Origin of the sequence: Synechococcus sp. 8F6 (assembly GCF_002252665.1) — a bacterium.
Classification (GTDB): Bacteria; Cyanobacteriota; Cyanobacteriia; order PCC-6307; family Cyanobiaceae; genus Cyanobium_A.
The window spans coordinates 1-54,533 of the sequence record NZ_NQKZ01000012.1; the positions used below are offsets into that span (position 1 = coordinate 1).

The window sequence follows — 54,533 nt, forward strand, 5'->3', positions numbered from 1 at the left end:
AAACCTCGCTGGCCCATGGAAAGCATGTAATCTTGGAGCCTTAGTATAATTCAAATTCGGTCGCTATCAAGCGGTCTTGCGATTTTTCAAGGTGCCCTTGCATCTTTTGTGACGTGCGGCATGGCGTGGCTACGTTCGGAATGAACTAATCCCACGACTCTCGTGATCAAGCGTTTGCTGGCCGGCCTTTTTGTGGGTACGGCCCTCTCGGCGGTGGCCCTGCCAGCGTCCGCCGCTGTTGACAACAATCTTCCGGTTCGTTGGAACGCTGGTGGTGCCGTGTGGTCCACCAACCAGGATGCCTTTAATACGTTCCTCGACTCTGGTGAGATCATCGATCGGGGTCTGGAGGGTGGCCTGAATCGCTCCGGCTGGACCGCTGAAGAGGTGCGCGAGGGCATGAACAAGTCGTACAACGTCGACTTCATTGGTGTCTCCCGCTTCCTCTACTCGGACGCCGGTGTGAAGTTCCTCAAGAATCAGACCACCAGCTACTTCCCCTACTGGAGCATGAACACCTACGCGGTGCAGGCTCTGCGTTCCGCGATCATGGCGGATGTCCGTGACGGTCAGATCTCCTCGGCCGGCATCATGAATGCCCTGCCCACCGATATGCGCCTGGCCGACTTCTGCAACACCTATACCGGTGCCCAGAACGTCTGTGCTGAGGGCCGTTGCCAGGGTGATGCCCAGTGCACCTCCCTGCTGTCCTGGTATGTGTTCCTGCCTGCATGCCTCCAGGCCAACCAGATGGCCGATCCCGTTGCTGAAGTGCGGATAACCCCCGCTCCCGTGCAGCAGCAGGTCGAGTCAGAAGCCATCCGCGGACTCTGGTGATCCGACGGTCGCCAGCGGCGACCGATCCCTTAGCTGCCCCGGCCTTGCCGGGGCTTTTTTGATGCTTGCTTCGGCCTGGCTTCTCTGGGGTGTGCGGCGATCAGCAGGGTGTGCTCCACGCTTTGGGGGAGTTGTTGGCCGAGATAACGGCTAAACCCTTCCCGCAGGATCTGTACCGCATCGGCTGCAAGCGGGGTGCCGCGGAGGGCTGCCAACTGCTCCAGGTAGGCGCTGCCAGGGGCCAGCCAGCGCTCGATCAGCGCCGATGAAACCTCGAGATGGAGGGCTTCCGGCCAGCGTTGCTCCTGCACGCTCCACCCTTGGGCGCTCAGGCTGCAATGGGCCAGTTGTCCGCAGTGGTGTTGCTGCTGGAGCTGTTGGTGCTCCAGTTCGCAGAGCTCCTTAAGGAGTAGCTGCAGGGACATATCGGTCTTCCCCATCAGGGCTAGTAGCCCTGCGGCAGGCCCCTGCTGGGGGCTACTGAACAGCAGCCGCCATTGGCCCTTCTGCCCCAGCCTGGTGCCAACTTCGCCAATCCAGGTGTCCACCTGCTCGGCATTCAGGCCACGCCAGGGTTGCCTGGCGACCACCCAGTCGAAGCGGTCGCCGGCCCCGGGTTCGAGTAGGGCGCCAAGGGCAGCGGGGCGGTCGCGGGGCACCACCAGGAGCTGGGGTTGGCGTAGGCAATCGAGCATCTGCAGTTGGGCTTTCAACCGATCCAGGTCAGAGGTCTCCACCACGGTCACGACCACACCGCCTTCGGGGGTGGCGGCCATGGGGTCGAGGGCCCAAAGCAACGACCGCGCTTCCAGCACCAGCACCCGGTCGTGACGTCGCCAGGTCACCCCCTCCCAAAAACGTCGCCTCAAGGTGTCGAGCCGTTCCCCCTCGGCGGCGGCCTGGCGTTGCAGCCAGCGCTCCAGCTGGGGATCCTCCGGGCTGCTGCTCAGTACGTCGCCCTGGTCGGCGGCCAGTTCGGCCGCGGCAGCCAGTTGGGCGGCCCGCCTTTGCTGCAGCCGTTCTCGCCGTTGGCCCTCCCAACCCAGGTTGCCGGGTTGCCAGAAGACCTCTCCCTGGAGTGAGTTGGGTAGGTATTGCTGGGCGACCCAGTGCTCGGCGTAGGCATGGGGGTAGCGGTAACCCACCCCATCGCCGAAGGCCTGGCCATCGCGATGGGCATCCCGCAGGTGGGACGGCACCTGTTGCCGGTTGGTTTCCCGCACGCTCTTAAGTGCGTCGAAGAAGCCCAGCACACTGTTGCTTTTTTCCGCTCCAGCCAGGTAGAGGGCCGCCTGGGCAAGGGGGTAGAGCCCCTCGGGCAGGCCCACCCGTTCGAAGGCCGCCGCACAGGCTTCCACCACCACCACCGCCTGGGGATCGGCCAGGCCGATGTCTTCGCCGGCGGCGATCAGCATGCGTCTGAAGATGAAGCGGGGGTTCTCGCCGGCTTCCACCATCCGGGCCAGCCAGAACAGGGCCGCATCCGCGTCGGAGCCCCGCAGCGACTTGATGAAGGCACTGATCGTGTCGAAGTGGGCATCCCCCTGCTTGTCGTAGAGCACTGCCCGCTGCTGGATCGACTCCTCGGCGATCGTCAGGTCGATGACGATCTGGCTGTCGCCATTGGGCTGGGTGGTTTCCACCGCCAGCTCCAGGGCATTGAGCAGGCTGCGGGCATCGCCGCCGGCCACATCCACCAGGTGGTCGGCGGCCTCTTGGGTCACCCGGATCGACCGGTCGCCATAGCCCACTTCGGCGTCCCGCAGGGCCCGATCCAGGAGCTGGTGCAGGTGGGGTGGTTCCAGGGGTTGCAGCCGAAACAGCCGCGAACGGCTCACCAGGGCCTTGTTGACCTCGAAGTAGGGGTTTTCGGTGGTGGCGCCAATCAAGGTGAGCGTGCCGTTTTCCACCCAGGGCAGCAGAGCATCCTGCTGGGCGCTGTTGAAGCGGTGCACCTCATCAATGAACAGCGTGGTGCGCAGGCCGTGGCGGGCCAGGCGCTCCTTGGCACCGTCCACCTCAATTCTTAGATCCTTGACGCCGGCGAGCACGGCATTGAGGCTGCTGAAGTGGGCCCGGGTGCTGCCGGCGATGATCCGGGCCAGGGTGGTTTTGCCCACGCCGGGTGGGCCGTGCAGGATCAGGTTGCCGACCCGGTCGGCGGCGATGGCGCGGCGCAACAGGCGGCCGGGGCCCAGGATCGATTCCTGGCCCACGAAGTCGTCGAGACTCCGGGGGCGCAGCCTGTCGGCCAGGGGCGCCACCTTCTCCAGGGTGATGTCGCGTTGATGGCTGAACAGGTCGCTCAAGGGCGCTCACGGGGATTCGCGGCAACTCCCGCCGCCACCCATCATCGGCCCGCTGGCGATACGCTCCGGCCATGCGGTCTGCCTGCTCCATCGTGCGCTCTTCCGCCCTCGGGGCCGGGCTGGCGACTGCCCTATCAACTGCAGTGGCAGCCGGGTTATTGCTGGGCTGCCGCCAGGAGCCTGAATCGGCCCGGCGATTGCCTTTGGTGCAGAGCCAGCTGATCGAGCCGGCTGCGTTTCAGGCCAGTTTCGACACGGTGAGCACCCTCGAGGCAGCAGCCGAAGTGAATCTGGCGGCCCAGGCCGGAGGGCGGATCCAGCAGTTGCTGGTGCGCCAGGGCGATTCGGTGCGCCAGGGCCAGTTGCTGTTGGTGCTCGACCAGACCCAGCTGCGAGCGGAGGTGGCCAGCCTCCGCGCCCAGATGCAGACCAACCAGCTCAACTACCAGCGCTACCAGGAGCTCGCCCGCCAAGGTGCCGCCAGCGCCCTGCAACGGGATGAATTCCGGCAGGCTTACGTCGCCGCGCGGGAGGCGCTGGTGGCGCGGCAGGCGGATCTGGCTTTCAAAGACCTTCGGGCTCCGATCAGCGGCATTGTGGCCGATCTGCGCGTCAAGCAAGGCGACGTGATCCAGCCGGGGGTTCCCCTGACTCGCTTGATTCGCAACGATCGCCTGCTCGCCCGCATCGATGTGCCGGCCGTTTACGCCGGGCAGGTGCGGACGGGCCAGCGGGTGCTGCTGCTCGATCCCGCCAGCTCCCAGCCCCTGGCGGAGGGTCAGGTGAGCTCGGTAGATCCGGGGGTGACGGCCTCCACCCAGACGTTGCTGGTAAAAGCCGCGTTTGCCAATCCCCGCCGCAACCTGCGCAACGGCCAGCGCAGCCGCACCCGCTTGGTGCTCGACCGACGTGAGGAGCTGGCGCTGCCCTTCACGGCGGTGACCCAACTGGCGGGCCAGTCATTTGTTTATATGGTGGGAAGCCTGGCGGATCTGGAACGGCAACCTGGCAAGGCACCCATGGCAGAGCTGCGCAAACTGCCACCAGGCACCAGCTTTGCCCTGCAGACACCGGTGCAACTTGGCGATTTGCAGGACAATCGCTATCCCGTGCGGCGGGGCCTGCAGCCGGGTGATCGGGTGATCACGGCTGGCCTGCTCAACCTGCGCCACGGCGCTCCGGTGCAGCTGGCGGGGAACTCCGTCTCAAAAGCCCCATGAGGCAAGCAATTTCTGGATAGTCATTTAATTTGCGGGCTCATGCTCAAACTGTGTGGCCCGAGCGATTTCGGCGCTTTCTTTGGCGGGTCTGCTGCTGGTCGGGTGCGGAGCCAAGCCGGTGGCACGGCAGCCCCTGGTGGTGCAGACCGAAACCATTGCTGAGTCCAGCTTCAGCCCGTCGATCGAGGTGATCAGCCGGTTGGCATCCACCGCCGATGTGGCCCTGCGGCCCGAAGTGGATGGACGGGTCGTCAAGATCCTGGCAACCCAGGGGCAGCAGGTGAAGGCGGGCCAGCCCATCCTGGTGCTCGACAACGTGCAGCAATCGGCCAGCCTCGATGCCAGCAAGGCCGAGGCCCGTAAGGATCTCGTCAACGCCGAGCGCTACATCTTTCTGAACCAGCAGGGGGCAGTGTCCACCAAGGAACGCGATTTTTACGTCACCCAGGCGATTCAGGCCCGCGACCAGGCGCGAGCCAAGGCGGCTGATCTCGGCTACAAGTATGTAACCGCCCCGATCAGTGGGGAGATCGGCGATCTCGACACCGTCAAGCTCGGGGATTACGTGCGCCAAGGCCAGGCGATCACCGGCATCGTTGACAACCGGGATCTCTGGACCCTGATGGATGTGCCCGCGACCCAGGCTTCCCGGGTGAAGCTGGGCCAGTCTGTGCAGCTCCAGTCCCAGGGGAATCCGCCCGTCACCAACACCGGCAAGGTGGTTTTCATCTCTCCCTATTACGGCGTCAGTGGCACTGACTCATCGCCGAACACCGTGCTGGTGAAGGCGTCCTTCCCCAATCTCACCGGCAAGCTCAAGACCGGTCAGTTTGTGCGCAACCGAATCATCACCGGCAGCAGCCGTCAGCTCTCGGTGCCGGTGCAGGCCGTGATGATGCAGGCCCAGCAGCCGTTTGTTTACCGCGTCTTCCGCCTAAGCCAAGTGCTGGCCAAGATTCGGGCGTCCACCGAGATCCCAGACGCCCAGAAGCAGAAGCTGGAAGCCCTGCCTCCAGACACGCCGATTGTGGTTCAGACCCCTGTGCAGCTGGGGATGCTGGAGGGCAATCGCTACCCGTTGCTCTCGGGCCTGACCGCCGGTGATCGGGTGGTGGTAAGCAACACCGCATTGTTGCGTTCCGGCATGCCGGTGCAGTTGGCTGGTTCTGGTCAGAAGGGTGTGAACTGAGGACCACCCATGTCACTCTCCGATAAGTTCATCAAGCGGCCGGTTCTGACCACCGTCTGCAGCATTCTGATCGTGTTGATGGGGATCATTGCGATCCCAAGCCTGCCGATTGAAAACCTGCCCAATATCGCGCCGCCGCTGATTCAGGTGACGGCAAATTACGGCGGGGCTAACTCGTTGGTGACCGAACAGGCCGTTACGAATCCGCTGGAACAGCAGATCAATGGTGTGCCTGGTGCGGCTTACATTTCTTCAACCAGCTCCAACACCGGTCAGAGCATTATTCAGGTTTATTTCGACGAAGACACCGATATCAATATTGACCAGGTGAACGTGCAGAACCGCGTTTCTCTGGCCATGCCCCAGTTGCCGCAGCAGGTGTCGGCCACGGGTGTGTCGGTGATGCAAAACACTCCCTCGATCTTGCTGGCCTATCAGGTCACTTCGACCCAGGGCCAATTTGATGCGGCCTACATCAACGGCCTCATCTACGAGGAGCTCTATTACCAGCTTGAGCGGGTTCCGGGTGTGGCTCAGGTGAACCTGCTGGGCGGCAGCAATCCCGCCTTTTGGCTGTTCGTCGACCCCAGCAAGCTCACCGCGAATCAGCTGACGGCAGACCAGATCGTCAATGCTGTGAAGAGCCAAAACAGCATCGCCATCGGTGGTCTGGTGGGTGGTCCACCGGCTGGAGGCGACCAGCTGTTTGCCTATCCGATTCTGGTGGCCGACAACGGCAACCTGATGTCAGTTGAGCAGCTCAACGATTTGATCGTGGGCAAGTCTCCCCAGGGCAATCTGCTGCGGCTTCGGGATGTGGGCCAGGCTACCTATGGCTTCAACACCTTTGCCCAGCAGGCGGTCAGTTTCGATGGTTACCCATCGATCACCGTTGCGGTGTTCCAAACCCCTGAGAGCAACGCTCTCGATGTGTCGGAAGCCGTCGTGGCTGTGATCAACCAGTTCTCCCAGGCGGTGCCCCCCGGCGTCACTGTGACGCAGATCTACAACATCGGACAGTTCATCGAATCGGCCGTGGAGGGCGTCACCGATGCTTTGGGTCTGGCGATTGTGCTGGTGCTGGTGATCCTGTTTCTGTTTCTTCAGAACTGGCGCGCCACGGTGGTTCCCAGCCTGGCGATTCCGATCTCCCTGATCGGCACCTTTGCCTTTATCAAGGCGTTCGGCTTTTCGATCAACCAGCTCACCCTGCTGGGTTTGGTGCTCGCCACGGGTCTGGTGGTGGATGACGCGATTGTGGTGATTGAGGCCGTCTCCAAAAATCTTGAGCGCGGCATAAGCCCACGCAAGGCGGCGATGGAGTGTATGGGTGAGCTGATCGGCGCCCTGATTGCCACATCGTTGGTGCTAATGGCGGTGTTTGTGCCCGTGGCGTTCTACCCAGGTGGCATCGGCATCATCTACAAGCAGTTTGCGCTCACAATCGCTTTCTCAATCGCCATTTCCACGTTTAACGCCCTGACTTTTTCGCCGATGATGTCGGCTCTGCTTCTTAAATCCGAGCAACCCCCAAAGCCGAAGGGCTGGGGTTGGACGGTTGGCGGTGTGGTGGTGGGTCTGGCGTTCGGCAGATTCAGTGCGGCGTCCTTCGGAGTTGGCTCCTATCTGTTTGGTGTGGTGGTGTTCGGCCTGGCCGGCAGCCGACTCGCCCTGATTTTCGATCGCTTCAACCAATTTTTTGCCTGGCTGCAGACCAGCTATGCCCGGCTGCTTGAGGTGCTGATCCGTAAGCGCAAATTCGTGCTGGCTGGCCTTGCTGGTGGCATCGTGCTCACGGTTTTGGCCTTTTCAGCCCTGCCATCGGCCTTTATTCCTGAGGAAGATCAGGGCTACGGCTTGGGCATTTACCAACTCCAGAATGGAGCCTCCCTGAGCCAAACTCAGCAGACCGGCCTAGAGATTGCCAAGGTGCTCAAGGCTGAGCCAGACATTGTGGCTGCTGCGGTGGTGAGCGGTTATGGCTTCAATGGCTCCAGCCCCGATCAAGGGGTGTTTTTCTTCGGACTGAAGCCTCTTGAGGAGCGCAGTGGTGCTGATCAGAAGGCCCCCGCCATTGTGGATCGCCTCAATACCAAGCTCTCGAAGATCAGCAGCGGGCTTGTGGTGGCGGCTCAGCCGCCCGCCATTCCTGGCTTTTCGGCCCAGGGTGGTTTCTACTTCCAGTTCAATGATCTGAGCAATGGGGCGTACAGCTTCAACCAGCTCGATGGTCTGGCCCAGCAGCTGGTGGCAGCGGGGACGGCTTCGGATCAGTTCTCCAGTCTGTATACCCAGTTCATCCCAAGTGCTCCGGCCTTCGGTTTGAAGATCGATCGCTCGATCATGGGGGCTTTGAACATCGACTTCCAGCAGGCGATGCAGACGATTGCCGTGCTAGCCGGTGGTAATTACTCGGGCCTCACCTATGAAAATGGACAGGTGCGCAACATCTATGTTCAGTCAGAGGCGTCTGGGCGCAGCACCCTGGAGGATGTGCTCAGTTACTACGTGCGCAACCGTGACAACAAGTTGGTGCAGGTGAGTGAGTTTGCCTCGTCGGAGCTCACCAGTGCACCTCCGGTGATCAGCCACTACAACCTCTATCGCACCGTGCTTGTGCAGGGTGCTGAGGGGATCGGCAAAAGTTCAGGCCAGGCTTTGGCGGCGATTCAGCAGATCTTTAAGCAGCTGGAATTCAACAACATTGGCTATGCCTTCACCGGCCTGGCTTCGCTGCAGCTCTCGGCCGGCAGCGCCAGCATCCTGGTATTCGGCCTGGGCATCCTGATCGTCTACCTGGTGCTCTCGGCCCAGTACGAGAGTTACGTCACGCCCGTGATCATTCTGATGACGGTGCCTCTCGCCATGCTGGGGGCGCTGGTGTTTCTGGCGATTCGATCGATCGATCTGAACATCTATGCCCAGGTGGGGTTAGTCACCCTGATCGGCCTGGCCGCCAAGAACGGCATCCTGATCGTGGAGGTGGCTGAGCAGCACATGGAAGTGGGTATGGCTGCCACCGAGGCGGCCATGGCTGCAGCCGAATCGCGCATGCGGCCGATCCTGATGACTGCCATCGCCTCCCTGGCCGGCTTCCTGCCCCTGGTTGTAGCTACCACTGCCGGTGCCAATAGTCAGCAGTCGCTCGGCACGGTGATCTTCGGAGGCCTGCTGGTGGCGACGGTGTTGTCCCTCGGCGTCGTGCCACCGTTCTATGTGGTGATTAAAAACCTCGAGGCCCGCTGGTTCCCCGAGGCCAAGCAGGAGACGACCGCCTGACTCAGGTAATGACCGTGGGTTTCTCCATGCCCGTACGGGTGCGGATTTCGGCCAGCTGGTCGATGGCTGTAATCAGGTCGCCCAGGGCAACTTGGGGGTCTTGGTTGAGGTTGCCGCCGGCCGCCACGTAGCTCTCCAGATACACCCGCAGGGTCGCCCCCTGGGTGCCGGTGCCGGAGAGGCGCAACACCACCCGGCTGCCGTCGTCGAGCAGCAGGCGCAGCCCCTGGCCGCTGGTGAGCGAACCATCCACCGGGTCGGTATAGGCGAAGTCATCGGCGGTGGCGACGCTGCGGCCGGCGAAGGCCTGGCCCACTAACGAGGGCTGCATGGTCTTCACCCGCTCGTAGAGGCCTTGGGCGGCATCGCTGGGGATCGCCTCGTAGTCGTGGCGGGAGTAGTAATGCCGGCCGAAACGATTCCAATGCTCCGCCATGATCCGGCTCACCGGCTCCCGCCGTTTGGCCAGAATCTGCAGCCAGAACAGCACGGCCCAGAGGCCGTCCTTTTCGCGGATGTGGTTGCTGCCGGTGCCGAAGCTCTCTTCGCCGCAGAGGGTGATGCGGCCCGCATCGAGCAGGTTGCCGAAGAATTTCCACCCCGTGGGCGTTTCGAAGCAGGCCAGGCCCAGCTCCTTGGCCACCACATCGGCGGCGGCACTGGTGGGCATCGAGCGGGCGACCCCGGCCAGGCCATCGGCGTAGCCGGGAGCGAGGGTGGCGTTGGCGGTCAGCACCGCCAGGCTGTCGCTGGGGTTCACGAAGCAGCGACTGCCCAGAATCATGTTCCGGTCGCCGTCGCCATCGCAGGCGGCGCCGAAGCGGTAGGCGTCGCTGCCCATCAGCAGCTCTGCCAGGTCGTGAGCGTAGGTGAGGTTGGGATCGGGGTGGCCGCCGCCGAAGTCTTCCAGGGGGATGCCGTTGCGCACGGTGCCCGCGGGCGCCCCCAGGGCCCCTTCCAAGATGCGGCTGGCATAGGGGCCTGTTACCGCGTGCATGGCGTCGAAGGCGATCGGAAAGTCGCCCCGCAGTAGATCGCCGATCGCATCGAAATCGAACAGCTTCTGCATCAACGCCACGTAGTCGTCGACGCCGTCGATCACCTCAACCTGCAGGTTGCCGATGTGGCAGCGGCCAGGCGCCGAGAGGTCGGGATCGCTGCCGCCCTCACAGATCCGGTAGCCATCCAGCTTCAGGGTGGCGGCGTAGATCGCATCGGTGATGGATTCCGGTGTGGGGCCTCCATTGGCGCCGTTGATCTTGACGCCGAAATCGCCATCCGGGCCGCCGGGGTTGTGGCTGGCCGAGAGGATCACGCCACCCACGGCACCGTGCTGGCGGATCAGGTGGGAGGCGGCGGGGGTGGAGAGGATGCCACCGGTGGTGGTGATCAGCCGTGCCACGCCGTGGGCCGCAGCCATGCGGGCAATCACGGTGATTGCCTCGCGGTTGCCGTAGCGCCCATCGCCGCCCACCACGAGCGTGCCGCCGGCCACTCCGGGCAGCACCTGCAGACTCGCCTCGATGAAGCTCTCGAGGTAGTGGGGTGTCTGGAACTGCCGGCTGCTCTTGCGCAGCCCCGAGGTGCCGGGCTTCTGGTCGCTGAAGGGTTGGGATAGGGGAATGTGCCGGATGCTCACAGGATTGCTGCTGGTCATCGGCTGATCCACCGGGGCTTTGGGGGCACCAAATTAGCCCTGGTTTGCGGCCGCCCAGAACGGGCTAGCGTCCGAAACAAGCCGGGGATTGCACGCGAAGCTTGCCGAGTGGCGCTGGGACGCCAGGCAGGAATGGCCGTCGCTCAGCGCCGCGGCACGGAATCCTGTCAGCGCGGCAAGCTCAACAACGCCTTGCTGGGTCTCTCGGCGAGCTGCGAGGCCACCGGTCAGGGCAGCGGTTTGTGTGCTCTGGCCGATCAGGCGGTGGTGCAGACGGGCTGGTCGCTGGCGTTCATGGACAGCACCGCTTACCAGGTGCTGCAACTGATTCAGGCCCCAAAGGGGCGTTGAGCGCCAGCAGGGGTGGGCGCTGTCAGGCTCAGAAGCCTGGGATCAGGCCGAATCCCTTTTTCTCCTGGGGCTTGGCCTCGGTTTTGCTGGGGGCCACGGTGCGGGTTTGCTGCTTGCAGAAGGGCAGCAGATCCTGGCCGGCGCGATTGAGGGCTTCGCGGCGCTCGAAGCTGTTGGCGGCGGCGGGCTGGGCTCGTTGGCGAATGGTCCAGATCGCGTCTTTGCAGCTTGCCCCGAGGCGGGGATGGTCCATCAGCGGATCGGCCATGGTGCGCGCCTTGGTGCAGCTCTCGGCGGTGTTCTCCCGGCCGCAGGCGAACGTGTGGAGCTGCAGCTCCCGCAGCTGATCCATGGAGGGATAGGGCGGATCTTTAGGCGCTGCTTGCAGGGGGGAAGCCAGCAGACCCATCAGGCCGAGCGCCAAGCCAGCGCTTAGGGCGGAGCCGCCCCTCAGGGCAGGATTGATCCAGGAGGGAGCCATGGTTCTGTCGGGTTGGCTCCCATCATGGCGACCCCGGCAGCACAGACAGTCCCTGGCGCAGCGGTTGCTGCTGATGGCTCCAGTGGGCGGCGATCGCCGGCCCCACCAGAGGAGCCGCCAGGGCCAGGCCGCGACGCAGCCAGCTCTGGCGGCGCAGCTGGTCTCCTCGGGCCGCTTCGGCGGCCTGGAGGGCCTGCAGCGTGGTGATTTCCGGCCGTCGCTCGGCTTCGATCGCGGCGAGCGCCGCATCCAGGCCGGTGATGGCTGTGGTTTTGGCTCCAGGGGCACCGTGCTGTGGCTGTTGTGGTGCTGGCGCGGGCCGCAAGAGCGGCTGCAACAGGGGCAACAGCCGGGCGCTGGCCACCCAGGCGTCCCGCAAGGCCATGTTGATCCCCTGGGCTCGCACCGGACTCATCGGATGGGCCGCATCGCCCAGCAGCAGCAGGCCGGGTGCCCACCAGCGCTCTGCCAGTCCTACCTGCACTGCCAGCCGGCTGGGTTCGCCCAGGCCGGCTCGCCACTGCCGTAGCCAGGCCGCCAGCTCCGGTGGGCTCAGCGGAGCCATCCGCTCGATCCAGTCGTCTGGGGAGCATGCAGGCACCCGCTCGCCCTTGTTGAGCAGCCAGCCCAGCTGCACCCCTCTGCCAGCGCTGTCGAAGGCGCTGAACACCCCCTCCGGCCCCACCAGGGTGGTGAAGCTGCCTTGCAGCGGTGAAGGAGAAGGGCAGGCCAGTTGGAACCAGAGCAGATCGATGGAGTTGACTCCTTCCACCAGCACCAGTCCAGCCTTCTGCCGCAGCAGCGAGGCCCGGCCGTCGCAGGCCACCACCAACTCGGACTCCAGATGCCGCCCGTTGCGCAGCCGCACTCCGGCCACCCGCCCTTGGCTCCAGAGCAGATCAGACACCGGCTGCCCCCGCTCCAGCACAAATGATGGGCAGGATTGCGCCTGCCCCAGCAGGGCCTCCAGCAGGGCGGGCTGGTTCACCAGGGTGCAGGGCCGCTGGGGATCGCCGCTGAGGGGTTCGTGGGCGTGGAACAGCTCCCGGCCATTGACCACAAAGCGCCAGCCCTGCAGGGGCCTGTGGGGCACAGCCGCCAGCAGGTGGCTCAGCCCCATGGCAGCCAGGGCCTCCAGGCCCGAGGGCATCAACGCTTCGCCGCGAAACTGGCGCGCCAGGCTGGAGCTGGCTTCCACCAGGGTGACGGCGACGCCGGAACGGGCCAGCAGCAGGGCCAGGCTGGCCCCGGCTGGACCAGCTCCAACGACCAGGACCCTGGGGCCAGAGTTCAACGGGTCACTCAAACGAAGGAGTTGTAGTTGCGGGTGCCGCCGCTGACCGGATCCACATGCCCCATCAGCTGGCTCTTCTTGGCCAACAGGTAATTCACCAGCTCCTGCTGGACCGCCAGCAGCTCCTTGGTGCAACCCCGGAACGCGGCACGGTGGCGGATCTCGTCGTGGCGGGTGTGGAGGTCGCGCAGCATCAGCTGGATCGCATCCAGGGTGGCGGAGGTGGTGCGGGAGGCCTGCAGCGAATCCATGGCCTTGGGGCGGATACAGGTCTTCAGCGTAGGAGCCCTGGCCCAGCTCAGCAGTCGCCGATCAGGGTTCAGGTGCGCTGCACCCCACTGCCACAGCGGTTGCGTTGCCGCTCCTGTTTCCGCGCCAGTCGCTCGGTGATGCCCAGCTCGGCGCCTTTCCAGAGCCGGTTGATCTCGGCGCTGAAGTGGGCCGCTAGCAGGGGGGAGTCAAACACCAGCAGGGTTTCGTCGTTCCGGTGAGCGGCGCTGGGGCTCCAGTTGAAGGAGCCGGTGATCACGGTGCGGTTGTCGATCACGGCCAGCTTGTGGTGGAGTTTGTCGCCGCTGGCCAGCCGCGGCGTGCCAACCGTCTCGAGGGGGCGTTGCCAGGGGCGGTTGGCGGCCTCCAAGCCGCAGCGGTGGTCGGGCAACTGGGTGCCGAGCAGATCCAGCACTTCGCTGAAGGAGCGGTTGGCGAAGCCGGGATCGGCCAGCAGCCGGATGGTCACCCCCCGCTCCTGCAGCTTGGCCATGGCATTGGCCAGGCTCTGCTCTGAGAACACGAACAGGGCCATGTCGAGCTGCTTGTGGGTGCCGGCGAGCAGCTCCTCCAGCAGCAGCAGGCCCTGGTGGGGATCGCGGCGGCGATGGGGTGCAAACAGCACCGTCACCGGCGTTTGACCCACGTGCACCTGCTGGGCGGCTCCGCCGCCCTTGCCCAGCCCAAAGCGGCTGTTGGGTAAACCCCCTGGGCCGTCGCCCCACATCCGCTCGAATTCGCTCACAAAGGTATGGGCTAGCTCGCGGCTGTGGAGCCGCATCAGGTGGTTGACGTTGCCGCGGGTGCGATCAGCTCCCGGGTCGCCGTGGATGCAGGAGGGGGTGAAATTGGCCGAGCCGGTCACGACCACCGCCCGGTCCACCACCATGAACTTGTGGTGCATCAGGCCGCTGCCGGCGCTGCCGTCGGCGGTGTCGTCGATCAGGGGCACCCCGGCCCGCTGCAGGATCGCCACCGCATCCCCCCAGCCGAGGGCCTTGAGCTGCTCGTGGCGGCTGCGCTGGTGCGGGGTCAGATCGGCAGGGTGCTGCTGGCTCCAGGGGGTGCTGTAGGTGTTTTCCAGCACCACCTTCACCGTCAGTCCATCGCGGTGGCGCGCTGCCAGGGCTTCGGCCACCTTCGGCAGCGACAGCTCCTGCACCGCCACCAGGATTTCCCTTTTGGCGCCTCGGATGCTGGCCAGCACAAAGGCTTCGAGATCGTCCCCCTGGCGCCACTGGCCACTGATCGGGCTGCGGTAGCGGCTGGTTTCGTTGTGGTTGAAGACCAGCTCGATGCCCTCGGGCAGGGGCCTTTGTGGGGTCGGCTGCCCCAGCAGCTGGGCTTCGGCGCTGCAGCTGGCCACGGCTAGACCCAGGGCACCGACCCAGGCGAGCGGGTGCCTCAGGGGGTTGCGGTGACGAGCGGTATGGGTGATGGCGACCTGCTGCGGCTGCCTTCAGTCTTCCCACCGACTGTCCAATGGTTGGTTGAGGCTGGGCTACTGGTCAGTGGTGGCCAGGCATCTCGGCCGTGCGCAGCATTAGCACAAACCAGGCGGTGCCGATCAGCACGGCGCTGAGCATGGCGGCCGGAAGGCCCACGCGCATCAACACCACGGGCACGATCAGCGGAAAGGCCAGGGCCCCAGCGAGTGGGGTGAGGGCCACGGTTGCTCGTTTGAGAGATCCAGCGCGTTTCAGAACCATTCGCTGATGGCCTTGTCGGCAGGGTTGCTGTTGTCTTCCGGGGTGGAGCGGTTGAATTCGAGGGTGATGTTGCGCTTCTGCTCGCCGTCTGCGGCCACCGCCTCGATCGGATAGAGCTGTTGACCATCGCGGAACGGCACCTGCACGCGGAAGGTGCCATCGGCGGAGAGCGGCACGTCTTCGCTGCCGATGGTGAGGCGCGCGGCTGGATCGGTGGCGCCGTAGACGATCAGCTCGGCATCGGCCACCAGCCAGAAAGAACGTTGCCGTGAGGCCACCCCGCCGATGCCGGATTCGTTGCGACCGCTAGCCCAGATTCCGGCCCCAGAGGCGTTCAGTTCGCTGGTGTCGAGACCGGCTTGTTCGAGTTCGTGGAAGGCCTCGGAACCGCGGCCAAGGCGCCGCCAACGGGCCGTTGCTGTTTGGTAGAGGCGCTCATGCAGACCGGCGTCAGCCGGTTCCATGGGTGTGGGCAGGGTGGCCGGAGCGGTGTCGAGCGAGAAGGGCACAAACTGGTCGAGGATCTGCTCACTGGGGTGCAGGGCCGGAACCCGGGCCACCGACGAGAAGGCCAGCGAGATCCAGCCGCCGCCGGAGCCTTTGCGGTAGCCCAGTTCCACCCGGTAGTCGCGATCGCTCAGGGGCACCGGCATATACCATTCGGTGGCATGGCTATCCACCACCACCTCCTGCAGGGTGTGGGGGTGGGCAGAGCCTCCCGCCAGTCCGGTGACATCGGCCACCCGCAGGCACAGCTGGGACGCCCCGGCGGCCAGCGCTTCGCCCCGATCAGCTTCAGAGATCTCCCAGAACACGTAGGCCCACTGGGGATCCCGGGGCAGGAACACCACGCTTGTGCTGGACGCCGAAGGGCGTGGTGCCGGAGGCAACTCCGCTTCGATCGCCTTGAGAGTGCGGGGGCTGTCGTCCTGTCGCCAGTTGATGGCCGCCAGCAACTCATCCTTCGACTTGCGGCTGTACAAGCTCACCCCAAGATCGCTGGCCACCTGCCGAAGCTGCCGCAGGGTCATGCGTGCCAACGAAGTAAGGGCTTGGGTCACGGCGATAGATTTCTTTTGGGATCAGCGTGGTCAACTCTCCCATTGCCGGTTGTTTTTGCCTTGAGCCGTCAGTGGATGCTGACGGCTGGTGCATCAGGGCCAGCGTTTGACGGGCACAAAAAAGGCGGCCCGTAGGCCGCCCCTTGATGGATTGGTTGCTGAGCTCAACGTCCAATGCTGCGGTAGGGCACCTTGGCCAAGTAGTCCATGCTGGTGTTGCTAGATGCACCGCCTTGGCTGCGCATGGCAGGCAGATTGCGCACCCAGGGGAGGTAGTCCTCTGGGAAGCCCCCACGGCGCTGACGGGAGCGAGCGGGGATCGTTTTGGCGGTGCCGGTGTACACAACTTGGGGGAAGCCCAAGATGCCCCGGTAATAGGCCTCGTATCGCGGAGTGGTGATGTTGAAGGGGGTTTCGCCCAGATCCCTGGAGCCCACCACGCGGTTGCGGTGGAAGGGAACGGTGTCGTAACCGAAGGCGTCCAGGTATTCCTGGCCGTTGAGGATGTCGTCAACCATGCCCTTGACCCCGCGGGTCATCAGCACAGCCGCCCAGGCGATCTCCTCAGACCTGCCGTGGGTGGGGCGACCCAGAAGCTTTTCCACCAGGTGGCGCACCACCCGATAGTTGCTGTTCAGGTTGTAGAAGCTGCGGGTGAAGGTGTCTGAGAGACACAGGGAGCGAATGAAATCCCGCACACTCATTTGGCCGTTGCGCAGCTGGCTCTCCAATGTCAGGTTGCGGTCGACCTTGAAGGCATAAAAGAAAATCTGTCGATAACACGACTCAATGAGCAGATTTAGGTCTTTGGGATCCATAGCCCTGTCCATGGACATGGATTTGGGGTCCTCATCCGAACCCACCCGCAGCGGGTTAACCCGCGAGTTTTGGGTAGTGGGCGCGTATTTCAGGAGGGGCAGGGCCACACAACTTCATCATCCGTCGTTCCTGATCGTAGAAGTGCAGCCGCGGCCGGGTTCGGCTGGCCGAGACAGGGCTCACAGTCCGTAACGTTCGTCACCATCCCAGGGGAGACAGGGGCTGCTCGGAGACGGGCTCTTGGGCAGGGGTTTTGGCCCCAGGCTCCGGGCTGTCTAGCAGCCGTGTCTCGACGCAGAAGGACGCCGTATTGGAGAGGCCCTCCACCGTGCTGGTGCGCAGACGCACATTGGGGCCGGCAAAGCTGAATCGCTCCAGGCTGGCCATGGTTTCGTAGCCGGTGGTGAGCAGTAGACCGTCGCGCTCGTCCATGGCGAAATGACCTGCCACGGGGGCGGTTTCGGCGTAACCACGGTCGCGCAGCAGCAGACCGGACCGGCCGAGCTCATCGGTGGGGATCAAGCCGAAAACGCTTTCCCCCTCGTGGGCTTCTCCTGCCTTATCCCACGCCATTGAGGCGTTCCAGGTCACCCGGCAGCCCCCAACGAGGCCAGCGAGATTTTCGCCGTGGAGCTCGGCGATGGCGATCAGGCGGGGGTCGGTTGCGGCGATTTCCACCACCTCAATGAAGGAGCCTCCCGCCTCAGCTCGCCGGTGCAGCAGGTGGTGGCTGCTGCGCTGGGAGCGCCAGCGGCCGCAGCTCAGCCGGAAAAAGCTGAGGGCATCGGCGATCGAGGCGGGGCGGATGTCGTCCACGGGGGTGCAGTGGCTGTGGCGATGATCGCAAGGCGTGGTGGGGAGCGGCGGTGGCGATCGGTGTGGCTGCTGCCCTGGCCGCCGCCCTCTGCTGGACCCTGGCCAGTGGTTTGTGGCGTCGGCTGCCGACGTCGCTGGGTCCGGCCGAGCTGAATCTGCTCAAAAACCTGATTGCCCTGGCGCTGCAGCTGCCGCTGCTGCTGGGGAGCGCCCAGGCCCTGCCGCTTGGGCCCACCGGCCTGCTTCTGCTCAGCGGGGTGCTGGGCATTGCCCTGGGGGACAGCTTCTACTTCGCCGCCTTGCGACGGCTCGGCACCCGCCGCACCCTCACCTTTGATGCCGGCGGGCCGGCGGTGACGGCCGCGGCCGGTTGCCTGCTGCTGGCCGAGTGGCCTGGGCCGCGCCAGTGGCTGGGGATTGCCCTGATCAGCCTGGCGGTGGTGGTGGTGGCCCGGCAGCGGCCGATGGCCGAGGCGGGGGGTGGTCTGGAGGCTCACCAGCGCCTGGGGGTGGTGCTGGCTCTGGCGGCCCTGTTGTGTGGCGGTGCTGGTGCCCTGTTGGCCCGTGCCGCCCTGCGCACATCGGGCCTCGATCCCTGGCATGCCGCCACCCTGCGGCTGCTGGCCGCCACGCTGGTGCTGCTGCCCCTGTTGGGCAGGCTGATGACCCATCTGCGCCGGCCTCGACCCAGGCCGCCGGGCCGGCGTTGGCTCCTGGTGCTGGCGGCCACCCTGCTGGGCACCAGTGCGGGCATCGGTCTGCAGCAGCTGGCCCTGGCCCGACTTCCCGGCGGGCTGGCCGTGGCCCTGCTGGCCACCGCCCCGGTAATGGCGGTGCTCCTGGCGCCCCTGGAGGGGGATCGCCCCGGGGCACCAGGGGTGCTGGCCGCCCTGCTGGCGGTGCTGGGTGTGGTGCTGGTGGCGCTGCCCTAGCCCCGGCTGGTCTCGCCCTGGCCCAGGCGTCGATCGGCCTGGCGTGTGGCCCAGGTGCTCAGGTCAGCCAGCTCCAGGGCCAGCGGCGCCCGGCCCAGCGTGCCGGCGACGTGCTCCAGTTGACCGCCCGTTGCCACCAGTTGCTCAACCAAGGCCGCCTGGAATGCGGCGTCGTCGGCGATTGGGGGTTGTTGCCGCACCCAGGCGCCGATAGCTGCACGATCCGGCAGGGGGCCGGGCTCAAGGGATGCTGCCGTTGAACGGGAGATGGCCTGCAGCGTGCGCAGGCCATGGGCCAGGAGCCTGAGGTGGTGACGCTCGAGTGCCGGCAGCAGGGTGGCCTCTAGCTCCGCCAGTTCGGCCAGGGTCAGCGGGCTGTTGGCGGCAGGCCCGTCCGGCTCAGGCGTCACGGCCCTGAATGAGGCGGAAGCCGCAGGAGTGGCCCTTTTCCAGGCGCCATTGGACCCGCTCCACCTGGCAATCGGGAAAGGTGTGGCGGATCAGTTGCAGCTCTTGATCGCAAACGCAGGGGAACTGCTCGGCAATGCGCATCACCGAGCAGTGGAATTCGCTGACCACCCAGGCCTGGTCGTCGTCGGGATCCTGGGCGCATTCGGCCATGTATCCCGCCTGACGGCGCAGTTCCACCAGCCGCTCGAGCCGTTGTTGCAGCTCCCCTTCGCCGATTTGGCCCCGATACACGCCCGCTTGCTGGAGAGCCTGCTGATTGAGGAGCTCCTGCAGGGTTTCGGAGGACAGGCTGCCGGCCAACGACTGCAGCAGGCCAAGGGCGAAGTGATCGCTGCCATCGGGAAAGTGCCCCTGTCCCTTGGCCGTAAGGCGCCAGCGATTGCTGGGTCGACCGGGACCCTCGGAAGCCGGACTGGCTTCCACAAAACCTTCATCTTCCAGGCTGCGCAGATGGCGGCGCATCACCTGAACTGACACCGACTGGTGTTCAGCCAATTCGCTGGCGGTCGCCTCGCCCTGCCGCAACAACAGGCCGAACACCGCTTCCCGGGTGGACGCCGGGTCGGCATGTTGGCGGGAGATCTGGGGTGTGGCGCTCATGGCCGACGCCGAACTTCATCACGATGCCACGCCTGGCCGGCGGTTGGGGGTCGGCCCGGCACAATGAGGTTTCTGGTCGAGCCCCAAGGCCCATCGCTGGTGCTCTAAGCTCGATAGGAAACGAAACCAAAAAGTTTCGTAACTGGGATTCCGTGATCCTGGCCGTTGCACTGCGCGGTCCTGTTCCTTCCAGTGCGATCTGACCATCACCCCCTCCGAGCCATGTCCGACGCCGCGGCCAGCCCGACCTCCGACAGCCTCGAGGTGATTGGGAAGTTTGCCGAAACTTACGCCCAGCGCACGGGCACCTATTTCTGCAGCGATCCCGGTGTCACCGCGGTCGTGCTGGCAGGCCTCGCCAAGCACAAGGACGAGCTCGGTGGGGCTCTCTGCCCCTGCCGTCACTACGAAGACAAAGAAGCCGAGGTCTCCCAGGCCTTTTGGAACTGCCCCTGTGTGCCGATGCGGGAGCGCAAGGAGTGCCACTGCATGCTGTTTCTCACAGAAGACAATCCGTTCCGCGGTGAGCAGCAGACGATTTCTCTTGACGACGTGAAAGCCCTTACTGCCGGCTGATTCGGCTGAATTGCCATGAGTACCGCAACCGTTGGCGATCTTGTTTCGCAGCCGTATAAACACGGCTTCGTGACAGACATTGAAACTGAAAAGATCGCCAAGGGCCTCAGTGAGGACGTGGTGCGGCTGATCTCGTCGAAAAAAGACGAGCCTGATTTTCTGCTGCAATTTCGGCTGCGGGCCTATCGCCAGTGGCTGCAGACGGCCGAGCCCGATTGGGCGGCTTTGGGATATCCGCCGATTGACTATCAGAATATCATCTATTACGCGGCTCCCAAGCAACAGGAGAAAAAGGCAAGCCTCGATGAGGTGGATCCCAAACTGCTGGAAACCTTCGATAAGCTCGGGATCCCACTGAGCGAGCAGAAGCGTCTCTCCAACGTGGCTGTTGACGCGGTGTTCGATAGCGTCTCGATCGCCACCACCTACAAGGAGAAGCTGGCGGAGCATGGGGTGATCTTTTGCTCCATCAGCGAAGCTGTGAAGGAGCATCCTGAGCTGATCGAGGCCTATCTGGGTACGGTAGTGCCCAGCAATGACAACTACTTTGCGGCCCTCAATTCCGCTGTCTTCAGTGATGGGTCCTTCGTGTTTATTCCGAAGGGCGTCGAGTGCCCGATGGAGCTTTCAACCTATTTCCGCATCAACTCCGCTGACACGGGTCAGTTTGAGCGTACATTGATCGTGGCTGAAGAGGGGGCCTCGGTGAGCTACCTCGAAGGTTGCACCGCTCCCATGTTTGATACCAATCAGCTCCATGCCGCCGTGGTGGAGTTGGTGGTACTGGATGATGCTTCTATCAAGTATTCGACCGTGCAGAACTGGTATGCCGGTGATGAAAATGGTGTGGGTGGTATCTACAACTTCGTGACCAAGCGTGGTCAGTGCCGCGGTGCGCGCAGCCGCATCAGCTGGACCCAGGTGGAAACGGGTTCAGCCATTACCTGGAAGTATCCCAGCTGTGTACTGCAGGGTGCTGATTCGGTGGGCGAGTTTTATTCCGTCGCCCTCACCAACAATCATCAGCAGGCGGATACCGGCACCAAAATGATTCATGTGGGGCCCCGCACCCGCTCCACGATCGTGAGCAAGGGAATCAGCGCTGGCCACTCCTCCAACAGCTATCGCGGCTTGGTGCAGATTGGCCCAAAGGCTCTGGGAGCGAAGAATTACAGTCAGTGCGACTCGATGCTGATCGGCGATCAGGCGGCCGCCAACACCTACCCCTACATCCGCTCCCAGCAACCCGATGCGGTGGTTGAGCATGAGGCCAGCACCTGCCGCATCTCCGCCGATCAGCTTTTCTATCTCCAAAGCCGGGGGATCGGCTTTGAAGAAGCGGTTTCGATGATGGTGAGCGGCTTCTGCCGCGATGTGTTCAATCAGCTGCCGATGGAGTTTGCCGCCGAAGCCGACAAGTTGCTGGCTCTCAAACTCGAGGGATCGGTGGGGTGACTAGCCAGAATCCCCTAATTTGTTCCATTAGCTGTTTTTGAGTCCGCTTCCGATCTTTTCCATTTGATTTTTCTGCTGTGATTCGCCCCGACGCCCCACTGTTGCTGGACATTTGCGATCTCCACGCTTCTGTGGAGGATCAACCCATCCTCAAGGGGGTCAATCTGTCGATTCGGGCTGGTGAAATTCATGCCGTGATGGGGCGCAACGGCAGTGGCAAGAGCACCCTGTCTAAGGTGCTGGCCGGCCATCCCGCCTACACCGTCACGGCTGGATCGGTGAATTACCGCGGGGCCGATCTGCTCGAGCTGGATCCCGAGCAGCGGGCCCGGATCGGTCTGTTCCTGGGGTTTCAGTATCCGGTGGAGATTCCTGGAGTCAGCAATCTGGAATTTCTGCGGGTGGCCACCAATTCCCGCCGCGCCGAGCGGGGTGATGAGGAGCTCGATACCTTCGCCTTTGAGGACCTGGTGCACGAGCGGCTCAAGGTGGTGCAGATGGATCCGGCCTTCCTCGGGCGCAGTGTCAACGAAGGCTTTTCTGGCGGCGAGAAGAAGCGCAACGAGATCCTGCAAATGGCCCTGTTGGAGCCCCTGGTGGCCATCCTCGATGAGACCGATTCCGGTCTCGACATCGACGCGCTGCGCATCGTTGCCGATGGTGTCAACCAACTGGCCGGACCCGAAAACGCCACCCTGCTGATCACCCACTACCAAAGGCTTCTGGATCTGATCACCCCCGACTACGTGCATGTGATGGCTGCTGGCCGGATCCTGCGCACGGGTGGCAAGGAGCTGGCGCTGGAGTTGGAGCGCACCGGGTACGACTGGGTGGACCTGGAACTCGCCCGCCTGGAGCCCGAGACGGTGGAGGTGGCCTGATGCCTGCCGTTGCACTACCGGCAACCGCTGAGTGGTTGGCCGCATTGGCCGGTTCACCGCTGCCGGGTCGCCGCCATGAGGATTGGCGCTTCACCGATCTGGCGCCGCTGCAAAGCGTGGCTCCAGAGCCCTGGACTGGCCCGGATCCCTTTGCCCTTGCTGCGCTCCCCGATGGGATCACTCGTCTCGAGCCCTCTGAAGCGCAGCAGCTGCGCAGCCAGGTGCTGCAAGCCACCGGCAGCTCAGCTGCTTGGCCGGTGCAACTCAATCAGGGCGCTTCGCCCCGTTGCCTGGCGTTGCGGGTGAGCGGGGCGGCGGGGCCGTTGCAACTCAGCATCGATGCCGGAACTGCTCCGGGCCTGTTGGCCCTGCAACTGCTGCTGATCCTGGAGGACGGGGCCAGCCTGGAGCTGCTGCAACACCACAGCTCCAATGCTGCCAATGCCACCAGCCAGCTGACCGTGGCCCAACTCGGCCATGGCGCCCGGCTGCATCTGGGGGTGCTGGCCCCGGGCGATTGCCGCGCCAGCTTGCTCAGTCATCTGGCCATCAGCCAGGCTCCTGCCAGTGCCCTGCAGCTCACCACGGCCGTGGGCGGTTGGGCCCTGAGCCGCCTGGAGCCTCGCATCTGTCAGGTGGCAGGGGCAGCCCACACCCGTCTGCGGGCCCTGCAGCTGGTGGACGGCCAAGACCTGGCGGACACCCACAGCCACGTGCGATTTGAGGGTCCCGATGGCGAGCTCGACCAGCTCCACAAGGTGGTGGCCGATGGGGCTGGACGCAGCGTGTTCAATGGCGCTGTCCAGGTGCCCCGCAAGGCCCAGCAGACCAACGCCGCCCAGCTCAGCCGCACCCTGCTGCTCTCGGATCGGGCCCGGGTGGACACCAAGCCCGAGCTGGAAATCGTTGCCGACGACGTGAAGTGCGCCCACGGTGCCACCGTGAGCCGGCTGCAGCAGAACGAGCTTTTCTATCTGCAGAGCCGTGGCATCGGCGCCGATCAGGCCTCCAAACTGCTGCTGCGGGGCTACTGCGAGGAGGTGCTGCGGGAGCTGCCGGCGGCTGCGGCGGCCCTGAATCCCCTGCAGCTGCTGCTTCGGGAGCGTCCATGACCATGACCGCCTCCCCGGTGCAATCCGACCTGCACCCGTCCAACCCATCTGCCGGCAACCTCGCGGCCCTCACCCGGCTCGACTTTCCCCTGCTGGCGCAAACGGCCTGCCTGGGCCAGCCGCTGATCTACCTGGATCACGCCGCCACCAGCCAGAAGCCCCGTCAGGTGCTGGCAGCCCTGCAGCACTACTACGACCACGACAACGCCAACGTGCACCGCGGCGCCCACCAGCTCAGCGCCCGGGCCACCGAGGGCTTCGAGGGTGCCCGCGCCAAGGCGGCCGCGTTTGTGGGGGCGGCCAGCCCGCGGGAGATCGTGTTCACCCGCAACGCCAGTGAGGCGATCAACCTGGTGGCCCGAAGCTGGGGTGAGGCCAACCTCGGCCCCGGTGATGAGGTGCTGCTCACGGTGATGGAGCACCACTCCAACCTGGTGCCCTGGCAGCTGCTGGCGGCGCGCACCGGCTGCGTGCTCCGTCACGCGGGGCTTACTGCGAGCGGCGAGCTGGATCTGGAGGATCTGCGCCGCCAGATCACCGAGCGCACCAAGTTGGTGAGCCTGGTGCAGGTGAGCAACACCCTCGGCTGCATCAACCCGATCGAGGAGATCGTCGCCCTGGCCCATGCCGCCGGCGCCCTGGTGCTGGTGGATGCCTGCCAGAGCCTGCCCCACCTGCCGGTGAATGTGGCCCAGCTGGGCTGCGATTTTCTGGTGGCCAGCTCCCACAAGCTCTGCGGCCCCACGGGCATGGGGTTCCTCTGGGCCCGGGAGGCGTTGCTCGAGGGGATGCCGCCCTTCCTGGGCGGCGGCGAGATGATCCAAGACGTGTATCTCGATCACAGCAGCTGGGCGGAGCTGCCCCACAAGTTTGAGGCGGGCACGCCGGCCATCGGTGAAGCGATCGGCATGGGCGCCGCCCTCGACTACCTCAACGGCCTGGGCTTGGCGCGCATCCACGCCTGGGAGCAGGTGCTCACCCGCCAGCTGTTCGATCGGCTGCGGGCGATCGAGGGGGTGCGGATCCTGGGTCCTTCGCCGGAGCAGCAGCCTGATCGCGGCGCACTGGCGGCCTTCACCGTCGATGGGCTGCACGCCAACGACATCGCCGCCCTGTTGGACTCGGCCGGGATCTGCATTCGCAGTGGTCACCACTGCACCCAGCCCCTGCACCGGCTCTACGGCATCCCCGGCTCGGCTCGCGCCAGCCTCAGCTTCACCACTACCCCCGAGGAGATCGACCGTTTCGCCGAGGAGCTCGAAGGCACGATCGCCTTTCTGCGCGAGCACAGCTAATTAGAGCGGCGTCAGCACCGCCAGGGCTTCGGCCCGGTGCTGGCCCTGCCAGGCCCACTGCCACTGCCAGCCTGTCTCCTGGGCCACCGTTTCGATGGCGCCCCGCTCGGCCGGGATGTCGAAGCTGCTGAGGTGCTCGATTACCTGGCTCTGCTGCTCCGCGGTTAGCGCCGCCCAGCCCTGTCGGATCCGCGCGCTGTAGCGCTGCTGGTAGGCCTCCAGGGTTTCGCCCGGCTCGCGGAACACATCAGCCCAGAGCAGCAGCCCATCGGCGGCGATGCGCTGGCGTGCCCCCTGCAGAAACGTGGTCTTCTCGGCGTCGCTGAGGTGATGGATGGCAAAGGCCGAATGAAGGATGTCGACTGGAGGAGCCTCCGATTGGCTCCAGGCCAGCAGGTTGCCCTCCTGCCAGGCGCAGGGATAGGGCATGGGGCCCAGGGCCGTCTCGGCCAGGGGCAGCACGGCGGCGGTGAGATCCAGGCCGGTGTAGCCGCCCAGGGGCAGGCGCCTGAGCACGGGCGCCAGCTGGGCCAGATCGCCGCAGCCCAGATCCACCATCGCCGGCGGGGGCGCAGCGACGGGACGCTGGGCCAGCCAGCCCTCGAGGGCGTTGGCTGTGGCGTGCGCCACGGCCCGGTGCTCCATCAGGTCATGGCTCACCACCGCCCGGTAGGTGGCCCACTGCTGCGAAAAGAAGTCCATGGCGCCATCCTGATCGAGCCCCGGGCCCGAGATGGATGGCGAATAACCCGGTGATCCCGCAGCTGTGGATGGTGGTGTTGGGCGGCCGCGCGCCTGGCTGCCACATCGAGCTCCACGACGTGCGCTTTGTGGCAGGGGCCACGATTGAGGCGGCGATGCCGGAGCTGCGGCGGCAGTGGTTCGGGAGGCGTGAGGGCCTGCACCTCGATGCGTATCTGGCGGTGCGGGCGGTGGATGGCTGGGCGGTGCGTCTGGGGCGCGAGCCGCCCGCGCCCCGGCTCGAGCGGCTCTGGTTTGTGAACCTGGGCGCCTACCGCCCCGATTGCCTCGCCGAGCTGCACCACTTCGGCCTGGTGGTGGCCCGTTCGCTCCAGGCGGCCAAGGCGGCGGCCAAGCGGCAATGGCTGCGGGGCGCGCTGCAGCAGCACAAGGACGATCTGGCCGCGGTGGACGATTGCCTGGCGATCGAGCAGCTGGAGCTGCTGGGGGGTGAGCGCTGGCACGTGCAGCTGGAGCCCCACCCCGAGGGCCTCAGCCAGAGCCAGGTTCCGGATTGGTTTGGCTACCGGCCGATCTGAGTTGGCTGCAGCTGTCCTTTTGCCTCAGACTGTTCAGATGGCAGTCGGCACCGTCACATCGAGCGTGGATCCGCGGATTGCATCGATCGCTTTGGCCATTCGAGCTGAAATCCCCCAGGCGGAGGTGCGTCTGTTTGGCTCTCGGGCTCGTGGTCAGGCGCGCCCTGATTCCGATGCCGACCTGTTGATCACCGTGCCGGATGCCTGGTTGGCGCAGCACAATCGGCTGCAGGTGCTCGGTCGGTTGAGCCGGCAGCTCTCCAGCTATCGCCTGCCCCTCGATCTGTTGCTCTATTCCCAGAGTGAGGTGGAGGCCCGCCGCTCCTGTCACCAAGCGGTGAGCACGGTGGCTTGCCGCGAGGGAATTTTGCTGAATGGCTGACGCCGATGCCAGCCGCTACTGGCGCATCGCGCGGGCCGACCTGCAGGAGGCTCGGCGGATGCGGGAGCTTTCTGGATTCCGCAGTAGCAGCATTGGTTTTCTGCTCCAGCGGGCAGCGGAAAAGGCTTTGAAGGCCTGGATCCAAGCTGCTGGCGGAGTGGCTCCCTTCACCCACGATCTGGGTGCTCTGCTGAATCTTTTGCAGGAGTTGGGCGAGACACCGGCCGCTTACGAGGGGCTCACCGAGTTGAATTTCTTTGCGGTGCAGCTGCGCTACGACGATGAATTGGTGATTGAAGAGCTGGATTGGTCGGTGTGCTTTGCCCTGGTGGAGCGTCTTCTGGAGGAGATCAAGGGTCGCTGCTCCGTGTCCTGAGCCCCACCCCGAGGGTCTCAGTCAGAGCCAGGTGCCGGATTGGTTTGGCTATCAGCTGATTTGAGCGGGCGGTATGGGGGCGCCTGGGTGTGTGCAGCACGCTCTGGAAATCTGTACAAGTTGTACAGATTTCCAGAGGCTTCAACCTTGGATCGTGTTGGGCCGCCTGCGCTTCTCCAGGGATGATCAGATCACCTGGCACACGCGCCCCATGAACATCGATGGCAAGCCCTGGCGCACGATCTGGCTTGAGCCTGATGGCGGCCCAGGGGGCGACGCGGTGGGTGTGATCGATCAGACGCTGCTGCCGCACCAGTTCACAACGCGCAGCCTGCGCAGCTGCCAGGAGGCGGCCGAGGCGATCCGCACGATGGTGGTGCGTGGGGCGCCTCTTATTGGCGTGACTGGTGCCTACGGGTTGATGCTGGCCCTGCAGCTGGATCCGAGCGACGCCGCGCTGGCGGCGGCGTTTGAGCAGCTCAATGCCACGCGGCCCACGGCGATCAACCTGCGCTGGGCGTTGGAGCGGGTGCGGGCCAAGGTGCAGCCATTGCCGCCGGCCGAGCGGGCCGAGGCGGCCAAGGCGGAGGCCGCGGCGATCGCCGATGAAGACGTGGCGATGTGCGAGGCCATCGGCGATCACGGCCTGGCCATCGTCCAGCAGCTGGCGGCCCGCAAGCCCGGCGCCACGCTCCAGGTGCTCACCCACTGCAATGCCGGCTGGCTGGCGACGGTGGACTGGGGCACGGCCTTGGCTCCCATCTACAAGGCCCACCGCGCTGGGCTCAACATCCACGTGTGGGTCGATGAGACCCGCCCCCGCAACCAGGGCGCCAGCCTTACGGCCTTTGAGCTGGGCAAGGAGGGCGTGCCCCACACCGTGATCGTCGACAACGCCGGCGGTCACCTGATGCAGCACGGCCAGGTGGATGCGGTGATCGTGGGCACCGACCGCACCACCCGCCGCGGCGACGTGTGCAACAAGATCGGCACCTACCTCAAGGCCCTCGCCGCCTACGACAACGGTGTGCCCTTTTACGTGGCCCTGCCCGCCTCCACCATTGACTGGACGATCGATGACGGCGTGGCCGAGATCCCGATCGAGGCCCGCAACGCCGAGGAGGTGACCCAGATCCAGGGCCGCATCAGCACCGGCTCCGCCGCCGGGGAGATCGCCCAGGTGCAGCTGAGCCCCAATGGCAGCCCTGGCTTCAACCCGGCCTTCGATGTGACCCCCGCTCGGTTGGTGACAGGCCTGATCACCGAGCGGGGTGTGGCCGAGGCCAGTGAGGCGGGGCTACGGGAGCTCTACGGCCGTGGCTGAGTTGAACACCGAAGACCAAGCCCGCCAGGACCTGCTGGCGGCCACGCGGCGCCTGAGCAGTACCGGGCTCAATTCCGGTACCGCCGGCAACCTCTCGGTGCGGATCGAGGGCGGCCTGCTGATCACCCCCAGCTCCGTCCCCCCTGAGCAGATGGGGCCTGAGGATCTGGTGGCGATCGACCACCAAGGTCAGCCCCTGGCGGGCCGGGCGACGGTGCCTGGCCGCAGCCCCTCCTCCGAGTGGCGCCTGCATGCCGATCTGCTGGGCCAGCGGCCGGAGATCCAGGCCGTGGTGCATTGCCATTCGATCCACGCCACGGCGCTGGCCTGCCATGGCCGCGGCATCCCACCCTTCCACTACATGGTGGTGCAGGCCGGCGGGCCCGACATCCGCTGCGGCGGCTATGCCACCTTCGGCAGCCAGGCACTCTCGGATCTGGCGGGGCAGGCCCTGGAGCACCGCCAGGCGTGTCTGCTGGCGCACCACGGCCAGGTGACCCTGGGCGCCACGCTGGCGCAGGCCCTGGCCCTGGCGATCGAGGTGGAAACCCTGGCGCAGATGTATCTGGCGGCGCTGCAGCTGGGCGAGCCGCCGCTCCTGAGCGAAGCCGAAATGGGACGGGTGGCCGAGCAGATGCGCTTGCGCCACTACGGGGCCCTCGGAGCTGCGGGTTAGCCCTGGGCTTGTTTCCGCATCGCCAGCCCCAGTCCCAGGGCCGCCAGCGTCAGCAGGGCCGCCAGGGCGGTCCAGAGCGGTAGGCCCAGGCTCACCAGGGCAATGGGTGCGAGGGCGGTCACCAGCCCGCCACCCAGAAAGGGCTCAAACACCAGCTGCTTGAACGAAAACGCTTCCAGCACGCCGCTGCGGCCGTAGGGATCGGCCATGCGCAGCAGCAGCAGCCCTGTGGCGGTCACGCCGGTGCCCTGGCCGAAATCCGCCAGGCCCCGCTCAAACCAGGCATCGGCAAACAGCCGCGGTGCCAGCCACCAGAACACCGCCAGGTTCCAGGTAAGCCCGAGCAGCGCCAGCACCACAAACGGCAGCCAGGCCTCCTCCAGTAGCGGCAGGTTGAGGCTGGCCATCGCGGCGGTGATCAGCAGATCCATGGCCAGGGCGCCCAGGCTGTGTTGCAGTGGCGCACTGGCCAGCTGGGGTTTGCCGGCCCGCTGCAGCAGCAGCTGCACGATCAGCCCGCCCACCATCGCCAGCGGAAACAGCGGCAAGGCCTTCAGAAGCGGCCAGCTGGCCACCAGCGCCTCCTTGAGCAGCACCCCCAGCCCCACCGCCGCGCCGATCAGGGCCAGGTTCACGGTGAGTGCATCGATCGTGGGCGAAGGGCCAGCCGGTAGCAGCGGCCGGCGGACAGCCTCTTCCTCGAGGGCCAGGTCGGCCGAAGCCCCCGACGCGCCCGTGCTCACCAGCCAGCGCCGCCGCCGGCCGATCGCCACCAAGGTGCTGCCGAGCAGCACCGCTGCCAACACGCCCACGGTGGCCATGGCCAGCCCCAGGGCCTCGCCACTGGCCAGGCCCAGCTCGGCAAAGCTCGGCCCCATGCCGGCGGCGGTGCCATGGCCGCCCTCGAAGCCCACCTCGATCAGGCAGGCCATCAGCGGGTTGGTGCCCAGCAGCGGCCCGAGCACCAGCAGCAACGCCAAGCCCCCCACCAGGTATTGGCCGAAGCCCAGCACCATGCCGAAGGCCACCTGGCTGGCGCTGCGCTGCCACAGCTGCCGCGGGCTGGGCAGGGCCTGGCCCAGAAACAACGTGGCAAACACCACCGTGATCAGCACGCCCGGCGTCTGGCTCCACACCGCAGTCACCCGCTCGGGAAACAGCCGCAGTGGGCTGAAGGGCCCGATCGCCAGCCCCAGCAGGCCGGCGATGAGGGCTTCCGGCAGGCCCAGCCGCTGCAGGATCCGCAGCCGCTGGCGCAGAGCCGTGGCCAGCAGCAGCAACAGGCTCAGGGCCGCGAAGGCCAGCAGCACATCAAACAATTTCATGGCCGGCCCGCTCCCAATGCCAGCGCCAGGCCGCCCCAGAGCACCGTGAGCCCTAGGCACACCCCGCCCCATAGCGGCAAGCCCCAGCTGTGCAGCGCCAGGGGTGCCGCCACCGTGACCACGCCGCCGGCCAGCACCGGCTGCAGCAGCAGCTGCTTGATCGAAAAAGCAGGGATTGCTTCGCTGCGGCCATCGGGGTCGGCCATGCCCAGCAGCAGCAGGCCACTGGCCGCCACACCGGTGGCCTGGCCGAATTCGATCACCGCCCGCTCAAACCAGCCCGCCGGCAGGATCCGCGGCGCCAGCACCAGGATCACCAGCAGGTTCCAGGCCAGCCCAAAACCGCTGAGCACCAGCAGCGGCAGCCAGTTGGCCCGCAGCAGCGGCAGGTTGAGCCCGGCGGTGGCCGCCGCAATCAGCAGGTCGGTGGCCAGGGCGCCCAGGCCGTTCTGCAGGGCTGGCACGGCCAGCTCGGCCCGGTCGCTGCGTTCCAGTGCCAGGCGCACCAGCAGTGAGCCCGCCAGGGCCAGGGGATACACCGGCAACGCATCGATCACGGTGCGCAGCATGCCGCCAGCGGGCTCGGCTAGCCGCTCCAGCCCTGCCAGCAGCACCACGCCGATGCCCACGGCGATGCCCACCAGAGCCAGGTTGGTGGCCAGCTGGCGCAGGCGCTCCGCCCAGCTGGGGCCTGCCGCCACCGCAGCCGCGGTGGGCTCGGGCAGCACACACAGCGGTGCGCCGGCCTCGGCGGCCAGCAGCCAGCCCTGCCCCTGAGCCAACACCACCAGCAGGCCGCCCACCACGGTGGAGCTGAGCAGCCCCACCGTGGCCATGGCCAGGCCTAGGTCGGTGCCGCCGGCAAAGCCCAGATCGGCGTAGATCGGCCCCATCACCGCGGCACTGCCGTGGCCGCCTTCGAAGCCCACCTCGATCAGGCAGGCCATCAGCGGATCGGCCCCCAGCCAGGGGCCCAGCACCAGCAGCACCGCCACGGCGCCCACCAAGTATTGGCCGAAGCCCAGCGTCAGGCCCAGCAGGGTCTGGGCGGCCGCCGGCTTCCACAATTTGGCCAGATCCGGCAGGGGCCGGCCCAGCATCAAGGTGCCAAACACAAAGGTGAGCAGCACCATCGGCAACCGCGCCCACAGCGTTTCCACCGGAGCCGGCAGCACCGGCCAGGGGCCATAGGGGCCCAGCAGCAGCCCCAGCACGCCGGCCACCAGCGCTGCCGGCAGGCCGATCCGCTGCAGCCCCAGGGCCGGACCGATCGCCCGTCCCAGCGCCACCAGCCCCCCCAGCACCGCCATTGCCAGGGCCAGCAGCAGGGGGCCGTGCAGGGCGCTCATCGCTGGAAGTGGCGACGGAAGAACGCCTCCGTGGCCTCGAGCACCTGGATCCGCACGCTGCCGCTGCGGAAGCCGTGGCCCTCGCCGGCAAAGCGGTGCACCTCCACCGGGATGCCGTTCGCCTCCAGTGCCGCCGCCATGCGCTCGGTCTGCTCGGGCGGCACCACCTGGTCGTCGAGACCCTGGAAAAAGACCACCGGGCAGCGGATCTGATCGGCGTGGGCCAGGGGTGAGCGGGCTTCGTAGGCGGCGCGCGCTTCGGGCCAGGGGCTGATCAGGCCATCGAGATAACGGGCTTCAAAGCGATGGCTCTCGCTCGCCAACGCGCTGGGGTCGGTGACGCCGTAGCGGCTCGCGCCGGCGCGAAAAACGTCTGTGAAGCAGAGGGCGGCCAGGGCGGTGAAGCCGCCGGCACTGCCGCCTTCGATGGCGATGCGCGCAGGGCTGGCTTGCCCCGCCGCCACCAGGGCCTGGGCGGCGGCGGCGCAATCGGCCACATCCACCACGCCCCACTGGCCATCGAGCCGCTCGCGGTAAGCCCGCCCGAAGCCGGTGGAGCCGCCGTAGTTCACATCCACCACGCCCCAGCCGCGCGACGTCCAGAATTGAATCCCCAGGCTCAGGCCCCGCCGCGCCATGGCGGTGGGCCCGCTGTGGCCCTTCACCAGCAGGGGCGCCTCGGCGTGGGCGCCGTCGGCCGGGGGATAAAACCAGGCGTGGGTGGGCGCCCCGCCGTGGCCGGCAAACCAGAGTGGCTCGGGTTGGCTGATCGCCTCAGGCTGCAGCGGGCAGGGGGCCACCGGCGTGTGACGCCAAACGCCTGTGTCGAGTTTCAGCTCCAGCAGCCCCTCCGGACTGGTGGGGTTGCTGGCGAGTGCCACCAGCGTCCCGGCTTCGGCGCTCAGGCCGGCCAGATCGTCGAAGGGCTGGTCCAGGGGCTCCCAGGCGGCCGGCGTGCCCACCCGGTCTGGGGTCAGATGCACCCGCCCAAGCTGCCAAGCCCCCTCCTGAGCGGCCGCGGCGATCAGCTGCTGGCCGTCCCAGGCGGTGGTGCGCATGCCATACACCCACTGGGGCATGGCGAATTCGGCCTCCAGCGGTAGCAGGGGCTGCCAGGCGCCGCTGGCGGTGTCGAGTCGCTGCAGGTTCCACCAGCCCGAGGCGTCGCTGGCCACCACCAGCTCGCTGGGACTGATCCAGAGGGGCTGAAACACCGAGATCGCTGCGGCGTCGGTGTCAGTGTCGGTGTCAGTGGCGTTGGGGCCGGAGCCGGCCACCGGCCGGGGCTCCTCCAGCGTGCCGTCGTCATTCACCGCCGCAAGCCATAGCTGGCTGCGCTGCCAGGGCATGAACGGCTGCTGCCACTCCACCCAGGCCAGCTGGCCGCCATCAGGGCTGAGAGCGGCGTAGCCGCAGAAGTCGGCCGGCTGATGCAACCGCTGCGGCTCGCCGCCGGCCAGGGGCACCGCCACCAGCTGGTCGCGGCCCTCGGCTTCCATCACGCCGAGCCAGCGCCGGCGGGGAGCATCGATCAGTCCATCGGCGAAGGCCCGTGGCCCAGGGGTGGTGAGCCGCCGCGGGGCGCCGGGCAGATTCAGGTGCCAGAGGCAGCGGTCGCTGTCGTCGACGAACACCAGATCGTTGCCCCCAACGGCATAGACACCGCCGCCGTATTCGTGAACCCGACTGCGCAGGTTGTGGGGGCTCGGGGTGAGCTCGACCGCGACCCCGCCCGCCGCCGGCCGCAGCATCAAGGTGGTGCGGCCCTGCTCCTGGGGGCGTTGTTCCAGCCACAGCAGCCGCCCATCGCGGAGCAGCGGTTCCTTGAGGCTGGGGGTGCGTCCCTCCACCAGCGCCGCGGCTAAGGGTTCAGGGCGGCGTGTGCGGGTCACGGCAGTGCTCAACGTGGTGCTCGAGGTTGGGTTCAACGGAGCTGAGCGGGGGAGCGTTTGAGGCTGTGTTTGAAAAGCGTTTGACAGAGCGTTTCACAGGGCGTTTCACAGGGCTTGCCGGCCAGGGCCCACCAGGCGTTCAGCCAGGGACTCCGGCCGGCCGCCTTAGGATGATGTGCAACGTTTTAAGTATCCCGTTGGCCCGCAGTTCCGCCGGCAGCTTTGCCCAGATGGCTCGCTCCGCCGTGCAGGCCACCCGCAGTGTTCAGGTGCCCAAGGTGGCTCTCGATGAGCCCCCCCTCACCATCCACACCCTTGGCGATGCAGTGCTCCGCACCCCTGCTAAGCGCATCAGCAAGGTGGATGAGAGTGTGCGGGATCTGGCCCGCGACATGCTACGCAGCATGTACAGCGCCCACGGCATTGGCCTGGCCGCCCCCCAGGTGGGGGTGCACAAGCAGCTGCTTGTGATCGATCTGGATCCCGAAAATGCCGCCACGCCGCCGATGGTGCTGATCAACCCGGAGATCGGCTCCTTCGGGGCCGCCATCGAGACCTATGAAGAGGGCTGCCTGAGCATCCCCGGGGTCTATCTCAACGTGGTGCGTCCGGCTGCCGTTGAGGTCAGCTACCGCGACGAGATGGGCCGGCCCCAACGGGTCAAGGCCGATGGCCTGTTGGCTCGCTGCATCCAGCACGAGATGGATCACCTCAATGGGGTGCTGTTCGTCGATCGGGTCACCGATGAGCTCAGCCTCAATGAGGGCCTTCAGGAGAAGGGCTTCCAGCGTGCCGACGTCCACTCCATTCGCTAACCACGACCCATGCCGATGAAACCGCTGGCTGGCCTGTTCCTGGCCTTGGCGTGCCTGCTGGGAATTGCTTCAACCGGGTCGGTGTTTGAGCTGGCCTATGGCGATCCCGACCTTGGGGTGTCCACCACCCGTTGGATCCTGGGCATGAGCCTGCCGGGCACCGTGGTGGCGCTGGTGCTGGCCATCCGTATCAACAAGCCGGCTTAGCTCTGGCCGGCCGCTTTGCATACGATTGCGTTCACCAAGTTCCCGGATGCCGTGATGCGATTGCCAGTTCTGCGCGCCCGTTCGCTCCCCTTGGCTGCCTGTGCGGCTGTGCTGAGTGCTGGCAGCGTCAGTCCGGCGATGGCCAGCGCCTTGTTTGAGGCGGTCGACCTGAGTCAGGAGCGCTTCGTGCTGGTGGCGGCGCCGATCGGGGATGGCACCCGCGCCCAGCTCAACATCTACGAACAGCTCAAGCCCACTCGCCCCTGTTTTGTGGTTGCTCCCGGGGCGCCTGCGGCCGTCGAACCCCTGTTGGCCACATTTGATTTCAGCGGGATCTGCAGCCGCTTCATCGACGCCAATGGCTACTCGGTGCGGGTTGGGGGCGACGATCTGGCCGCCAGCTATCGGCTCACAGTGGTGCGCCAGAGCAACGACAACGTTCTTCTGGCCTTCCCTACCAAGGTCGGCGCGGGGCCAGAAATGGTGGTAGCCCGGACCCAGGGTCCAGGCACCGGTTTCCTGCAGCTGGTGTTTGAACCAGGCTGGCAGCTCAAGCGCCGGGCCTATGGCGGCCGAGCCCTTGGCCACGTGTACATCTACCGCGAAGCCTGGCCCGAGGCCCTGACTCAGCAGGCTGCTCCCTCCGCCCGCCCGGCTTCTGGTGGTGCCGCTGGCGACTGAGTCTGGCCTGTGCCCGAGCGGGCCCTGGGACAAGCGGTTGCTACATTAGCCAACTCTGTGAGCACTGCAGCGCTTCATGACCCAGGTCACTGTCGGCGAAAACGAAGGGATTGAATCGGCCCTCCGCCGCTTCAAGCGCCAGGTGTCCAAGGCGGGCATCTTTGCCGACCTCAAGCGTCTGCGGCACCACGAGACCCCCGTTGAGAAGTACAAGCGCAAGGCCCAGCAGCGCCGCCGCCGCCGCTGATTGGCGCGGAGCCGGAGCAGCCCCCTCTCTCGATCAATGCCCCTGGTCAAAGGAGCGGTAGGTCAGCGCTTCGGCAATGGCCTCTGCGCTGATCCGCTCTTGTTCGGCCAGGTCGCTGATTGTTTGGGCGACCCGCAACAGCCGCGCTCCGGCGCGCGCGCTCAGCTGCCGCTGCTGAAGAGCGCCTTCCCAGAGGTTTAAGGCCTCGCTGTCGAGCTGCACCACCTGCTCCAATTGCCCTCCGGGGATGCGGCTGTTGGTGCAGCCCAAGGGGTTGCGGCTGGACATCTGCAAGCGGGCTCGTTGCACCCGTGCCCGCACGACGGCCGTTGATTCGGCCTTGGCATCGGTCGTCTTGCCGGCTGCCGGGCCTTCAGTGCCCCCCTGGCTGCGGAAGGGGGCGGTGAGGGCTTCGCTGGATGGCCGGCGCATCACCACCTGGAGATCAATACGATCCAGCAGCGGCCCGGATAGCCGGCCCCAGTAGCGCCGCCGCTGCCCTTCGCCGCAGGTGCAGCTGCGTTCCGGATCCCCAAACCAGCCGCAGGGGCAGGGGTTGGCGGCGGCCACCAGGGTGATCCGGCAGGGGAAGCGGGTGCGTTGGCGGGCGCGGTGGATCCACACCTCTCCGTCTTCTAAGGGCTGGCGCAGTTGGTCGAGCACTGCCCGCCGAAATTCGGCCAGCTCATCGAGAAACAGCACCCCATGGTGGGCGAGGGCCAGTTCCCCAGGCCGGGGCTGGGCGCCGCCGCCGATCAGCCCCGGGGCGGAGCAGCTGTGGTGGGGGCTTCGAAAGGGGCGGGTTTGCAGCAGGCCCTGGCTGCTGTCGAGCAGTCCTGCCACCGAGTGAATCGCCGTTAATTCCAGCGCCTCAGCTGGATTCAGTGGCGGTAGTAGGCCAGCTAGGCGCTGGGCCAGCATCGTTTTACCGCTGCCGGGGGGGCCGCAGAGCAGTAGGTGGTGTCCTCCGGCGGCGGCGATCTCCAGGGCACGGCGCCCATGGGCCTGTCCCTTGACGTCGGCGAGATCCTTGGCCGCCGGCTCGGGCGAGGCCAGCTGGGGGGTGGAGGATCCTTTGCAGGCTTGATTGGGGGCTTTGGGGTGCTGCAGCCGCCAGAGCACTTGGCCCAGATCGCTCGCCCCCCACACCTGCAGCCCCTCCACGAGGGCGGCCTCCCAGGCATTGGCCTCTGGCACCACAAGGGCCCTGGCGCCATGCTGGCGGGCCGCGATGGCGATGGCGAGAACACCCCGGATTGGGCGCAGCGCTCCGTCGAGGCCCAGCTCTGCAGCACTCCACACCCCATCGCAGCAGGCCTCGCCCAGCTGGCCACTGGCCAGCAGCAGCCCCAGAGCAATCGGCAGGTCGAAGCCGGGCCCCTCTTTGCGCAGGTCGGCTGGGGCCAGGTTCACCACCACCCGCGTCAGGGGCACCTTCAGGCCGCTGTGGCGCAGGGCGGAGCGCACCCGCTCCCGGGCCTCCTGCACCGCTGCGTCGGCCAGGCCCACCAGCTGCAGGCCCGGCAATCCCGGGGCGAGATCCACCTCCACCAGCACGGGTCTGGCGTCCAGCCCTCGCAGAGACGCGGTCTTGCACCGTGCCAACATCACGCCTTCGGCCACTACAGCGTTAGTGCCCGAGCTGTCTCACCCCGACCACTCCGCGACGCCCCCTGCAGCGATGGCCAGCTCCGCCGATCCGGCCCCGACTGACACGATCTTTGCGCGCATCCTGCGCGGTGAGATCCCTTGTGATCAGGTGTATGCCGACGAGCACTGTCTGGCCTTTCGCGATGTGGCCCCCCAGGCCCCGGTGCATGTGCTGGTGATCCCCCGCGAGCCCATCACCCAGCTGTCTGAGGCTTCGGAGGAGCATGAGCTGTTGTTGGGCCATTTGTTGCTGGTGGCCGCGCGGGTGGCGCGCCAGGAGGGGCTGGAGTCGTTCCGCACCGTGATTAACAGTGGCGCCGAGGCGGGTCAAACCGTGTTTCACCTGCACGTTCATGTGATGGGTGGGCGTCCCCTGGCCTAGCCGCCGGGCTAGCTGCCGGCCCAGCCACAATGCCCTGATCTGATCCGCTCCATGAATCCCTTCAAGGCCCTTCGCGTTCAGCTGGCCAAGCTGCAACGCCTGGCCCAGCCCTACTTCCTGCCGGTGGACGACAGCCAGGGCTGGCAGTTTTTGCTGCTTGTGGTGGCCTTGCTCGCCGTGGTGGTCGGCAGCACCCTGCTGCTGCTGACCGGTGTGTTGGCCCTGAGCGGGGCCCTGATCCCCGAGCTGCGCAGCCGTTTCCTGCCGGGGGTGCCCGAGCAGGTGGCCGCCATTTGGCGCAGCCCGATCGGCCCGCTGGTGATGGTGCTGCTGGCCGGGGGCCTGGGCTGTTTTGTGGCCCTGCGCAGCAAGTTGCGCCAGGGGCGCTGGCTGCCGTGGCTGCTGATGGGGGTGATCACCTTGCTGATCCTGGTGATCAATGGCATCAATGTGGGCATTAGCTTTATTGCTCGCAACATTGAAAATGCTCTGGTTGCTTATAACGCAGAAGAATTCTGGAAGATCGTTGCTATCTACGCCTTCTGCCTGGTTTTAGCCTTGCCGATCCGGGCGATTCAGAGCTATCTGATCCCGAAGCTCGGCCTGCTATGGCGGGAATGGTTGAGTGGGCGTCTGCTGGGCCGCTATATGTCCAACCGTGCCTACTACGTTCTCAACCCGAATGACGAATCGCTGGAGGAAATCGACAACCCTGATCAACGGATTTCCCAGGACACGGCGAGCTTCACTGGTACGAGTCTGAGTGTCACCGTTGAGATCATCTCGGCGCTGTTGACCTTCGTTAGTTTCATCATCGTGCTCTGGACCATCAGCGACCAGTTGGCGCTGGTGCTGTTGGTTTACTCCGTGGGTGGTACGGCCCTGATTGTGTTTGCAAGCCGCAAGCTGGTGAACCTGAACTATCAGCAGCTCAAGCTTGAGGCCGACTTTCGCTACGGGCTTGTCCACATTCGTGACAATGCCGAGTCGATTGCCTTCTATCGCGGTGAACAGCAGGAAGCCCGGGAGGCGGAGCGTCGGCTGGGTGGAGCGATTCGCAACTACGACCGCCTGATCATCTGGGAAGCGCTGATCAGTGTGATCCAGCGCTCCTACGACTACTTCTCCCGTTTTCTGCCCTGGCTGGTGATCGCGCCGATTTATTTCGCCAAGGAGGTGGATTTCGGTGTGTTTGGCCAGGCCAGCATCGCCTTCAGTCAGGTGCTGTTTTCGGTCAGCTACATCGTCAATAACATCGATCGACTGGCCGCGTTCTCCGCTTCGATCAGCCGTCTGGAGGGCTTCCAGGGCAAGGTGGATTCCATCGGCACGGAAGCAGCGGCCCTGGCGGTGCAGCTCGCCGCCACCAGCCGCGGTCGCGACGACGGCACGATCCTGGTGAGCCACGTGGATCTGGTGCCGCCTCGCACCAACCGCACCCTGATCCGTGATCTGAGCCTCGAAGTGGATCGCCACCAGCGCCTGTTGGTGGTGGGGCCTTCTGGTTGCGGCAAAACCTCCTTCCTTCGCATGGTGAGCGGGCTGTGGCCGCCGGCGGCCGGCCGGGTGGAGCGGCCCAACGAAGGGGAGCTGCTGTTCATCCCCCAGAAGCCCTACATGCTGCTGGGCAGCCTGCGGGAACAGCTCTGTTACCCCCTGCAGCCGGATCGGTTCAGCGACGACCAGCTGCGCCACGTGCTCGAGCAGGTGCGGCTGCCCGACCTGGTGCAGCGCTATCCCGATCTCGACATCATTCAGGACTGGCCCCGGCTGCTGTCCCTGGGCGAGCAGCAGCGCCTGGCCTTCGCCCGGCTGCTGCTGAATTCCCCCCGGTTTGTGGTGCTCGATGAGGCCACCAGTGCCCTGGATGTGGCCACCGAGCGTCACCTCTACGCCCTGCTAGCCGAGCGCGACATGGCCTTTGTGAGCGTGGGACACCGCCCCACCCTCACCGCCTTCCACGACACCGTGCTGGAGCTGGATGGCTGTGGCAATTGGCGCCTGTTGCCCGCGGCCGGCTATGACGTTGGCCGCCACGCCTGATCCGATGCCTGATGCGACCCCGGCCACCAGTGCCACCACCACCAGTGCTACCACCCAAGACGTGCCGGCCTTTGGCTGGAGTGGCTACGCCGAGCGGGTCAATGGCCGCTTCGCCATGGTGGGTTTTGCGGCTGTGCTGCTGATCGAAGCCCTCAGCGGCGACACCTTCCTGCGCTGGGCTGGCCTGATCCCCTGATCAGGGAATCTGCACCAGGTCCACCTGCCAGAGGCCGCCCCGGCTCACCTGCACGGCGAGTTGGCGGCCATCCGCTTGGAGCTGCACCTGGCGGGGAACGCCGCTCGGCACCATGGCGATGGGCTGCAGGCTCTGCAGTGAGCGCCGGTAGAGCACCAACTCGGTGCGTCCTTCGAGCTGCCGCACCAGGGCGATCCGCTCCCCGGCCGCATCGATGCTGACACTCACCGGTTGGGCATCGGCCCGGTTGAGCCCTGGCACGGGCACGGGCTGCTGGCGCTCGAGATCCAGCAGCTGCACCTGTTCACGCCCGCCCCGACCGCTGATCAGGGCGAGCCAGCGTCCCGACAGAGCTGGATCGCGGTTGGCGCCCAGGGCTTCGATCCGGCCGTTGAGCGGCCCGATCGGCATGGGCACTGGGCCCAGGCAGCCAGCCAGCAGTAGGGCGAGCACGGTGGTGGGCAGAAGCGATTTCATCGGGGTGTATCCAGCCCGCCGCCTTGGAGGGCGATGCCGCCGGGTAGGTCGGGCTCCAGCAGGTTGCTCAGGTCAAACAGCTGCACCCGCCACTGGCCTCCTTGGGCCACCTGCACGGCCAGCCGGCGCCCCTCCGGCGCCAGGCTGAGCCGCACGGCGGTGCGATCGGCGGGCAAGGGCAGCCGATGCAGGGCCCCGGTGGCCCGGTCTTCGATCAGCGGCAGCCGCTGGTTGCCCTGCTGCACCAGGGCGGCGACATAGCGCCCGTTCCAACTCAGCGAGGGGGAGCTGTGGGGCTGGTGATTCTGGAAGTGGCGCAGCTGCACAACCCGCCCGCTGGGCTGCTCCTGCAGCAGCAGCGTGGCGCGACCGCCGCGCTCCACCACAGAGGCCAGCCAGCGTCCCTGGCCACTGAGGGCAGGCTCCTGGCGGCTGGTGGCGCTGAGCACCCCGGCGGGTCCGGCGTTGCGGCGTGGCAACCAAGCCCCGGCGTCACAGCCTGCCAGCACACACATCAGGCCAGCCGCCAGTCCAGAAGTCAGCTGCTGCCGCAGCGTGATGGAGGAGGGCCGAGTTGGCCCAGGCCGACGGTTCGCAGCGGAGGCGGTCAGTCGTCGAAGCGGGAGCTGTTGTCCCGCGGGCGGGGCTCGGCACTGGTGGGGGGCTTCACCGGGGTGAAGTCGGCGTCGCTGATGGACTCAGCCTTGCTGATCGGCGAACCCTGGGGCACACCAGCAGGCCCACGGGACGGAGGGGCCATGGAGGGACCAGCGCCTTCGGGGCTGGTGGGGCGTCGGGTTGAGCGGGGCATCGCCTCGCTGGCGGCCACCGGTCGGCTGCCGCGCCGGGGCTCAGCAGCACCGTCGCGTTCGCGCCGGCGGGCACCAAAATCAGCAGCAGGGCGCGTGGTGCTGCCGGCGGCGCTGTAGCGGCTGCGGTCAGGGCGGTCTGCGCTTTCGCCGGCCTGGGCCTGGGGGGCCCAATCATCCTGGGCGGAGCGACGGCTGGCGGCCCGTTCGGGGATGGCGGCCCGGCTGGGGCGGCGGGCCCGGTAGAAGTCGTCGTCGTCGGACTCATCCTCGCGGGTAGGAATGCGCCGGCGTAGCGGTTGGGGCTCATCGAAGCGATCCACGTCGCTCTCGCCCCAGGGGCGTCCACCCATGCGCGGGCGATAGGGGCCTGGCGCCGGCACCGGCTCGTCGTCGTCGAAGTAGGACGAGCGCCGGGCCTGCTCAGTGGTCACCCCCCGCAGCCGCACGCTCTCGTAGGCGAAGAAGACGGTGGTGCCGGCGAGCAGAAACTGGCCGAACTGCAGAATCGGATCGAGGCGCCATCCCTGGAAAAACAGGATGCCGCCACAAAGCAGGCCCACCGCGGCGAAGAAGACGTCGTAGTCGCGTGCGAGGGCGGGCTTGAAGCTGCGCATGAAGTAGAGCAGCGCACCGCCTACCGCCAGCACGATGCCCACGATGCTGGCCCAATTCAGGCTGGCATTAACCACGGTGTTTCACCCGTCGGACCGTTGCGCCACTGTAGGCAGCCAGGCCAGGGGGATCAGAGCTTGCGATCGAGGCGGTCGTTCTGGCTGATCAACACCAGGGCGATGGTGATCGGCACCACCACGATCACTGCACCCGCAACGAGGCTGCTCAGGAAGTTGGCGAGGGAAGGCGTCATGGCGGGGCCAGCTCTCAGGCATCAAGCGTCGCGAAATCCTAAGCAGTGGCGGCGGCTTCCTACGCTGCAGGCCCAGCTGCTTAGAGCTTTGTGACGGCCCTGCCACCCACGTCCCCGTCCTGGTTGCCGGTGCTGTCAGGGCTGCACCTGGTTTTGGGGTTGGGGCTGGCGCTCTGGACCCTGCTGTTTCTGTTCCGGATTGTGCTCACCTGGTACCCCCAGGTGGATCTGAGCCGCGGTGCGATGCGGCTGGTCGGCGCCCCGACCGAGCCCGTGCTGGCTGCCACGCGGCGCCTCATCCAGCCGATTGGCGGGGTGGATGTCACCCCGGTGGTGTGGGTAGGCCTGCTGAGCCTGGTGCGCGAGCTGTTGGTGGGCCAGCAGGGATTGGTCAGCCAGGTGCTGATGCGGGCCCAGGCCGGTTTGGTCGGCTGAGTTCAGGCCGGGGGCAGCATCTCCTGCTCAACAAATTTGGTGTGCACGTCGCCGGCCAGAAATTCTGGCCGGTCCAGCAGCTGCAGGTGGAACTCGATCGTGGTGGGAATGCCGGTGACGGCGCACTCGGAGAGGGCCCGCCGCAGCCGCTTGAGGGCGTGTTCGCGATCCGTACCCCACACGATCACCTTGCCGATTAGCGAGTCGTAGAAGGGCGGAATCTCGTAGCCCGTGTACACGTGGCTATCGACCCGCACGCCGGGGCCGCCGGGGGGGAGCCAGCCGGTGATTTTGCCGGGGGCTGGGCGGAAGTTTTGGCGGGGGTCTTCGGCGTTGATGCGCACTTCGATGGCGTGGCCGCAGAGCTTGATCTGCTCCTGGGTCACGGAGATCGGTTCGCCGCCGGCGATGCGCAGCTGCTCGGCGATCAGGTCGACCCCGGTGACCATTTCGGTGACCGGGTGCTCCACCTGGATGCGGGTGTTCATCTCCATGAAGTAGAAGGCGCCGCTGCGGTCCACCAGGAATTCCACGGTGCCGGCGCCCTCGTAGCCGATGGTGCGGGCGGCGGCCACGGCGGCCTCGCCCATCTGGCGGCGCAGGTCGGCGTTGATGGCCACGCTTGGGGCCTCTTCCAGCAACTTCTGGTGGCGGCGCTGGATCGAGCAGTCGCGCTCGCCAAGGTGCACCACGTTGCCGTGGCGATCGGCCAGCACCTGCACTTCCACGTGCCGGGGCCGGTCGATGAACTTCTCCATATAGAGCCCCGGGTTGCCAAAGGCTGCTTCGGCTTCGCCCTGGGCGGCCTTGAACAGGCTCTCGAGTTGCTCGGGCCCGGGCACCAGGCGCATGCCCCGGCCGCCGCCGCCGGCGGTGGCCTTGATCATCACCGGGCAGCCCATCTCAGCCGCCAGCCGGCGGGCCTCGTCCACGCTCTGCAACAGCCCTTCGCTGCCGGGGATGGTGGGCACGCCCACCAGCTGCATGGTGGCTTTGGCCGTGGACTTGTCGCCCATCGAGCGGATCGCCTCCGGCGACGGGCCCACGAAGGTGAGGCCGTGGTCGGCGCAGATCTCGGCGAAGCGGTCGTTTTCGGCCAGGAAGCCGTAGCCGGGGTGGATGGCGTCGGCACCTCTGGAGGTGGCCGCCGCCAGAATGTTGGGGATGTTGAGGTAGCTCTTGCTGCTGGGCGCCTCGCCCACGCACACCGCTTCATCAGCGAGCTGCACGTGCAGCGCGTTCTTGTCCACCGTGCTGTAAACCGCCACGGTGGGGATGCTGAGCTCCCGGCAGGTGCGCAGGATCCTCAGGGCAATTTCGCCACGGTTGGCGATCAGCAACTTGCCGATGGACATCCGCGACGACTCAGCAGAACCAGGCCAATGCGGACTTTATCAGTGCTGCTAGAGCCCGCTTTCCAGGGGGTTCCCGGAGGGGCAATGGGTATATTGCTCGGACCGGAGCGCCTCCAGCGATCCGTACCACATGCGGATGTGGTGGAATTGGTAGACACGCACGTTTGAGGGGCGTGTGGCTTCGGCCTTACGAGTTCAAGTCTCGTCATCCGCATTTCTTTTTTCCGGCTCTCCCAGCTGATGCATCCGGCACCGGTGTCGATCGTGCTGGTGAGCAACGGGCCCGGTGAGCTCTCCACCTGGGTACGACCCCTGGCCCTGCGCCTGCAGCGCTTGATGCCGCTGCGGCCGGCCGTTGCTGGAGCCGCCTGCAGCTTGCAGCTCGTGCTGGTGCCCTGCCCGAATGGCACCGGCCGGGAACATCACGCCGCCGGAAGCTGGGGGCTGTTCGAGCGCATCGTGCCGGCTCGGCAGTTTTGGGAGCTGTTGCTGCAACCCCGGCGCTTCGGCCCCTGGAGCCGTCAGGGGGTGGTGGTGTTTTTAGGGGGGGATCAGTTCTGGACGGTGCTGCTCTCGGCGCGCCTCGGCTACCGGCACCTCACCTATGCCGAATGGGTGGCCCGATGGCCCGGATGGAACGATCGGATTGCGGCGATGGGGCCCCTGGCGGCCGGTCGGCTGGCGCCGCGCTGGGCCGAGCGCTGCACGGTGGTCGGCGATCTGATGGCTGATCTGTCGGAGTCGGCCCGCAGCGATGCGCCGCTTCCCGAGGGCGAGTGGGTCGCCCTGCTGCCGGGCTCCAAGCGGGCCAAATTGCGTGTGGGCGTGCCGTTCCTGCTGGAGACGGCCGATCGCCTGGCGGCGCTACGACCGGACTGCCGTTTCCTGTTGCCCCTGGCCCCCACCACCAGCGTGGAGGATTTGCTCGCCCAGGCCGGTGCGGCCAATCCGATCGCCCGGGCCTACCGATCCGGGGTGCCCCGGCTACTGGGTGCCGATCTACTGGAGACGCAGGCCGGCACCCGCCTGCAGCTGGTGCTTGAAAATCCAGCCCACAGTGCCCTGAGCCAATGCGCCCTGGCCCTGACCACCGTGGGGGCCAACACGGCGGAACTGGCGGCGCTGGGGGTGCCGATGTTGGTGCTGGTGCCCACCCAGCACCTGCACGTGATGCAGGCCTGGGATGGCTTGGCCGGCCTGCTGGGGCGCCTGCCGCTGCTGCGTTGGCTGTTTGGGGTGCTGCTCACGGCCTGGCGACTGCGGCACCGGGGTTTTCTGGCCTCCCCCAACATTGCCGCCGGCCGCATGCTGGTGCCCGAGCGGGTGGGGGGGATCACGCCGGAGGGCATTGCCGCTGAGGCCGCCGACTGGCTGGCGGCACCCGAACGCCTGGAGGGCATGAGGGCCGATCTGCGCAGCCTGCGCGGCCAGCCCGGGGCGGTGGCCAGCCTGGCGGCCCTGGTGCAGGAACTGCTGCCCCCTGACGCGAGGGGCCCCGGCCCAGGTGCCTAGGGTTGCCACCAGCGTTCTGATCGTTCCTATGGCTGATGCCGCCAGCACCCCCGACCCTTCGGCCTGCGGCCTCGACAGCGGCCTGGCCCGCGGGGCCAGCGAGGAGCAGTGGCGCCAGAAGCTCACCCCCGAGCAGTTTCGGATTGCGCGCCAGGGCGGCACCGAGCGGGCCTTCACCGGTGCCTACTGGAACAACAAGGGCAACGGGATGTACCACTGCATCTGCTGCGATGCCGAGCTCTACAGCAGTGCCACCAAGTTTGATTCCGGCACGGGCTGGCCCAGCTTCTGGGATGGGGTGAAGCCGGGGGCCATCAGCACCCACACCGATAGCTCCCACGGCATGGTGCGTACCGAAATCCGCTGCGCCAACTGTGACGCCCACCTCGGTCACGTGTTCAATGATGGGCCGGCCCCCACGGGCCAGCGCCACTGTGTCAACTCAGCGTCGCTGGCATTCCGCGAGCGCTGAGCGGCGGCTGAGGGGGCACGATTCAGCGCAGCCCCTCACCAGGGGTCGGCCAGGTCCTCGGCGTCCACGTCCAGCGGTTCGCGCGTAGGCGTGGGGGCTGGACGACGTTCCGGTTGACGGGCCTCCAGGGGCCGCCTCTCCACGGGGCGGGGCTCGGAGGCGCGGATTTCTGGGGCGATGGGTTCGGGCTCGAGCGGCCGCCGGCGCTCCTCATATCGGGGCTCCTCATATCGGGGTTCTTCGTATCGGGGTTGCTCGTAGCGGGACTCCTCCTCATCGAGGTAGCGGCGCTGGCGCAGCGGCTCCCGTTGACGCTGGGCATCGAGCTCGACGTAATCAAGCTCCTCTTCGGGCTCCATGGCCCGGCTGGTGGCCGGCTGGATGCGGCGTTGTTCCAGCACCGCCGGCTGACCCGGGGCTAACTGGTTTTCCACCGGCACCATGCCGCTGCGGTAGCGCTCCCGCTCCTCCTGCTCCCAGCTGGGCCCGCCGATGCCGAGCTTCTCGAGCAGGCCGGAGCCCAGTTGCTTGAGCTTGTCTTCGGCGCCCTCGTAAACAATGATTCGATCGGGACCGCTGCTGACGATCTCCTCGACCGTGAGCTCCCAGGTGCTCAGCACGCCCTCGCCGAGCAGGGGCACCCCCAGGGCGCCGATCACCAGGGTGGCCAGCTCGCCGGTTTCGATGTCGAAGCTGAAGCCGAGCACCCGTCCCAGCTGGTCGCCCGCCTCGGTGATCACCTGGCAGTTGATCACCTTGCCGTAGCGGTCGGGGTTGAAACCCTCCGCCAGCGAATCGGCAGAATCCACCAGGATCACGTCGCCCACCTGGCGAATCCGATCGAGGGGCATCCAGCGCGGCAGGCCCGGCAAGAAACGGGTGAGCGGGTTGTCACGCAGGCCCAGCGCCACCACCTCGCGCCGGTCTATGTCCACCACCACCTCACCCACCACCCCCAGCCGCCGGCCGGTGTCGCGGGTGATCACCTGGGTGCCCATCAGCTCGGAGCGCAACCAGAGGCGATCGCTCGGCGCGGCTGCTCCGAGATCAGCAGAGGGGGGAATGGAGGAGGTCAATGAAAGGGTCGTGCCCGTGGCCCAGTCGGCCCATTGTGGCCCACCTGGCTCGACGGGGAAGGGGGCGGTGGCTCAGGCGGCGGGCGGTAACCCGACCACCTGGGTGTGGGCGCCCCGTGCCTGGGTGACCCCGATGGTGCGGGTAGCGGCGGCGATCATCGGGCGCCGGTGGCTCACCACCATGAACTGGGCCTGGTCGGCTTGGCTGGCGATCAGGGCGGCGAGCCGCTCCACGTTGACCCCATCGAGGAAGCTGTCCACCTCGTCGAGGGCATAGAAGGGCGACGGGCGGAAGCGCTGCAGGGCAAACAGGAAGCTCAGGGCGGTGAGGGATTTCTCGCCGCCGCTCATGGCATTGAGGCGCCGCACCGCCTTGCCCTTGGGGTGGGCCACCAGGGTAAGGCCGCCCTCCAGGGGAGCCTCGGGGTTTTCCAGCTGCAGATGGCCTTCGCCGTCGGAGAGACCCGCGAAAATCGTGCGGAAGTGGCCATCCACCGCCGTGAAGGCCTCCAGGAAGGCTTCCTGGCGCAGGGTCGCCACGGTTTCGATGCGCAGCAGCAGCTCTTCCCGCTCCTTGCTGAGCACCTCCAGCCGCTCCTCCAGCTCCGCCAGCCGGGTTTCGAGTTGCTCCAGCTCCTCGAGGGCCAGCATGTTCACCGGTTCGAGGGCCTCCATCCGCGCCTGCAGGCTGCGGAGCTCGGTCTGCAGAGCCTCCAGCCCGGCTTCGCGCACCTCCTCGGGGATCTCCGGCAGGGGATCGGGCAGCTCCCGCTCCAATTGGGCGAGGCGCAGTTGGTCGCCGCGCAGCTGCTCTGCCAGCGACTCCAGCTCCTCGCCCAGGCGCTGCACCTCCCACTGCCGCTGTTGCAGGGCCTGGCGCTGGGCTGCCAGCTGGGCTTCGGCCGCATCGCGGGCCCGGCGCCGCTCGCCGAAACGGGTCTGTAGCTCCTGTTGCTGGGCTTCGAGGGTGCTGCGGCGCTCCTGGTCGGCCTGGTGCTGTTCCTTCCAGTGGGCCCGCTCTGCCACCAGCGCGTTGACGGCGCTCACCAGCCGCTGCTCATCGGCCGCGAGGGCCTCGAGCTGGTTGCGCAGCCGCTCGGCGGCGAGGGCCCGTTCGCGGCGGGCGGCCAGGAGTTCATCGCGTTGGCGCCGGGCGGCAGCCAGGGCGGCGTCGGCGGCTTCCAGTTCGCTCTGCAGCCCCTGCCAGCGGGCGGCATCGCCGGAGGCCTGCACCGCGGCTTCGGCCTGCTCGAGGGCGGCGCGTTGCTGCTGCAGGGGGATGAGCAGCGCCTCCAGCTCCTGCTGGCGTTGCAGATCCGCATGCAGGGTGGCCTGGAGCTGGCTGAGGCGGCTACCGAGTTGCTGCTGGCGTTGCAGCTGGGGGGCCAGGGTGCGCTGGGCGGCGCTGCGCTCGGCCTCGAGGGCCGCCTGCCGTTGCTGGTGCTGCAGCAGCTGGGGGCGCAGGGCCTCGAGCCGCTGGCCCAGCTCGGCCTCCTTGCGGCGGCAGGCCAGCAGGCTCTCGCCCAGCTCCAGCAACCGCTGGCGCAGGGGAGCGGCCTCGTCGCCCTCCTGGGCGCGGCCGAAGCTGAGCTGGCCGCCGCGCTGCTGCAGGCTGCCGCCGGTCATGGCGCCGCTCTTTTCCAGCAATTCGCCATCGAGGGTCACGGCCCGGCAGCTGCCCAGCTCGCGGCGGGCGTTGGCCAGGCTGTCGAACACCAGGGTGTCGCCGAAGACGTAGCGGAACACCTCGGCATAGACGGGCTCGTGACGTACCAGATCCACCGCCTTGCCGATCAGTCCGGTGCCGCCGGCCCCAGCGCCGCCCCGCTGCAGTGCCGCTCCTGAGCTGGCACCGCCGCCGGAGCCCCCCCGGATCTTGTTGAGCGGCAGGAAGGTGAGCCGGCCAGCCCGGCGGGTTTTGAGCAGCTCGATCGCCCGGGCGGCGATGCGGTCGTCGTCGACTACCACCTGGCCCAGCCGCCCGCCAGCGGCCACTTCCAGCGCCAGGCGCACCCGCTCCTCCACCTCGCCCAGCTGGGCCACGGGCCCGTGAATGCCGTCGAGGCCGGCCTCCAGCAACACCCGCAGGGCGCCGGTGCCGCGGCTTTCCTGCAGGGTTTCGCGGCGGCTGTCGAGCCGGGCGATCTCCCGCTCCAGCTGGGCTTGCTCCTGCTCCAAGCGACTGCGGGTGCGCTGCTGCAGGGCCAGGGCTTCGGCCAGCTCCTGCACCTGCTGCTGCTCCTGACGGGTGGCCTCCAGCACCTGCTGCCAGGCGCTCTCGGTGGCCTCCAGCTGCTGTTGGCCGCTGCGATGGCTGAGGCCCTCCTGCTGCTCCTCCTTCTGCAGTTCGGCCAGCCGCTCCTGGTGCTGCCGCAGCCGCTCCTGCAGCTGCTGGCGCTCCGCTTCCAGGGGGCCCAGCTGGTCGGCCAGTTGCTGGCGGGCCAGGCTGCGCTGCTGCTGCTCCTCCATCCAGCTGCCGGAGCGGCCCGCCACCTCGCCCAGGCGGCGGCGGGAAAGTTCCACGGCGGCTTCGGCGCTGCGGCAGGTCGCCTCGGCGGCATCGAGTTCGGCCTGGTCGGCGCTGTCGTCGAGGGCCTGTTGTTGCTCGCGCAGGTCGCCCTGGCTGTGGGCCAGCTCCTGGCGTTGGCGCTGCAGGGCTTCGGCGTCGAGCTGGTGTTTCTCGGCCTGGCGGGCCAGTTCGCGGCCGCTGGCCTCCAGACCCGCCAACTCGGCCTGCACGGCCAGGAGCTGGTCTTCGCCGAGGGCCTTCACCTCAGCCTGAAGCTGCTCGAGGGCGGTGGCGGCGGCGGTCAGTGCCTCCTCACCGGTTGCAATCGCTTCCCGCTCGCTCAGCTGCTGGGCGGTGAGGGTTTCGCGGCGGCGTAGCAGGGCCGCCAGGCCAGTCTGGGCGGCTTCGAAGGCCAGCACCTGCTCCTGCAGCCGGCCGCTGTGGTGGCGCTGGCGCAGGTCTTGGTAGGTGCGGGCTTTGGCGCAGTCGCGCTCCAATTTCTGGCGGGAGCTGAGCAGCTCCTGCTGCACGATCGCGCAGCGCTCCTGGCGCTCCTGCACCTCGTCGAGCTTGCCGCGGGTCTGTTCGATGCGGCTGTCGAACAGGGCCACGCCGGCCAGCTCATCGATAATCCCGCGCCGGTCGCGGGCGCTCATCGAGACGATTCGGGTCACGTCGCCCTGCATCACGACGTTGCTGCCCTCCGGGTCCACCCGCAGGCGCCGCAGCTGGCTCTGCAGTTGCTGCAGGTTGCAGGGCACGCCATCGGCGCTGAAGCTGCTGGCGTAGGTGCCGCCCGGCGCCACCCGCAGGCGCCGGCTCACGGTCCATTCGGTTTGCCCGGGCTTGATCCAGGGGCCCTCCTCGGGCGGCTCCAGCCCCGTTTCCGCCTCATCGGGCTGCCATTCGCTGAGGTCGAAGCGCACGCTCACCGACGTTTCGGCGGCCTTGCCCGCGCGCAACATGGCGCTGTTGATCAGGTCGGGCAGGCGGTCGGCGCGCATGCCGCGGCTGCTGGCCAGGCCGAGGCAGAACAGCACCGCATCCAAAATGTTGCTCTTGCCGGAGCCGTTCGGCCCGGTCACCACCGTGAATCCTTCTTCCAGCGGGATCGTCATCGACCCGCCAAAGGACTTGAAATGGGTGAGCTCGACCTGATTGATGTGAACCAACAGGCCCGTGCGCCGAGCAGCAGAAATGTAGCGGAGGGTTTCGAAAGCTCAACCCCCTCCTTAGCTTGAGGGCTGCGTTGCGTTGTCGCCTCCCTCTCCATGACCGCCGAGACGCCTCCCCGCGTTGCCAGCCCCGAGGGCTTCCGCGACCGATTTGAGACCCTGATTCCCACCATTCAGCGGGAGTGGCCCGCCGTGGCCCGTCAGACCCTCGAGGCCACCCGGGGCAGCTTTGATGAGGTGGTGGAGGTGATCGCGAGCCAAAGCGGCCGCACCGCCACGGTTGTGAAGGACCAGCTGCTGGAGCTGCTGGAGGTGGCCGGTGACCAAACCAGCCGCCTGGCCGACAACCTGGCGCCGATGGAAGCCCAGCTCGAGAGCCTGCTCGATGAGCTGAATGCCTCACTGCGACCCCGCATTGAGAAGCCCGTGCGGGAGCGTCCGCTGATGGCGATCGGCATCGCCACGGGCGTGGGCGTGTTGCTGGGTCTGCTGCTGGCTTCGGGCCGGCGCTCGGCATGACGGATCAGAACGAGCCGGGGCCTTCCCAGGAGCGGGAGGCGCGCAGCGGCGTGGCGAGGGTAGCGGCCGGTCGGGTCGGCGCCCTGATGACCTCGGTGATGGATCTGCATGTGCGGATCGCCCTGCAGGAGGTGGACCGGGAGAAGCGGCGGCTGATCAGTGGCGCCCTGCTGCTCAGCGGGGGACTGGCCCTGCTGCTGCTGGCCCTGATCGGCGCCGAGCTGGCCCTGCTGCTGTGGCTGCGTGAGGCCCAGGGGCTCAGCTGGATCCACGCTGCTCTGGCCGTGGCGGCTCTGGATCTGGTGCTGGCCGGGGTGTTTGTGCGGGTGGGCGGCCAGCTGGTCAAGGGCCCCTATCTGCCCCAGACCACCGCCGGCCTCAGCAAAACCACCCGCGCGATCCTGGGCCGCTGAGCTGGGGGGTGCCGGGGTGGGTGGCTTGAATCGCTGTTTTGCAAGTGTTGAACAACTTGTTCAACAACCTCTGAAACCCGTTTGGGCCCGTGGCCTCTTTGGGGAGCTGATCCACAGGCCCTGATTCACAAGCCCCTTAGCTACAAGCCCTGAGTCAGCGGATCTCGTAGTGCAGCCAGCGGCAGTCGATGCCGCCGTTGCTGATCGGAATGCGACGGCTGGCCTTCATCTTCAGGGCGCCGGTGAGTTCGGGGTTGCCGCTCAGCAGCCACAGGCTCCAGCCGCTGCAGCGCTCCTTCATCATTCGGCCCAGATCGGCGTAGAGCGGTTCGAGGGCGTCCCGTTCGCCGATGCGCTCGCCGTAGGGCGGGTTGCACACCAGGATGCCGGGGCCCGCGGGCGGCTGAAAATCGCGGCAGTCGCCCAGGCGCAGATCGAGCGCCTCGGCCACGCCGCCGGCCTTGGCATTGCTGCGTGCCTGCTCCAGCACGGCGGGATCCTGCTCCATGCCCACGATTGGCGGTAGGGGATCGACGCTGGCGAGGGCCAGGGCGGTGGCGGCCTGTCGCTCCTGCTGCCAGAGCTGGGGGTCGAAGTCGGGCCAGCGCTCCAGGGCGAAGTGCCGGCCCAGCCCCGGCGCCAGCCCCAGGGCCAGCCGTGCCGCTTCGATCAGCAGGGTGCCTGAGCCGCAGAGGGGATCGGCCAGGGGCACGCTGCCATCCCAACCGGTGAGGGCGATCAGGCCGGCGGCGAGGTTTTCCTTCAGCGGAGCCAGGCCCATGGCGGCGCGGTAGCCGCGGCGGTGCAGGCTGCCGCCGCTGCCATCAAGGCTGAGGCTCGCCTCGCCCCCGCCTAGGTGCAGGTGCAGGGCCAGATCGGGATCGTCGAGGTCGACGGAGGAGCGGGCGCCCCACTGCTGGCGTTGCAGGTCGACCAGGGCATTTTTGACCTGCAGAGCACTGTAGTGGCTGTGGTTGAGGCCGGGTGCGGTGCCGGTGGCATCCACCCGGAAGCTGGTGCCGGGGGGCAGCCAGCGGCTCCAGTCGACGGCGCGCTGCACGCCGTCATAGAGCTCGTCTTTGCTGCGGCAGGGAAAGTGGGCCAGCTGGCGCAGCAGCCGGAAGGGCAGGCGGGCTTGCAGGTGCAAACGGTAGAAGCCGGCCAGGTCGCTCTGGAAGCGCACGGCCCGGAGTAGGGGTGAAACGGCTCGGCAGCCCAAGGCCGTGAGCTCGGACGCCGCGGCGTTTTCGAGGCCCGGTGGCACCACTGCCACGCCATTGATTGGTCCGCCGTTGATCGGTTCGGTGATGCCCACCCCTGCGTCCACCTTTGGCTGCTGCCACAATGCATGAGTTCGGTTTCGGCCGGACTAGGTGATCCACACCGGTGCTTCGGACAGCGGTTCGATTCCGCTCAGCTCCACTTCATGGGGCTGCAATGGTTTCGACGGGGTATGAGGAGGGTGACTGAAGCCTGCTCGGTAAGAGCAAACACGTAACAGCGAACAACATCGTTCGTTTCTCCCGTCAGACCGCCCCTGTGGCTGCCTGACCCTTTAAGGGAGATGGGGTGAGGTCAGCCTTATCACCCAAATGACCCATGGGCCCTGGAAGGGGCCTTTTCATTGGCTGAGCGATGGCGTGTCCCCACTGCGGCAGTTGGTCGGTTAAGGCGGATCGCGGCCTGGCTGGACGACTGGTGTGTGGACGCTGCGCCCGCCCGTTGGGCAGGGCCCAGCCGTCTAGGCGGCGGCGCATCAGGGTGAACCCCCACCGCTTGTCCCTGGGACTGGGCTTGGCGGCGCTGGTGTCGCTGGCGGCCCTGCTGGCGGTTTGGGATCTGCAGCGCTCGCGCTGGCAGGCTCCGCTTGATCGTTCGCGTCCCGCGGATTCGCGGCCAGCCCTCTAAAGCCCCTTAACGCCGCATGGCCCGCATCAGTGCTGGCTGTGGTCGCCACCACTCTGGTAGCCGCTCCACACCTTGAGCTCTGCGATGGTCTGCACCCCTTCGAGGCGTGGCTTGCCGGCCAGCTCCCAGGTGGGAAAAGCGCGGATTTTGGCGGCCATGCACACAGCCCGACCGTCGTCGGTTTTGTCGCACTCCACATAGGGGAGGCGGTTGCCGGCTTCCTTGCCAAACAGATTCTTTTGCTGGAAGCAGGCGGGACACCACCAGGCTCCGTAAAAGATGGCGCCCTTGGCGCGCAGATGGGCGCTGAGGGACTTCTGCTCAGGGGTGGAGGCCGCCAGCGCCTCCCCAAGGGTGGGAGTGGTGGAGGCGGCCGGAGCATTGGCGCCGCTGCCGGCACTGGCCGTGGCCGCAAAGCCCAGCAGCGCCGTGCTCAGGGCGATCAACAGGCCGGAGCGCAGGGAGCTGGAAGCTGCCATGAACCAAGCAGGGAAGGATTTGAGGGTAGGGCGATTGCGCGGCGTTTTCACCCGGATGTGCGCAAAACCACAGGCCTGTTCTCTGGCCTTGTTTTCGGTGTGGCGTTCGGCCTTCCGCCCTTCCAGGCGCCTGCGAATCCCCCTCGCGGCTGAGACACTGGTCGGTAGCGGTGGAGCCTTGGTCGATGAGCGCAAACGGCTACCGCGATTACTTCAAGGTGCTTGGAGTTGAGCGCGGTGCCGATGCCGACGCGGTCAAGCGCGCTTTTCGCAAGCTGGCCCGTCAGTACCACCCGGATGTGAACCCCGGTGATGCGGGGGCCGAGGCCAAGTTCAAGGAGGTGAGCGAGGCCTACGAGGTGCTCTCCGATCCTGAGAAGCGCCGTCGCTATGAGCAGTTCGGCCAGTACTGGAGCCAGGCTGGCGGCGGTTCCGGCATGGGCGGCGTCGATGTGGATTTCGGCCGCTACGGCAACTTCGACGACTTCATCAACGATTTGCTCGGACGCTTTGGCGGCCCGGGCGGCGGTGGCGGGGCACCGGGTGGCTTTGGCTTTGGCTCCGGTTTTCCCGGCGGTTTTGGTGGACCTGGTTTTGGTGGACCTGGCTTTAGTGGACCGGGTGGGGCTGGCCGTGGCGCCCCGATCAATCTCGATGCCGAGGCCAGCATCAGCCTCTCCTTTGCCGATGCTTTCCGCGGCTCGGAGCGCACCCTGGCGGTCAACGACGAGCGCGTGCAGGTGCGCATCCCCCCCGGCGTAAAGGCCGGCAGCCGGCTGCGGCTGAAGGGCAAGGGCAACCTGCAGCCCGGCACGGGACGCCGCGGCGATCTCTACCTCAACCTGCAGCTGCAGGACCATCCGGTGTGGAAACTCGATGGCGATCAGCTGCGGGCCGAGTTGCCCCTGAGCCTCGACGAGCTGGCCCTCGGCGGTGAGGTGCGGGTGGCCACCCCCGATGGCGAGGCCTCCGTGCAGGTGCCGCCCGGCATGACCCTGGGCCGCAGCCTGCGGCTCAAGGGCAAGGGGTGGCCCCTCAAGGAGGGCCGCGGCGACCTGCTGCTCACCCCGGTGCTCAAGCTGCCCGA

General features: G+C 66.8%; 56 protein-coding genes and 1 tRNA gene (1 of these 57 running past the window's edge). 31 read left to right on the forward strand and 26 right to left on the reverse strand.

The features are described from left to right. Positions 1–162: 162 nt before the first annotated feature. Entirely contained in the window at positions 163–837 is a 675-nt protein-coding gene (locus tag CJZ78_RS09635; RefSeq protein WP_094561087.1) for an alpha/beta hydrolase, read from the forward strand. Between the two features lie 29 nt (positions 838–866). Here CJZ78_RS09635 and CJZ78_RS09640 read toward each other — a convergent pair whose 3' ends face one another. Then, positions 867–3,146, reverse strand: a complete 2,280-nt coding sequence (locus CJZ78_RS09640) for an AAA family ATPase (RefSeq protein ID WP_094561089.1) — start codon at positions 3,144–3,146, stop codon at positions 867–869. A gap of 71 nt (positions 3,147–3,217) precedes the next feature. Here CJZ78_RS09640 and CJZ78_RS09645 point away from each other — a divergent pair, with 71 nt between their 5' ends. Genes CJZ78_RS09645 through CJZ78_RS09655 form a run of 3 tightly spaced genes read left to right on the forward strand, consistent with a single transcriptional unit; the run spans position 3,218 to position 8,834 of the window. After that, a complete protein-coding gene (locus tag CJZ78_RS09645) occupies positions 3,218–4,366 on the forward strand; it encodes an efflux RND transporter periplasmic adaptor subunit (protein WP_094561091.1) in 1,149 nt (382 codons plus the stop codon). Between the two features lie 52 nt (positions 4,367–4,418). Continuing rightward, positions 4,419–5,555 carry an efflux RND transporter periplasmic adaptor subunit gene (locus CJZ78_RS09650; protein ID WP_094561093.1) on the forward strand — a complete coding sequence of 379 codons (1,137 nt, stop codon included), beginning with the start codon at positions 4,419–4,421 and terminating at the stop codon, positions 5,553–5,555. Between the two features lie 9 nt (positions 5,556–5,564). Further along, complete coding sequence (locus tag CJZ78_RS09655; RefSeq protein ID WP_094561095.1) at positions 5,565–8,834, forward strand: efflux RND transporter permease subunit; 3,270 nt, start codon at positions 5,565–5,567, stop codon at positions 8,832–8,834. A gap of 1 nt (position 8,835) precedes the next feature. Here CJZ78_RS09655 and CJZ78_RS09660 read toward each other — a convergent pair whose 3' ends face one another. Next, entirely contained in the window at positions 8,836–10,491 is a 1,656-nt protein-coding gene (locus tag CJZ78_RS09660; protein WP_094561097.1) for an alpha-D-glucose phosphate-specific phosphoglucomutase, read from the reverse strand. A gap of 132 nt (positions 10,492–10,623) precedes the next feature. On the opposite strand from CJZ78_RS09660, the gene CJZ78_RS09665 reads away from it, so the two are divergent. Further along, entirely contained in the window at positions 10,624–10,842 is a 219-nt protein-coding gene (locus CJZ78_RS09665; protein ID WP_094561099.1) for a hypothetical protein, read from the forward strand. Between the two features lie 28 nt (positions 10,843–10,870). On the opposite strand, the gene CJZ78_RS09670 is transcribed toward CJZ78_RS09665, so the two are convergent. The 8 genes from CJZ78_RS09670 to CJZ78_RS09705 all read right to left on the reverse strand — a co-directional run bounded on the left by CJZ78_RS09670 (position 10,871) and on the right by CJZ78_RS09705 (position 17,292). Next, the gene (locus CJZ78_RS09670) at positions 10,871–11,323 is read right to left on the reverse strand and encodes a hypothetical protein (RefSeq protein ID WP_094561101.1); all 453 of its coding nucleotides are present in this window, start codon (positions 11,321–11,323) and stop codon (positions 10,871–10,873) included. A gap of 22 nt (positions 11,324–11,345) precedes the next feature. Next, positions 11,346–12,617 carry an FAD-dependent monooxygenase gene (locus tag CJZ78_RS09675; RefSeq protein ID WP_094561103.1) on the reverse strand — a complete coding sequence of 424 codons (1,272 nt, stop codon included), beginning with the start codon at positions 12,615–12,617 and terminating at the stop codon, positions 11,346–11,348. 8 nt (positions 12,618–12,625) lie between these two features. Continuing rightward, positions 12,626–12,868 (reverse strand): hypothetical protein, encoded by a 243-nt coding sequence (locus CJZ78_RS09680; RefSeq protein WP_094561105.1) that lies wholly within the window; start codon positions 12,866–12,868, stop codon positions 12,626–12,628. Positions 12,869–12,936: 68 nt separating this feature from the next. Continuing rightward, entirely contained in the window at positions 12,937–14,253 is a 1,317-nt protein-coding gene (locus tag CJZ78_RS09685; RefSeq protein WP_233128651.1) for a phosphatidylserine/phosphatidylglycerophosphate/cardiolipin synthase family protein, read from the reverse strand. 142 nt (positions 14,254–14,395) lie between these two features. Then, a complete protein-coding gene (locus tag CJZ78_RS09690) occupies positions 14,396–14,557 on the reverse strand; it encodes a hypothetical protein (RefSeq protein WP_315859744.1) in 162 nt (53 codons plus the stop codon). Between the two features lie 29 nt (positions 14,558–14,586). Continuing rightward, positions 14,587–15,657, reverse strand: a complete 1,071-nt coding sequence (locus CJZ78_RS09695) for a DUF4912 domain-containing protein (protein WP_094561112.1) — start codon at positions 15,655–15,657, stop codon at positions 14,587–14,589. A 164-nt stretch (positions 15,658–15,821) separates the two neighbouring features. Beyond that, positions 15,822–16,583 carry a phycobilisome rod-core linker polypeptide gene (locus tag CJZ78_RS09700; RefSeq protein WP_094561114.1) on the reverse strand — a complete coding sequence of 254 codons (762 nt, stop codon included), beginning with the start codon at positions 16,581–16,583 and terminating at the stop codon, positions 15,822–15,824. Positions 16,584–16,674: 91 nt separating this feature from the next. Further along, the gene (locus CJZ78_RS09705) at positions 16,675–17,292 is read right to left on the reverse strand and encodes a phycobiliprotein lyase (RefSeq protein WP_233128653.1); all 618 of its coding nucleotides are present in this window, start codon (positions 17,290–17,292) and stop codon (positions 16,675–16,677) included. A gap of 50 nt (positions 17,293–17,342) precedes the next feature. Between CJZ78_RS09705 and CJZ78_RS09710 the strand changes: the two genes are divergently transcribed. Beyond that, positions 17,343–18,224, forward strand: a complete 882-nt coding sequence (locus tag CJZ78_RS09710; RefSeq protein ID WP_094561116.1) for an EamA family transporter — start codon at positions 17,343–17,345, stop codon at positions 18,222–18,224. Here CJZ78_RS09710 and CJZ78_RS09715 read toward each other — a convergent pair. Together CJZ78_RS09715 and sufR are read right to left on the reverse strand one after the other, a co-directional pair. Continuing rightward, complete coding sequence (locus CJZ78_RS09715; RefSeq protein WP_233128655.1) at positions 18,221–18,634, reverse strand: hypothetical protein; 414 nt, start codon at positions 18,632–18,634, stop codon at positions 18,221–18,223. The genes CJZ78_RS09710 and CJZ78_RS09715 overlap by 4 nt on opposite strands. Beyond that, positions 18,624–19,295 carry an iron-sulfur cluster biosynthesis transcriptional regulator SufR gene (gene sufR / locus CJZ78_RS09720; protein ID WP_094561118.1) on the reverse strand — a complete coding sequence of 224 codons (672 nt, stop codon included), beginning with the start codon at positions 19,293–19,295 and terminating at the stop codon, positions 18,624–18,626. Before sufR ends, CJZ78_RS09715 begins: the two co-directional genes overlap by 11 nt. Positions 19,296–19,517: 222 nt before the next feature. On the opposite strand from sufR, the gene CJZ78_RS09725 reads away from it, so the two are divergent. The 5 genes from CJZ78_RS09725 to CJZ78_RS09745 all read left to right on the forward strand — a co-directional run bounded on the left by CJZ78_RS09725 (position 19,518) and on the right by CJZ78_RS09745 (position 24,614). After that, entirely contained in the window at positions 19,518–19,871 is a 354-nt protein-coding gene (locus CJZ78_RS09725) for a ferredoxin-thioredoxin reductase catalytic domain-containing protein (protein WP_094561120.1), read from the forward strand. A 15-nt stretch (positions 19,872–19,886) separates the two neighbouring features. Then, entirely contained in the window at positions 19,887–21,326 is a 1,440-nt protein-coding gene (gene sufB, locus CJZ78_RS09730) for a Fe-S cluster assembly protein SufB (RefSeq protein WP_094561122.1), read from the forward strand. Between the two features lie 77 nt (positions 21,327–21,403). Next, positions 21,404–22,207, forward strand: a complete 804-nt coding sequence (gene sufC / locus CJZ78_RS09735; protein WP_094561124.1) for a Fe-S cluster assembly ATPase SufC — start codon at positions 21,404–21,406, stop codon at positions 22,205–22,207. After that, complete coding sequence (locus CJZ78_RS09740; RefSeq protein WP_094561126.1) at positions 22,207–23,319, forward strand: SufD family Fe-S cluster assembly protein; 1,113 nt, start codon at positions 22,207–22,209, stop codon at positions 23,317–23,319. Before sufC ends, CJZ78_RS09740 begins: the two co-directional genes overlap by 1 nt. Further along, positions 23,316–24,614, forward strand: coding sequence for a SufS family cysteine desulfurase (locus CJZ78_RS09745; protein ID WP_094561128.1), 1,299 nt, complete (start codon positions 23,316–23,318; stop codon positions 24,612–24,614). Before CJZ78_RS09740 ends, CJZ78_RS09745 begins: the two co-directional genes overlap by 4 nt. Here the strand turns inward: CJZ78_RS09745 and CJZ78_RS09750 are convergent, their stop codons facing one another. Further along, positions 24,615–25,316, reverse strand: a complete 702-nt coding sequence (locus tag CJZ78_RS09750) for a class I SAM-dependent methyltransferase (protein WP_094561130.1) — start codon at positions 25,314–25,316, stop codon at positions 24,615–24,617. A 35-nt stretch (positions 25,317–25,351) separates the two neighbouring features. Between CJZ78_RS09750 and CJZ78_RS09755 the strand changes: the two genes are divergently transcribed. From CJZ78_RS09755 to CJZ78_RS09775, 5 genes are all read left to right on the forward strand, one after another. Beyond that, a complete protein-coding gene (locus tag CJZ78_RS09755; protein ID WP_094561131.1) occupies positions 25,352–25,894 on the forward strand; it encodes a DUF1543 domain-containing protein in 543 nt (180 codons plus the stop codon). A gap of 91 nt (positions 25,895–25,985) precedes the next feature. After that, on the forward strand, positions 25,986–26,276 hold the full coding sequence (locus CJZ78_RS09760; RefSeq protein ID WP_233128656.1) for a nucleotidyltransferase domain-containing protein: 291 nt from the start codon (positions 25,986–25,988) through the stop codon (positions 26,274–26,276). Continuing rightward, positions 26,269–26,652, forward strand: coding sequence for a HEPN domain-containing protein (locus CJZ78_RS09765; protein WP_094561135.1), 384 nt, complete (start codon positions 26,269–26,271; stop codon positions 26,650–26,652). Before CJZ78_RS09760 ends, CJZ78_RS09765 begins: the two co-directional genes overlap by 8 nt. Positions 26,653–26,863: 211 nt before the next feature. Beyond that, the gene (gene mtnA / locus CJZ78_RS09770) at positions 26,864–27,976 is read left to right on the forward strand and encodes an S-methyl-5-thioribose-1-phosphate isomerase (protein ID WP_094561171.1); all 1,113 of its coding nucleotides are present in this window, start codon (positions 26,864–26,866) and stop codon (positions 27,974–27,976) included. 1 nt (position 27,977) lies between these two features. After that, positions 27,978–28,652: a class II aldolase/adducin family protein gene (locus tag CJZ78_RS09775; protein ID WP_094561172.1), complete on the forward strand. Its 675-nt coding sequence runs from the start codon at positions 27,978–27,980 to the stop codon at positions 28,650–28,652. Here the strand turns inward: CJZ78_RS09775 and CJZ78_RS09780 are convergent. Genes CJZ78_RS09780 through CJZ78_RS09790 form a run of 3 tightly spaced genes read right to left on the reverse strand, consistent with a single transcriptional unit; the run spans position 28,649 to position 33,218 of the window. Continuing rightward, positions 28,649–29,977 carry a sodium/glutamate symporter gene (locus CJZ78_RS09780; RefSeq protein ID WP_094561137.1) on the reverse strand — a complete coding sequence of 443 codons (1,329 nt, stop codon included), beginning with the start codon at positions 29,975–29,977 and terminating at the stop codon, positions 28,649–28,651. The genes CJZ78_RS09775 and CJZ78_RS09780 overlap by 4 nt on opposite strands. After that, positions 29,974–31,326 carry a sodium/glutamate symporter gene (locus CJZ78_RS09785; RefSeq protein ID WP_094561139.1) on the reverse strand — a complete coding sequence of 451 codons (1,353 nt, stop codon included), beginning with the start codon at positions 31,324–31,326 and terminating at the stop codon, positions 29,974–29,976. The genes CJZ78_RS09780 and CJZ78_RS09785 overlap by 4 nt, the downstream gene beginning before the upstream one ends. After that, positions 31,323–33,218, reverse strand: a complete 1,896-nt coding sequence (locus CJZ78_RS09790; protein WP_233128657.1) for a prolyl oligopeptidase family serine peptidase — start codon at positions 33,216–33,218, stop codon at positions 31,323–31,325. Before CJZ78_RS09790 ends, CJZ78_RS09785 begins: the two co-directional genes overlap by 4 nt. A gap of 230 nt (positions 33,219–33,448) precedes the next feature. Here CJZ78_RS09790 and def point away from each other — a divergent pair, with 230 nt between their 5' ends. From def to rpsU, 4 genes are all read left to right on the forward strand, one after another. After that, entirely contained in the window at positions 33,449–34,033 is a 585-nt protein-coding gene (gene def / locus CJZ78_RS09795) for a peptide deformylase (protein ID WP_233128662.1), read from the forward strand. Positions 34,034–34,042: 9 nt separating this feature from the next. After that, positions 34,043–34,240 carry a hypothetical protein gene (locus tag CJZ78_RS09800; protein ID WP_094561141.1) on the forward strand — a complete coding sequence of 66 codons (198 nt, stop codon included), beginning with the start codon at positions 34,043–34,045 and terminating at the stop codon, positions 34,238–34,240. A 54-nt stretch (positions 34,241–34,294) separates the two neighbouring features. After that, positions 34,295–34,921, forward strand: coding sequence for a DUF3747 domain-containing protein (locus CJZ78_RS09805; RefSeq protein ID WP_094561174.1), 627 nt, complete (start codon positions 34,295–34,297; stop codon positions 34,919–34,921). Positions 34,922–34,997: 76 nt separating this feature from the next. Continuing rightward, positions 34,998–35,168: a 30S ribosomal protein S21 gene (gene rpsU, locus CJZ78_RS09810; RefSeq protein WP_010304532.1), complete on the forward strand. Its 171-nt coding sequence runs from the start codon at positions 34,998–35,000 to the stop codon at positions 35,166–35,168. A gap of 33 nt (positions 35,169–35,201) precedes the next feature. Here the strand turns inward: rpsU and CJZ78_RS09815 are convergent, their stop codons facing one another. Continuing rightward, on the reverse strand, positions 35,202–36,776 hold the full coding sequence (locus CJZ78_RS09815) for a YifB family Mg chelatase-like AAA ATPase (protein ID WP_094561175.1): 1,575 nt from the start codon (positions 36,774–36,776) through the stop codon (positions 35,202–35,204). Between the two features lie 73 nt (positions 36,777–36,849). Between CJZ78_RS09815 and CJZ78_RS09820 the strand changes: the two genes are divergently transcribed. The 3 genes from CJZ78_RS09820 to CJZ78_RS09830 are packed head-to-tail and all read left to right on the forward strand — an operon-like array spanning position 36,850 to position 39,439. Further along, entirely contained in the window at positions 36,850–37,200 is a 351-nt protein-coding gene (locus tag CJZ78_RS09820) for a histidine triad nucleotide-binding protein (RefSeq protein WP_094561142.1), read from the forward strand. A 51-nt stretch (positions 37,201–37,251) separates the two neighbouring features. Next, on the forward strand, positions 37,252–39,243 hold the full coding sequence (locus CJZ78_RS09825) for an ABC transporter ATP-binding protein/permease (RefSeq protein ID WP_094561143.1): 1,992 nt from the start codon (positions 37,252–37,254) through the stop codon (positions 39,241–39,243). A 4-nt stretch (positions 39,244–39,247) separates the two neighbouring features. Beyond that, positions 39,248–39,439 (forward strand): chlorophyll a/b-binding protein, encoded by a 192-nt coding sequence (locus CJZ78_RS09830; RefSeq protein ID WP_094561144.1) that lies wholly within the window; start codon positions 39,248–39,250, stop codon positions 39,437–39,439. Here CJZ78_RS09830 and CJZ78_RS09835 read toward each other — a convergent pair whose 3' ends face one another. The 4 genes from CJZ78_RS09835 to psbX all read right to left on the reverse strand — a co-directional run bounded on the left by CJZ78_RS09835 (position 39,440) and on the right by psbX (position 41,593). Next, complete coding sequence (locus tag CJZ78_RS09835; protein ID WP_094561145.1) at positions 39,440–39,916, reverse strand: hypothetical protein; 477 nt, start codon at positions 39,914–39,916, stop codon at positions 39,440–39,442. It lies immediately after the preceding gene. Further along, positions 39,913–40,431 carry a Tol biopolymer transporter periplasmic protein gene (locus CJZ78_RS09840; RefSeq protein ID WP_094561146.1) on the reverse strand — a complete coding sequence of 173 codons (519 nt, stop codon included), beginning with the start codon at positions 40,429–40,431 and terminating at the stop codon, positions 39,913–39,915. The genes CJZ78_RS09835 and CJZ78_RS09840 overlap by 4 nt, the downstream gene beginning before the upstream one ends. A 92-nt stretch (positions 40,432–40,523) precedes the next feature. Continuing rightward, positions 40,524–41,417, reverse strand: a complete 894-nt coding sequence (locus tag CJZ78_RS09845) for a Ycf66 family protein (RefSeq protein WP_094561147.1) — start codon at positions 41,415–41,417, stop codon at positions 40,524–40,526. 53 nt (positions 41,418–41,470) lie between these two features. Beyond that, on the reverse strand, positions 41,471–41,593 hold the full coding sequence (psbX, locus tag CJZ78_RS09850) for a photosystem II reaction center X protein (RefSeq protein ID WP_094561148.1): 123 nt from the start codon (positions 41,591–41,593) through the stop codon (positions 41,471–41,473). Between the two features lie 90 nt (positions 41,594–41,683). Here psbX and CJZ78_RS09855 point away from each other — a divergent pair, with 90 nt between their 5' ends. Further along, the gene (locus tag CJZ78_RS09855) at positions 41,684–42,028 is read left to right on the forward strand and encodes a YggT family protein (protein ID WP_094561149.1); all 345 of its coding nucleotides are present in this window, start codon (positions 41,684–41,686) and stop codon (positions 42,026–42,028) included. Between the two features lie 2 nt (positions 42,029–42,030). Here the strand turns inward: CJZ78_RS09855 and accC are convergent, their stop codons facing one another. Continuing rightward, entirely contained in the window at positions 42,031–43,383 is a 1,353-nt protein-coding gene (accC, locus tag CJZ78_RS09860; protein ID WP_094561150.1) for an acetyl-CoA carboxylase biotin carboxylase subunit, read from the reverse strand. A gap of 132 nt (positions 43,384–43,515) precedes the next feature. Between accC and CJZ78_RS09865 the strand changes: the two genes are divergently transcribed. The 3 genes from CJZ78_RS09865 (at position 43,516) to msrB (ending at position 45,367) form a co-directional block, all read left to right on the forward strand. Then, a tRNA-Leu gene (locus CJZ78_RS09865) sits at positions 43,516–43,597 on the forward strand. A 26-nt stretch (positions 43,598–43,623) separates the two neighbouring features. Further along, a complete protein-coding gene (locus CJZ78_RS09870) occupies positions 43,624–44,895 on the forward strand; it encodes a glycosyl transferase (RefSeq protein ID WP_094561151.1) in 1,272 nt (423 codons plus the stop codon). Positions 44,896–44,923: 28 nt separating this feature from the next. Next, positions 44,924–45,367, forward strand: coding sequence for a peptide-methionine (R)-S-oxide reductase MsrB (gene msrB, locus CJZ78_RS09875; protein ID WP_094561152.1), 444 nt, complete (start codon positions 44,924–44,926; stop codon positions 45,365–45,367). Between the two features lie 35 nt (positions 45,368–45,402). Here msrB and CJZ78_RS09880 read toward each other — a convergent pair whose 3' ends face one another. Both CJZ78_RS09880 and smc read right to left on the reverse strand, forming a co-directional pair. Continuing rightward, positions 45,403–46,443 (reverse strand): PRC-barrel domain-containing protein, encoded by a 1,041-nt coding sequence (locus tag CJZ78_RS09880; protein ID WP_198953877.1) that lies wholly within the window; start codon positions 46,441–46,443, stop codon positions 45,403–45,405. Between the two features lie 72 nt (positions 46,444–46,515). Continuing rightward, the gene (gene smc / locus CJZ78_RS09885) at positions 46,516–50,124 is read right to left on the reverse strand and encodes a chromosome segregation protein SMC (protein WP_094561153.1); all 3,609 of its coding nucleotides are present in this window, start codon (positions 50,122–50,124) and stop codon (positions 46,516–46,518) included. 99 nt (positions 50,125–50,223) lie between these two features. On the opposite strand from smc, the gene CJZ78_RS09890 reads away from it, so the two are divergent. Then, positions 50,224–50,646, forward strand: a complete 423-nt coding sequence (locus CJZ78_RS09890) for a DUF883 family protein (protein ID WP_094561154.1) — start codon at positions 50,224–50,226, stop codon at positions 50,644–50,646. Beyond that, positions 50,643–51,059 (forward strand): phage holin family protein, encoded by a 417-nt coding sequence (locus tag CJZ78_RS09895; RefSeq protein WP_094561155.1) that lies wholly within the window; start codon positions 50,643–50,645, stop codon positions 51,057–51,059. Before CJZ78_RS09890 ends, CJZ78_RS09895 begins: the two co-directional genes overlap by 4 nt. 154 nt (positions 51,060–51,213) lie before the next feature. Here the strand turns inward: CJZ78_RS09895 and CJZ78_RS09900 are convergent, their stop codons facing one another. Next, the gene (locus CJZ78_RS09900) at positions 51,214–52,386 is read right to left on the reverse strand and encodes a class I SAM-dependent RNA methyltransferase (RefSeq protein ID WP_233128659.1); all 1,173 of its coding nucleotides are present in this window, start codon (positions 52,384–52,386) and stop codon (positions 51,214–51,216) included. 449 nt (positions 52,387–52,835) lie between these two features. Here CJZ78_RS09900 and CJZ78_RS14675 point away from each other — a divergent pair, with 449 nt between their 5' ends. Then, positions 52,836–52,967 (forward strand): hypothetical protein, encoded by a 132-nt coding sequence (locus CJZ78_RS14675; RefSeq protein WP_255001587.1) that lies wholly within the window; start codon positions 52,836–52,838, stop codon positions 52,965–52,967. A gap of 26 nt (positions 52,968–52,993) precedes the next feature. Here the strand turns inward: CJZ78_RS14675 and CJZ78_RS09910 are convergent, their stop codons facing one another. After that, positions 52,994–53,446, reverse strand: a complete 453-nt coding sequence (locus CJZ78_RS09910) for a hypothetical protein (protein WP_094561156.1) — start codon at positions 53,444–53,446, stop codon at positions 52,994–52,996. A gap of 185 nt (positions 53,447–53,631) precedes the next feature. Between CJZ78_RS09910 and CJZ78_RS09915 the strand changes: the two genes are divergently transcribed. Next, a protein-coding gene (locus CJZ78_RS09915) for a DnaJ C-terminal domain-containing protein (RefSeq protein WP_094561157.1) crosses the window boundary here: on the forward strand, positions 53,632–54,533 show its 5' portion. Its footprint extends 97 nt past the window's final position; 902 of the gene's 999 nt are visible here — the first part of the coding sequence; it begins with the start codon at positions 53,632–53,634; its stop codon lies beyond the right edge, outside the window.

Excerpts from the sequence above, each read along its gene's own strand:
- CJZ78_RS09645 (WP_094561091.1), top strand. The coding sequence starts at position 3,218 with ATGCGGTCTGCCTGCTCCATCGTGCGCTCTTCCGCCCTCGGGGCCGGG.
- CJZ78_RS09655 (WP_094561095.1), top strand. The coding sequence starts at position 5,565 with ATGTCACTCTCCGATAAGTTCATCAAGCGGCCGGTTCTGACCACCGTC.
- CJZ78_RS09660 (WP_094561097.1), bottom strand. The coding sequence starts at position 10,491 with ATGACCAGCAGCAATCCTGTGAGCATCCGGCACATTCCCCTATCCCAA.
- CJZ78_RS09665 (WP_094561099.1), top strand. The coding sequence starts at position 10,624 with ATGGCCGTCGCTCAGCGCCGCGGCACGGAATCCTGTCAGCGCGGCAAG.
- CJZ78_RS09670 (WP_094561101.1), bottom strand. The coding sequence starts at position 11,323 with ATGGCTCCCTCCTGGATCAATCCTGCCCTGAGGGGCGGCTCCGCCCTA.
- CJZ78_RS09680 (WP_094561105.1), bottom strand. The coding sequence starts at position 12,868 with ATGGATTCGCTGCAGGCCTCCCGCACCACCTCCGCCACCCTGGATGCG.
- sufR (WP_094561118.1), bottom strand. The coding sequence starts at position 19,295 with ATGAGCGCCACACCCCAGATCTCCCGCCAACATGCCGACCCGGCGTCC.
- CJZ78_RS09725 (WP_094561120.1), top strand. The coding sequence starts at position 19,518 with ATGTCCGACGCCGCGGCCAGCCCGACCTCCGACAGCCTCGAGGTGATT.
- sufB (WP_094561122.1), top strand. The coding sequence starts at position 19,887 with ATGAGTACCGCAACCGTTGGCGATCTTGTTTCGCAGCCGTATAAACAC.
- CJZ78_RS09740 (WP_094561126.1), top strand. The coding sequence starts at position 22,207 with ATGCCTGCCGTTGCACTACCGGCAACCGCTGAGTGGTTGGCCGCATTG.
- CJZ78_RS09745 (WP_094561128.1), top strand. The coding sequence starts at position 23,316 with ATGACCATGACCGCCTCCCCGGTGCAATCCGACCTGCACCCGTCCAAC.
- CJZ78_RS09750 (WP_094561130.1), bottom strand. The coding sequence starts at position 25,316 with ATGGACTTCTTTTCGCAGCAGTGGGCCACCTACCGGGCGGTGGTGAGC.
- CJZ78_RS09755 (WP_094561131.1), top strand. The coding sequence starts at position 25,352 with ATGGCGAATAACCCGGTGATCCCGCAGCTGTGGATGGTGGTGTTGGGC.
- CJZ78_RS09765 (WP_094561135.1), top strand. The coding sequence starts at position 26,269 with ATGGCTGACGCCGATGCCAGCCGCTACTGGCGCATCGCGCGGGCCGAC.
- mtnA (WP_094561171.1), top strand. The coding sequence starts at position 26,864 with ATGAACATCGATGGCAAGCCCTGGCGCACGATCTGGCTTGAGCCTGAT.
- CJZ78_RS09780 (WP_094561137.1), bottom strand. The coding sequence starts at position 29,977 with ATGAAATTGTTTGATGTGCTGCTGGCCTTCGCGGCCCTGAGCCTGTTG.
- CJZ78_RS09785 (WP_094561139.1), bottom strand. The coding sequence starts at position 31,326 with ATGAGCGCCCTGCACGGCCCCCTGCTGCTGGCCCTGGCAATGGCGGTG.
- def (WP_233128662.1), top strand. The coding sequence starts at position 33,449 with ATGGCTCGCTCCGCCGTGCAGGCCACCCGCAGTGTTCAGGTGCCCAAG.
- CJZ78_RS09800 (WP_094561141.1), top strand. The coding sequence starts at position 34,043 with ATGCCGATGAAACCGCTGGCTGGCCTGTTCCTGGCCTTGGCGTGCCTG.
- CJZ78_RS09805 (WP_094561174.1), top strand. The coding sequence starts at position 34,295 with ATGCGATTGCCAGTTCTGCGCGCCCGTTCGCTCCCCTTGGCTGCCTGT.
- rpsU (WP_010304532.1), top strand. The coding sequence starts at position 34,998 with ATGACCCAGGTCACTGTCGGCGAAAACGAAGGGATTGAATCGGCCCTC.
- CJZ78_RS09815 (WP_094561175.1), bottom strand. The coding sequence starts at position 36,776 with ATGTTGGCACGGTGCAAGACCGCGTCTCTGCGAGGGCTGGACGCCAGA.
- CJZ78_RS09820 (WP_094561142.1), top strand. The coding sequence starts at position 36,850 with ATGGCCAGCTCCGCCGATCCGGCCCCGACTGACACGATCTTTGCGCGC.
- CJZ78_RS09825 (WP_094561143.1), top strand. The coding sequence starts at position 37,252 with ATGAATCCCTTCAAGGCCCTTCGCGTTCAGCTGGCCAAGCTGCAACGC.
- CJZ78_RS09830 (WP_094561144.1), top strand. The coding sequence starts at position 39,248 with ATGCCTGATGCGACCCCGGCCACCAGTGCCACCACCACCAGTGCTACC.
- CJZ78_RS09835 (WP_094561145.1), bottom strand. The coding sequence starts at position 39,916 with ATGAAATCGCTTCTGCCCACCACCGTGCTCGCCCTACTGCTGGCTGGC.
- CJZ78_RS09840 (WP_094561146.1), bottom strand. The coding sequence starts at position 40,431 with ATGTGTGTGCTGGCAGGCTGTGACGCCGGGGCTTGGTTGCCACGCCGC.
- psbX (WP_094561148.1), bottom strand. The coding sequence starts at position 41,593 with ATGACGCCTTCCCTCGCCAACTTCCTGAGCAGCCTCGTTGCGGGTGCA.
- accC (WP_094561150.1), bottom strand. The coding sequence starts at position 43,383 with ATGTCCATCGGCAAGTTGCTGATCGCCAACCGTGGCGAAATTGCCCTG.
- CJZ78_RS09870 (WP_094561151.1), top strand. The coding sequence starts at position 43,624 with ATGCATCCGGCACCGGTGTCGATCGTGCTGGTGAGCAACGGGCCCGGT.
- msrB (WP_094561152.1), top strand. The coding sequence starts at position 44,924 with ATGGCTGATGCCGCCAGCACCCCCGACCCTTCGGCCTGCGGCCTCGAC.
- CJZ78_RS09890 (WP_094561154.1), top strand. The coding sequence starts at position 50,224 with ATGACCGCCGAGACGCCTCCCCGCGTTGCCAGCCCCGAGGGCTTCCGC.
- CJZ78_RS09895 (WP_094561155.1), top strand. The coding sequence starts at position 50,643 with ATGACGGATCAGAACGAGCCGGGGCCTTCCCAGGAGCGGGAGGCGCGC.
- CJZ78_RS09910 (WP_094561156.1), bottom strand. The coding sequence starts at position 53,446 with ATGGCAGCTTCCAGCTCCCTGCGCTCCGGCCTGTTGATCGCCCTGAGC.